Annotated in this window: 29 protein-coding genes (2 of these 29 cut by a window edge); 9 read left to right on the top strand and 20 right to left on the bottom strand. The window is 72.2% G+C overall.

The annotated features are described in order from the left end of the window. A protein-coding gene (locus ITX44_RS23045; protein WP_205359218.1) for a 3-hydroxyacyl-CoA dehydrogenase NAD-binding domain-containing protein crosses the window boundary here: on the top strand, positions 1-683 show its 3' end. The gene continues 1,444 nt to the left of window position 1, outside the view; only the last 683 of its 2,127 coding nucleotides appear in the window; its start codon lies off the left edge, out of view; the stop codon is at positions 681-683. A gap of 124 nt (positions 684-807) precedes the next feature. Here the strand turns inward: ITX44_RS23045 and ITX44_RS23040 are convergent, their stop codons facing one another. The 11 genes from ITX44_RS23040 to acnA form a co-directional block, all read right to left on the bottom strand. Then, positions 808-1,662 (bottom strand): DsbA family protein, encoded by an 855-nt coding sequence (locus ITX44_RS23040; protein ID WP_205359217.1) that lies wholly within the window; start codon positions 1,660-1,662, stop codon positions 808-810. 114 nt (positions 1,663-1,776) lie between these two features. Further along, entirely contained in the window at positions 1,777-3,330 is a 1,554-nt protein-coding gene (locus tag ITX44_RS23035) for an amino acid permease (RefSeq protein WP_372440973.1), read from the bottom strand. A gap of 203 nt (positions 3,331-3,533) precedes the next feature. Continuing rightward, positions 3,534-5,501 (bottom strand): 1-deoxy-D-xylulose-5-phosphate synthase, encoded by a 1,968-nt coding sequence (gene dxs, locus ITX44_RS23030; protein WP_205359215.1) that lies wholly within the window; start codon positions 5,499-5,501, stop codon positions 3,534-3,536. Between the two features lie 205 nt (positions 5,502-5,706). Next, positions 5,707-6,993, bottom strand: a complete 1,287-nt coding sequence (locus ITX44_RS23025) for a sugar ABC transporter permease (protein ID WP_307795446.1) — start codon at positions 6,991-6,993, stop codon at positions 5,707-5,709. A gap of 17 nt (positions 6,994-7,010) precedes the next feature. Further along, a complete protein-coding gene (locus ITX44_RS23020) occupies positions 7,011-7,799 on the bottom strand; it encodes an ATP-binding cassette domain-containing protein (protein WP_205359213.1) in 789 nt (262 codons plus the stop codon). Positions 7,800-7,978: 179 nt separating this feature from the next. Then, positions 7,979-9,103 carry a sugar ABC transporter substrate-binding protein gene (locus ITX44_RS23015; RefSeq protein ID WP_205359212.1) on the bottom strand — a complete coding sequence of 375 codons (1,125 nt, stop codon included), beginning with the start codon at positions 9,101-9,103 and terminating at the stop codon, positions 7,979-7,981. Between the two features lie 139 nt (positions 9,104-9,242). Then, a complete protein-coding gene (locus ITX44_RS23010) occupies positions 9,243-10,445 on the bottom strand; it encodes an ROK family transcriptional regulator (protein ID WP_205359211.1) in 1,203 nt (400 codons plus the stop codon). Positions 10,446-10,704: 259 nt separating this feature from the next. Next, a complete protein-coding gene (locus ITX44_RS23005; RefSeq protein ID WP_205359210.1) occupies positions 10,705-11,640 on the bottom strand; it encodes a carbohydrate ABC transporter permease in 936 nt (311 codons plus the stop codon). A gap of 13 nt (positions 11,641-11,653) precedes the next feature. Next, positions 11,654-12,586: a carbohydrate ABC transporter permease gene (locus ITX44_RS23000; RefSeq protein ID WP_205359209.1), complete on the bottom strand. Its 933-nt coding sequence runs from the start codon at positions 12,584-12,586 to the stop codon at positions 11,654-11,656. Positions 12,587-12,673: 87 nt separating this feature from the next. Next, positions 12,674-14,080, bottom strand: a complete 1,407-nt coding sequence (gene ngcE / locus ITX44_RS22995) for an N-acetylglucosamine/diacetylchitobiose ABC transporter substrate-binding protein (protein WP_205359208.1) — start codon at positions 14,078-14,080, stop codon at positions 12,674-12,676. 1,018 nt (positions 14,081-15,098) lie between these two features. Next, positions 15,099-17,816 (bottom strand): aconitate hydratase AcnA, encoded by a 2,718-nt coding sequence (gene acnA / locus ITX44_RS22990; RefSeq protein WP_307795443.1) that lies wholly within the window; start codon positions 17,814-17,816, stop codon positions 15,099-15,101. A gap of 364 nt (positions 17,817-18,180) precedes the next feature. Between acnA and ITX44_RS22985 the strand changes: the two genes are divergently transcribed. Next, the gene (locus ITX44_RS22985) at positions 18,181-19,710 is read left to right on the top strand and encodes a UDP-N-acetylglucosamine 1-carboxyvinyltransferase (protein WP_205359206.1); all 1,530 of its coding nucleotides are present in this window, start codon (positions 18,181-18,183) and stop codon (positions 19,708-19,710) included. A gap of 74 nt (positions 19,711-19,784) precedes the next feature. Here ITX44_RS22985 and ITX44_RS22980 read toward each other — a convergent pair whose 3' ends face one another. Next, positions 19,785-20,225 (bottom strand): hypothetical protein, encoded by a 441-nt coding sequence (locus tag ITX44_RS22980; RefSeq protein WP_205359205.1) that lies wholly within the window; start codon positions 20,223-20,225, stop codon positions 19,785-19,787. Positions 20,226-20,477: 252 nt separating this feature from the next. Between ITX44_RS22980 and ITX44_RS22975 the strand changes: the two genes are divergently transcribed. Further along, entirely contained in the window at positions 20,478-22,955 is a 2,478-nt protein-coding gene (locus ITX44_RS22975; protein WP_205359204.1) for an ATP-binding protein, read from the top strand. 27 nt (positions 22,956-22,982) lie between these two features. Here ITX44_RS22975 and ITX44_RS22970 read toward each other — a convergent pair whose 3' ends face one another. Beyond that, positions 22,983-23,621, bottom strand: a complete 639-nt coding sequence (locus tag ITX44_RS22970; RefSeq protein ID WP_205359203.1) for a DUF4097 family beta strand repeat-containing protein — start codon at positions 23,619-23,621, stop codon at positions 22,983-22,985. A gap of 330 nt (positions 23,622-23,951) precedes the next feature. Between ITX44_RS22970 and ITX44_RS22965 the strand changes: the two genes are divergently transcribed. The 4 genes from ITX44_RS22965 to ITX44_RS22950 all read left to right on the top strand — a co-directional run bounded on the left by ITX44_RS22965 (position 23,952) and on the right by ITX44_RS22950 (position 28,456). Next, on the top strand, positions 23,952-24,221 hold the full coding sequence (locus tag ITX44_RS22965) for a GlsB/YeaQ/YmgE family stress response membrane protein (protein ID WP_205359202.1): 270 nt from the start codon (positions 23,952-23,954) through the stop codon (positions 24,219-24,221). Between the two features lie 277 nt (positions 24,222-24,498). Further along, entirely contained in the window at positions 24,499-25,794 is a 1,296-nt protein-coding gene (locus ITX44_RS41360; protein WP_236061310.1) for a DUF8814 domain-containing protein, read from the top strand. A gap of 130 nt (positions 25,795-25,924) precedes the next feature. Further along, a complete protein-coding gene (locus tag ITX44_RS22955; RefSeq protein WP_205359201.1) occupies positions 25,925-26,698 on the top strand; it encodes a DUF899 domain-containing protein in 774 nt (257 codons plus the stop codon). A gap of 420 nt (positions 26,699-27,118) precedes the next feature. Further along, positions 27,119-28,456, top strand: coding sequence for a family 8 glycosyl hydrolase (locus tag ITX44_RS22950; protein WP_205359200.1), 1,338 nt, complete (start codon positions 27,119-27,121; stop codon positions 28,454-28,456). 114 nt (positions 28,457-28,570) lie between these two features. Here ITX44_RS22950 and ITX44_RS22945 read toward each other — a convergent pair whose 3' ends face one another. Both ITX44_RS22945 and ITX44_RS41355 read right to left on the bottom strand, forming a co-directional pair. Beyond that, positions 28,571-29,287, bottom strand: a complete 717-nt coding sequence (locus tag ITX44_RS22945; RefSeq protein ID WP_205359199.1) for an LmeA family phospholipid-binding protein — start codon at positions 29,285-29,287, stop codon at positions 28,571-28,573. After that, complete coding sequence (locus ITX44_RS41355) at positions 29,284-29,925, bottom strand: TetR/AcrR family transcriptional regulator (protein WP_236061308.1); 642 nt, start codon at positions 29,923-29,925, stop codon at positions 29,284-29,286. Before ITX44_RS41355 ends, ITX44_RS22945 begins: the two co-directional genes overlap by 4 nt. A 110-nt stretch (positions 29,926-30,035) precedes the next feature. On the opposite strand from ITX44_RS41355, the gene ITX44_RS22935 reads away from it, so the two are divergent. Then, entirely contained in the window at positions 30,036-32,234 is a 2,199-nt protein-coding gene (locus tag ITX44_RS22935) for an MMPL family transporter (protein ID WP_205359198.1), read from the top strand. A 45-nt stretch (positions 32,235-32,279) separates the two neighbouring features. Here ITX44_RS22935 and ITX44_RS22930 read toward each other — a convergent pair whose 3' ends face one another. After that, positions 32,280-33,308 (bottom strand): DUF4331 family protein, encoded by a 1,029-nt coding sequence (locus tag ITX44_RS22930; RefSeq protein WP_205359197.1) that lies wholly within the window; start codon positions 33,306-33,308, stop codon positions 32,280-32,282. 56 nt (positions 33,309-33,364) lie between these two features. After that, positions 33,365-34,366, bottom strand: coding sequence for an alpha/beta hydrolase (locus ITX44_RS22925; protein WP_205359196.1), 1,002 nt, complete (start codon positions 34,364-34,366; stop codon positions 33,365-33,367). A gap of 350 nt (positions 34,367-34,716) precedes the next feature. Here ITX44_RS22925 and ITX44_RS22920 point away from each other — a divergent pair, with 350 nt between their 5' ends. Further along, a complete protein-coding gene (locus ITX44_RS22920) occupies positions 34,717-35,076 on the top strand; it encodes an ArsR/SmtB family transcription factor (protein ID WP_205359195.1) in 360 nt (119 codons plus the stop codon). A 103-nt stretch (positions 35,077-35,179) separates the two neighbouring features. Here the strand turns inward: ITX44_RS22920 and ITX44_RS22915 are convergent, their stop codons facing one another. From ITX44_RS22915 to ITX44_RS22905, 3 genes are all read right to left on the bottom strand, one after another. Continuing rightward, a complete protein-coding gene (locus ITX44_RS22915; RefSeq protein WP_205359194.1) occupies positions 35,180-36,421 on the bottom strand; it encodes a ricin-type beta-trefoil lectin domain protein in 1,242 nt (413 codons plus the stop codon). A gap of 84 nt (positions 36,422-36,505) precedes the next feature. Next, the gene (locus tag ITX44_RS22910; RefSeq protein ID WP_307795442.1) at positions 36,506-39,205 is read right to left on the bottom strand and encodes a right-handed parallel beta-helix repeat-containing protein; all 2,700 of its coding nucleotides are present in this window, start codon (positions 39,203-39,205) and stop codon (positions 36,506-36,508) included. After that, a protein-coding gene (locus ITX44_RS22905) for a scabin-related ADP-ribosyltransferase (protein ID WP_205359193.1) crosses the window boundary here: on the bottom strand, positions 39,202-57,671 show its 3' portion. The gene runs 286 nt beyond the window's last position; only the last 18,470 of its 18,756 coding nucleotides appear in the window; the start codon falls outside the window, past its right edge — the gene reads right to left on this strand; it ends in the stop codon at positions 39,202-39,204. The genes ITX44_RS22910 and ITX44_RS22905 overlap by 4 nt, the downstream gene beginning before the upstream one ends.

The raw sequence follows: 57,671 nt of genomic DNA, 5'->3' as shown, positions 1-57,671 counted from the left end.
CGGTGCTGCCGCTGCTGGAGATCGTGCGCGGCGCCGCCACCGACGACGCCTCGCTGGCCACGGCGTTCGCGGTGGCCAAGAAGCTGAAGAAGACCGCGGTGCTGGTCAAGGACGCGCCCGCGTTCGTCGTGAACCGGATCCTGACCCGCTTCATGGGCGAGATCCAGAACGTGATCGACGAGGGCACGCCGGTGGCGGTCGCCGAGAAGGCGGTCGAGCCGCTGGGCCTGCCGATGTCCCCGCTGGTGCTGCTGGAACTGGTCGGCCCGGCCATCGGCCTGCACGTCTCGGAGACGCTGCACCACGCCTTCCCGGACCGGTTCACGGTCTCGGCGAACCTCGCGGCGGTCGTCAAGGCCGGCAAGCGCGGCTTCTACGTGTACGACTCCGGCCGTCCGGAGCTGGACCCGGAGGTCGCCGCGCTGCTGGCGCAGGGCGACACGGTCCTGACCGAGGAGCAGGTACGGGCCCGGGTGCTGAACGCGGTGGCCGAGGAGATCGGCCTGATGCTCGACGAGCACGTGGTCGCCGAGGCCCAGGACATCGACCTGTGCCTGATCACGGGCGCCGGCTGGCCCTTCCACCTGGGCGGGATCACCCCGTACCTGGACCGCGAGGGCGTCTCGGAGCGGGTGACCGGCAAGCGCTTCCTCGCCCCGGGCGTGGCGAGCGTCCCGGCCTGACCGGCCGGTCCCGACAGACAACAAGCAGACGAGAAGCAGGCAACAAACAGGCAACAAGCCGCCGGGCGGCCCCTCGGTCGAGGGGCCGCCCGGCGGCTTTCGTACGCGGGTTCGTGACCGGAGCTCAGCCCGCCATCGGGCTGGGGGACGCCGACGGGGTGGCCTGGACGGCGATCACGCGCTTGGCCTCCTTGAGGATCAGCGCGCGCAGCTTCTTCGGGGTCAGCGTGGTGCGCACGTTCGACACCGTCGTGTCGTTGATCTGCACGACCGGCACCGAGCCCAGCTTCTGCGCGGCGAAGTCCTTCTGGCCCTGCCGTACCCAGCCCTCGTGGTCGCTCTGCTCGACGCACGGGTCGAACTTGCCCATGTTGATCTTGCCGGCCTTCTTCGCGAGCTTCTTCATCAGGTTCTCGCTGGCCAGGCCGTCACTGGACGGGTCCGGCTGGTGCTTCCAGACCTGCTCCACGAACTGCACGAAGCGGCTCTGGTCCTGGGCGCAGGCGGCGGCGTTCGCGGCCACCAGGGCGCCCTTCCCGCCGTACTGCGCGTCGGAGGCGGTCACCAGGCGGTAGTGGATCTGCACCTGACCGGTCAGCAGCAGCTGCGCGAACATGGCGTTGTATTCCTCGTCGAACGCCTTGGAGTCCGGGCTGCGCAGGTCCTCGAAGACCGTGATGGTGACCGGGATCGCCGGACGCACCGGCACCGACAGGTGCTGCTGGTCGGTCGGCGTGGGGGTGGGGCTGGCCGAGGAGGTGCTGACCGGGCCGGTCGGGACGACCGCGGCGCCCGCCACCCCGCTGGGCTCGGTGACCTTGTCGCCCTTGGTGGACCTGACGTGCGCGCCGATCAGCGCCGAACCGCCGAACACCACGACCATGGCCGTGATACCGACCGCGTAGGGCTTGAGCCGCTGCAGCGGGCCCTTGCGCTTCTTCGGTCCTGCCGCGCCGCCGGGTCCCTTGGACTCCGTCATGACTTGCCACCTCGATTGTCCCGCACTGCTCTTCGCGCATTTCTACCATCGCGAAGGCCCGGCCCGTCACTCCGGTCCCGGGGCTCACGGGGCCCTTGGACCCGGCCGGTCACCTCACGCGTTCGTACGGGTACGCTGCGTCTGCCCGCCGGCCAGCCGGCTGTGCGAGCGGCCGTACCCGAAGTAGATGATCAGGCCCAGCACCATCCAGACGGCGAACCGCAGCCAGGTCTCGACGGTCAGGTTGAGCATCAGCCACAGCGAGGCGCACACCGAGAGCACCGGCACCAGCGGCACCCACGGAGTGCGGAAGGAACGCGGCAGGTCGGGGCGGGTGCGGCGGAGCACCGTCACGCCGATCGCGACGACCACGAAGGCGAACAGGGTGCCGATGTTGACCATCTCCTCCAGCTGGCCGACCGTGAAGAACCCGGCGATCAGCGCGACGGCCAGGCCCAGCAGCAAAGTGGTGCGGTAGGGCGTGCCGAACTTGGGATGGACCACGGAGAAGGCGCGCGGCAGCAGGCCGTCACGGCTCATGGCGAAGAACACCCGGGTCTGGCCGAGCAGCAGGATCAGCACCACCGAGGTGAGGCCGACGGCCGCGCCGAAGCTGATGGTGCCCGCCCAGAAGGGGGCGCCGACGGCCTTGAAGGCACTTGCGAGCGGCGCGGAGGTGTCCAGCGAGGAATATTTCTGCATCCCGGTGACGACCAGCGAGACGGCCACGTAGAGCACCGTGCACACCAGCAGCGAGCCGAGGATGCCGCGGGGCATGTCGCGCTGCGGGTTGCGGGTCTCCTCGGCGGCGGTGGCCACGATGTCGAAGCCGATGAAGGCGAAGAAGACCACGGCCGCGGCGGAGAAGATGCCCATCACGCCGAAGGACGAGGGCGTGAACCCGAAGAGCACCTGCACCAGCGGCGCGTGCAGGTCGGAACTGCCCGCCGGGTTGGGCTTCGACGGCGGCAGGAAGGGGTGGTAGTTGCTGCCGGTGACGTAGAACAGCCCGGCGAAGATCACCATCAGCACCACGGTGACCTTGACCGCGACCACCAGGCCGGTGACCCGGGCGGACAGTTTCATCCCGGCCATCACGACGCCGGTGAGCACCAGGACCAGGGCGGCGGCCAGGATGTCGAAGCCGAACTTCCCGTTCTGGTGGCTGAGCGCGGCGGGCACGTGCACCCCGACGTGCGAGAGCAGTTCGGCGACGTAGCCGGACCAGCCGCCGGCCACCACGCCCGCGCCGAGCGCGAGCTCCAGCACCAGGTCCCAGCCGATGATCCAGGCCGGCAGTTCGCCGATGGAGGCGTACGAGAAGGTGTACGCGGAGCCGGCGACCGGCACGGTGGAGGCGAACTCGGCGTAGCACAGGCCGGCCAGGCCGCACGCGATGGCGGAGGCGACGAAGGCCAGGGCGACGGCCGGGCCCGCGTACTGCTTGGCGACCGTGCCGGTGACCACGAAGATGCCGGTGCCGACGATGACGCCGACGCCGTAGACCACCAGGTCGACCACGGACAGCTCGCGGCGCAGCCGCTGGCCGGGCTCCTGGGTGTCGGCGATGGACTGCTCGATGCTCTTGGTGCGCAGCAGCCCGCCCGGACCGCCGCCGGGGCCGCCGCCCCGGCCCCCGCTCGTGCGCGTGTCGGTCTGCACGCCCAATCCCGGTCACCTCCGGTCGTTCCGGGCCGCCCGTACGGCGCCCCGTGTCACTGCACTGCGGAGGGTCGCCTGACCCGGAAAGGCGCGCCTACGCCTGCGCCCGCGGCGCGCGGGGTCCACTCGTACGGGTGGCCCCGCGAACACGCGGGCGCAGGTCACGGCGAAGGTGCACCGATCGGGCGGCGCAGGATCGGCCGGGCGGATCAGTCGCGGGCGACACCCGCGCCGTCGCCGGCCGGGTCGTCCTCGTCGGCGAACCGGGCGTCGAGGGTGGCTACCAGGCCGGTGACCTGGCGGGCGATGTCCGGGGCGGTCAGGCCGACCGTGGCCATGACGTCCTTGCGGGAGCCGTGGGCCAGGAACTCCTGGGGGATGCCGAAGTCGCGCAGCGGCACGTCCACCTCGGCGTCGCGCAGTGCCTGGGCGATGGTGGCGCCGACGCCGCCGACCCGGCCGTTGTCCTCGACGGTGACCACGACGCGGTGGCGGGCGGCGAGCTTGGGCAGTTCGGGGTCGACCGGCTTGACCCAGCGCGGGTCGACCACGGTGGTGGTGATGCCCTGGGCGTCCAGCAGTCCGGCGATCTCCAGGCACATCGGGGCGAGCGCGCCCACCGACACCAGCAGCACGTCGTGCTGCCGGGCCGACGGGCCCGACGCGTCCGCCCGGTCCGGCCCGCCCTCGGGGGCCCGCAGCAGGTCCATGCCGCCGACCTGGCCGACGGCCGGCACCGCCGGGCCGACCGCGCCCTTGGAGTAGCGCACCACGGTCGGCGCGTCGTCCACCTCGACGGCCTCGCGGAGCTGGGCGCGCACCTGGTCCGCGTCGCGCGGGGCGGCGATCCGCAGGCCCGGGACGACCTGAAGGATCGACATGTCCCACATGCCGTTGTGCGAGGCGCCGTCGCTGCCGGTGACGCCGGCCCGGTCGAGGACGAAGGTGACGCCGCACTTGTGCAGCGCCACGTCCATCAGCACCTGGTCGAAGGCCCGGTTGAGGAAGGTGGCGTAGACCGCGACCACCGGGTGCAGGCCGCCGGTGGCCAGACCCGCGGCCGATACGGCGGCATGCTGCTCGGCGATGCCGACGTCGTACACCCGGTGCGGGAACTCCTTGGCGAACTTGGTCAGGCCCACCGGGTGCAGCATGGCGGCGGTGATGGCCACGATGTCGGTGCGTTCCCGGCCGAGTTCGACCATCTCGTCGCCGAACACCGAGGTCCAGTCGGCGCCGGCCGCGGCGATCGGCAGGCCGGTGTCCGGGTGGATGGGGGCGATGCCGTGGAAGCGGTCGATCTCGTCCTGCTCGGCGGGGGTGTAGCCGCGGCCCTTCTCGGTGATGCAGTGCACGATGACCGGGCCGCGGAACCGCTTGGCGCGCTGGAGGGCGGACTCCACGGCCTCGATGTCGTGGCCGTCGATCGGGCCGACGTACTTCAGGCCGAGGTCCTCGAACATGCCCTGCGGGGTGATGAAGTCCTTCAGGCCCTTCTTGGCGCCGTGCAGCGTCTCGTAGAGCGGCCGGCCGATCAGCGGGGTCCGCTCCAGCACCTCGCGGGTGCGGGCGAGGAACTGCTCGTAGCCGTCGGTGGTGCGCAGGGTGGCCAGGTGGTTGGCGAGGCCGCCGATGGTCGGTGAGTACGACCACTCGTTGTCGTTGACGACGATGACCAGCGGGCGTTCCTTCGCGGCGGCGATGTTGTTCAGCGCCTCCCAGGCCATGCCGCCGGTCAGGGCGCCGTCACCGATGACCGCGGCCACGTAGGTGTCGCGGCCGAGCAGCTCGTTGGCCTTGGCCAGGCCGTCGGCCCAGCCCAGCACGGTGGAGGCGTGGCTGTTCTCGATCACGTCGTGCTCGGACTCGGCGCGCGAGGGGTAGCCGGACAGGCCGCCGGTGCCCTTGAGCCGGCTGAAGTCCTGGCGGCCGGTCAGCAGCTTGTGCACGTAGGACTGGTGCCCGGTGTCCCACAGGATCCGGTCCTGCGGCGACTCGAAGACCCGGTGCAGCGCGATGGTCAGCTCCACCACGCCCAGGTTCGGCCCGAGGTGACCGCCGGTCTTGGAAACCGCGTCGACGAGGAAGGCCCGGACCTCGGCCGCGAGCTCCACGAGCTGCTGCTGGCTGAGCCGGTCGAGGTCACGGGGTCCGTTGATACGGGTCAGCAGTGCCACCCGTTCCTCCTGATGCGCTCTCGGTTCTGTTCCCTGCGGCCGCTCGCCGCCCTGCGGTACGTGCGGTCCGCTGGGCGGTGCACGATCTGCTGAGTCTAATCCGCAGGAAACCGCCGGGCGCTCCCGGATGGTCCGAGAGCGCCCGGCGGCTTGGTGCGTGGGTGTGTCGCGCGCGGCTCGCGGGGGTACGGGCCGCGAGCGCCCGTCACGCGCGGCCGGAGGCCTTCTGCGTACGGCGGGCCACCGAGTCGATGACGACGGCGGCCAGCAGCACCGCGCCGGTGATCATGTACTGGATGGACTGGTTCATGTTGAGCAGGTCCAGACCGGTCTGGATGGACTGGATGACCAGCATGCCCAGCAGCGCGGACCACACGTTGCCGCGGCCGCCGAAGAGGCTGGTGCCGCCGATGACCGCGGCGGCGATGGCGAGCATCAGCAGGTTGCCCTGACCGGCCTGCAGGGTGGCCGTGTAGGTCTGGGCGGCCAGGAACAGACCGCCCAGGGAGGAGAAGAAGCCGGCGATGGCGAACACCGAGATGCGGACCGCGGCCACGCTGATACCGGCGCGGCGGGCGGCCTCGATGCTGCCGCCGACCGCGAAGACCTTGCGGCCGAAGGTGGTGCGGCGCAGCACGAAGTCGCAGATGACCAGGGCGACCAGGAAGATCACCAGCGCGTTGGGCACGCCGGAGGACTTGTTGAGCACGAACGCGGCGACGTAGGCGACCACGGCCAGCGCGACGGTGCGCAGCACGATCTCGCTGGTGGGCCGGTACGGCACGTTCGCCCGGCGGCGCCGGGTCTGGTCGACCAGCGAACCGAGCAGCAGGGCGGCCACGCCGACGGTGGCCAGGACGTACGCGCCGGCGATCGACTGGTTCATGAAGAACGACCGCTGGCCCAGGATGTGCAGCGGGCCGGTGTCGGCGATCGAGAGGCTGCCGGTGGAGCCGAGCAGCCACAGCATCAGACCGTTCCAGCCGAGGTTGCCGGCCAGGGTGACGACGAACGCCGGGACGCCGATCTTGGCGAAGAAGAAGCCGTGCACGGCGCCGATGCCGGCACCGATGGCCAGCGTCATCAGGGCCGCCAGCCACGGGTTGATGCCGTGTGTGGTGGCGAAGATGGCGAACAGCGCGGACGACAGGCCGGACACCGAGGCGACCGACAGGTCGATCTCACCGAGCAGCAGGACGAACACCAGGCCGGCGGCGATCATGCCGGTGCCGGACAGGAAGAAGCTGATGTTGACCATGTTGGACGAGCTCAGGAACAAGCTGTCCTTCACCTGGAAGATGGTCCAGATGATGATCAGGCCGACGATGACGGGCAGGGAGCCCAGTTCACCGCCCTTCAGCTTGCGCTGGAACTCGGTGATGTAGCCCTTGAAGCCCTGCTCGCGCACGAGCAGTCGCGGGTCGATCGCGGCCACCGTGGCCGGCGGGACCTCCTCCGCCGGCGTACCGCCGCCGGGCTTGGAGGTGTCGATCGTGCTCTTGTCGCTGCTCACTTGGCCGCCTCCGCGTTGCGCGCCTGCCGACGGGTCACGGCGTTGTCCGAGGCACCGGTGATCGCGGCGATGATCTGTTCGTTCGTGGTCTCCTTCACGGCGAAGGAACCGTTGTTCTTGCCCAGCCGCAGCACGTGGACGGTGTCCGCGACGGCCATGACGTCGGCCATGTTGTGGCTGATGAGGATGACGCCGAGGCCGCGCTCGCGCAGCCGCTCGACCAGGTCGAGGACCTGGGCGGTCTGCTCCACGCCGAGGGCGGCGGTGGGCTCGTCGAGGATGACCACCTTGGGCTCACCGATCAGGGCGCGGGCGATGGCCACGACCTGGCGCTGACCGCCGGAGAGGCTGGCGATCGGGATCCGCACGCTGGGGATGCGGATCGAAAGGGTGTTCAGCAGTTCCCGGGAGCGCTTTTCCATCGAGACCTCGTCGAGGCTGCCGAAGCGCAGCAACTCCCGGCCGAGGAACAGGTTGCCGACCACATCGAGGTTGTCGCACAGCGCGAGGTCCTGGTAGACCGTGGCCACCCCGAGGTGCTGGGCGTCCTGCGGGCGGACGATCGAAACCGCCTTGCCCTCCCACTCGATGACCCCGTCGTCGACGGGGTGAACCCCGGCAATCGTCTTGACCAGGGTGGACTTACCGGCACCGTTGTCACCCACGAGGGCGACCACTTCTCCGGCGTGGACCTCCAGTTCGACATCGGTGAGGGCCTGGACCGCACCGAATCGCTTGGAGACTCCGCGCAACGCCAGCACGGGCGTAGCGGACACGTGAACCATCTCCTTCGCCGCCTGACCGGCGGGGATGCACAAAGCTCAGAATTACAAAGTCTGGGGGCAGGGGTAAGCCCCCTGCACGAACTGCGAGAACCCGTAAGCGTTTCCGTCCGGTACCCCGCCCCGGCAGCGGGGTGGATTGAGTGGAGCGGGGTACCGGACAGGCTTACGGGTGGTGGTGCTTACTGGATGCCGAGCGTCTTGCAGACGGAGGCGTACTGGCCGGTGCACAGCTGCGCCGGGGTGTACAGACCGTCCTTGATGACAGTGTCCTTGATGTTGTCCTTGGTCACCGAGGTGGCCGGCAGCAGCTTGGCGGGAACGGTCTGGCCGGAGCCGCTGGTGGCGGTGGTGTCCGCGACGGACTTGAAGTCCTTGCCCTCGAGCAGGTCCACGGCGATCTCGGCGGTGGCGTCGGCCTCCGGCTTGTACGCCTTGTAGATCGTGGCGGTCTGCTGGCCCACCAGGATGCGCTGCAGGCCCGCGAGTTCGGCGTCCTGACCGGTCAGCGGGACGCTGATGCCCGCGCCCTTCAGGGCGGTGGCGATACCACCGGCCATGCCGTCGTTGGCGGAGTAGACACCGGCGATGTTCGCCTTGCCGAGCTGGGTGATCGCGGCGGTCACCTTCTGGTTGGCGACGGTGTCCTTCCACAGGCCGGACTGCTCGTAGGCGATGTCGACCTTGCCGTCCAGGACCTTGTGGGCACCGGACTTGAAGAGCGCGGCGTTCGGGTCGGCCGGGTCACCGTCGATCATCACGATCTTGGACTTCGGGGTGGCCTTCGGGCCGAGGGCGGTCAGCAGCGCCTGGCCCTGCAGCTCGCCGATCTTCTCGTTGTCGTAACTGACGTACGCGGAGATCGGGCCCTGGGCGAGGCGGTCGTAGGCGACGACCTTGATACCCTTGTCGGTCGCGGCCTGGATCGAGGACTGGATACCGACCGAGTCCTGGGCGTCGACGATAAGGACCTTGACGCCCTTGGTGATCATGCTGTTGACCTGCTGGGCCTGCTTCTGCGGGTCCCCGGCGGCGTTGTCGTAGCTGACCGTGCAGTCCGCGCACAGTTCCTTGATCTTGGCCTCGATCAGGGGCTTGTCGAACTTCTCGTACCGGGTGGTGGCGTTCTCCGGCAGGAGGAGGCCGATCGACTTCGCGCCGGTGCTGCCGCCGTTGCTGCTGGAGCTGGAGCTGGAGCCCGACGACGCCTTGTCGCCGCCGCCGGCCTTGCCGCACGCGGCCACGGAGATCATCGAGAGCGACACGATGGCCGTTCCTACGACGATTCGACGCGTCATTGCGTTCATGTGAGGTTGCCTCCCTGACAGGGCCGCAACACCGCGGCCGAGGTGGATGCGAGTCAACTCCGGCTGACGCCATGTCGTCAAGAAGTAAACACTTAACGAGATGGCAACGGCGCGTTTCGTTAGCTGTGTGAACGCTCAGTTATGCTGAAAACGCGGGCGTGTCCACCTGTGCGTTACCGTCCAGCAGCGTGGAGTCACCCATTTCGGACAGCACGAGGGCCAGTGCGCCGAGCACCTCGGCTCTCGCGCCGAGCGCGCCGGGCACCACCGAGAGCCGCTGCGCCGCGCTCGGTATGGCGTAGCGCGACACCGACTCCCTGATCGGCCCGAGCACCAACTCCCCTGCCTCCGCGAGGTCTCCGCCGAGCACGATCCGGCTGGGGTTGAGGATGTTGCACAGGCTCGCCACGCCCATGCCGATGTGCCGGCCGACGTCGCCGATCACCCGGCGGCAGCCCGGGTCGCCCTCGCGGGCGAGCTGCACCATCCGCGGCACGGTCAGGCCGTCGCCGTGGCTGCCGCGCAGCAGTTCCAGCACGTACCGGGCCGCGGTAAACGTTTCCAGGCAGCCGCGGTTGCCGCACCTGCACACCGGGCCGGATTCGTCAAGGGTGATGTGACCGATCTCACCCGCGGTGCCGCCCGGTCCGTGGTAGATCCTGCCGTCTATCACCAGCCCGGCGCCGACGCCGCTGGCCACCTTGATGTACGCCAGGTCCTTCACGCCGCGGCCGCCGCCCCAGACCAACTCGCCCAGCGCGCCGAGGTTGGCGTCGTTGTCCACCTGGACCGGGACCCCGAGCCGGTCGGACAGTTCCTGGCGCGGGTTGATGCCGCTCCAGCCGGGGAGGATCGCGGTCGAACCCAGCGTCCCGGACTCCACGTCTATCGGGCCGGGCACGCCGAGGCCGACGCCCAGCACCTTGTCCGACTGGATACCGGTGGACTCCACCAGCCGGGCCACGAGTTGCTCGGCCCGGTCGAAGCCTTCCGACGCCGACGCGTCGACGTCGATCGGCTCGGACTGCTCGGCCAGCACCTGGTGGGCGAGGTTGCCGACGGCGACCCTCAGGTGGGAGTGGCCGAAATCCACGCCGACGACAATGCCGGCGTCCCCGGACAAAGCCACGCTGCGGGCCCGCCGACCGCCCGAGGAGGTCGGCGTGACCTGCACCGTTCCGTTGTCCCGCAGCTCGCGGACGATATTGGACACCGTCGCGGCCGACAGACCGGTGCTCCGTGCGATCTCCGCCTGGGTCAGCGAGCCGGCCAGCCGTACGGCCCGCACGACCCGCTCCAGGTTGGCCCGGTGCAGTGATGACTGCGATCCCGGAGTCTCCACGACATCCACTCCTGCCCGGCAGCCGGGACGTGCCCGACTGCCCGCACGGGACGGGACCCGGCCGGTATCAGTAGTGCCACACCAGTGAGACCCCGTCGTCTACAACATGTGAACTCTAAGTTGAGTGTTTGGGGTGATGTCCCGTCAAGGGGGAGAGCCACACCGTTATGGGTTTCGGCCGCGGGGAACGCCCCGGAGCGGCCCCGCGTGATCCGCGGAGCCGCTCCGGTTCGCCGTGATGCGTCCTGTTTTGGTGCCGCTACTTGAGGGTGCCCGCGGTGAGGCCCGCCTGCACCTGCCGCTGGAAGGAAAGGTAGACGACCAGCACCGGGATCATGGCGATCGTCATGCCGGCGAACAGGGCCGGCATGTCGCCGGCGTAGCCCTGCTGGAGCGCGAGGTTCATCAGGCCCTGGGTGAGCACCGAGTGGTCGTGGTCGGTCCCGCTCTGCTTCTGCATCAAGGTCAGTGGCAGGATGTACTGGTTCCACTGGCCCAGGACGTTGAAGATCCCCACGCTGAGCAGGCCCGCGCGCGCCATCGGCAGCATCACCTGGAAGAAGGCCCGGGTGTGCGAACAGCCGTCGATCATGGCGGCTTCGTGCACGGCCGTCGGCAGCGTGCGGAAGAAGGAGTGCATGAAGAAGACGGTGAACGGCAGCGAGTAGGCGACGTACACCAGGATCAGGCCCTGGTAGGTGTTGAGCATGCCGAGGTTCTTGACCATGAAGAACAGCGGCACCAGCGCCAGGTAGACCGGGAACATCGCGCCGGCCACGAACAAGTAGTAGAGGAATCGGTTGCCGCGGAACTCGTAGCGGGCGAGCACGTAGGCCGCCATCGAGCCGAGCAGCATGGTCAGCGTGACGGAGAAGACCATCACGATCACGGTGTGCAGCAGGAAGCTGCCGATGCCCTTGTCCCAGGCGCGGTGGAAGACGCTCAGGGACCAGTGGTGCGGCCAGGCCCAGGCACTGCCGCCGATCTGCGCGTCGGTCTTGAAGGAGCTCAGCACGATCCACACCAGCGGCAGGACGACCATGATCGCCCACACCGCCAGGAAGCCGTGCGAGAAGACGTTCAGCACCGCTCCGCTGTCGCCGAAGCGTGACTCCTTGCCGGGCCCGCGGACCGGGGCGGGGGTCGGGGCGTCGGGCGCGCCGGGGGCGGCCGGTTCCGTGGTGGTGGTACTCATCTCGCGCCCCCGGTCAGAACTCGATGCGCTCGCGCCGGGTGACCCGGAGCGTGACGATGGACAGGATCAGGGTGAGGAAGAGGATCACGACGCCCATGGCGCACGCGTAGCCGCTCTTGCCGCTGTAGAGGAAGTTGCGCATCAGGTACGTGGACAGCACTTCGCTGTGGTAATCCGGCCCGCCGCCGTACGCCACACCCGGCGTCAGCGAGGAGACCAGCGCGAAGGCGTCCATCGCGGCGATGGCCAGATAGACCCAGGCGGTCTGGATGCTGTCCCACAGCAGCGGCATGGTGACCTTGAAGAAGGTCTGCCCGCGGCCGGCGCCGTCCAGCAGCGCGGCCTCGTAGATGTCCTTGGGGATGGACTGCATGGCCGCGGAGAACAGCACCAGGTAGAAGCCCACGCCCGACCAGACCAGGATGGCCAGGATGCACCACAGCACCAGGTTCGGGTCATTGAGCCACTCGATCGGGTTGTTCTTGTCCTCCAGGCCCAGCTTCACCAGGACGCCGTTGAGCAGGCCGGCGCTGTCGCTGCGGTAGACCGCCTCGAACAGCACCGCCAGGATCGCCACCGAGAGCACCTGCGGGAAGAAGAAGACCACCCGGTAGAACGCCGAGCCGCGCACGCCGGTCACGCCGCCGGTGCCGCCGCGCCCGCCGACGTTGAGCAGGAAGGCGAAGAACAGCGCCAGCAGGATGGTGATCACCGGCAGGAAGATCAGCAGCAGGACGTTGTGCCACAGCGCCTTGCGGAACACGTCGTCGGAGAACAGCGTCGTGTAGTTCTTGAAGCCGATGATGTCGAACTTCTGCGACTCGCCCGACCAGTTGGTGAACGAGTAGCCGAAGGTCTGGATGTACGGCCACAGCACCAGGAGCGCGTACAGGCCGACCGGGACGATGAGGAATCCCACGATGAAGGGGTATTTGCTGTTTCTCATGGCTGCTGGCCCTGCTCCGCTCTGCTGCTGCTGTCCGGCCTGAGCGGTGGCGCCGCGCGGCCCGCGGGGCGCCACCGCTCCTCGTGGTCAGGCGTTCTTCTTGGCCTTGACGGTGGCCGCCTTGGTGCGCTTCAGCCACTCGTCGGGCTTGATGCGGTTGGCCATCAGCTCCGAGCTCGCGTTGCCCATGTCGACGTCGAGCGAGCTGAAGGCCTGCAGGTAGGTCGGGTTGAACACGTTGGTGCCGGCGGCGGTCAGCGCGGTCACGGTGGACTTGGTGCCGGGCCGCAGCTGCACGTCCGGGCCGATGCCGTCCTTGAGCACCGACAGGGAGTTGGCGCTCTGCGCGAAGGCGGTGGCACCGGACTTGCTCAGCATGTAGCGCATGAACTCCAGGCCGCCGGCCACGTTCGCGGCCTTCTTGGGCACGATGAACGGCTCGTTGGCGCCGCCGCGGATGGCCTCGAACGGCAGCTTGTCGCCGGGCAGCGAGGGCATCGGCATGAACGTCATCTCGAAGTCCGAGGGGGTGGCCTTGAGCTGCTCGTTCTCCAGCCAGGCGCCACAGGGGATGAACGCGGCCTTGTACTGGTTCCAGGCGGTCTGCGACTCGATGTGGGTCATGCCGTTGGTGCCGGGCAGCAGGTAGTTCTTCGAGACGATCTCGTAGATCGCGTTGATGGCCTGCTTGGCGGCGTCGTCGTCCCAGACGGTCTCGTCGGCGTTGTCCAGCCGGGTCAGCCAGTCGATGCCGCCGTGCTTGACCGCCAGGTCGACGATCGCGACGTTGATGTAGTACGGGTACTTGCCCTGGTGGGCGAAGGGCGAGATGCCGGCCTTCTTGATCTCGCCGCCGAGCGAGATGAAGTCCGCCCAGGTCTTGGGCGCGGTCCAGCCGTGCTGCTTGAACAGCTTGTTCGAGTACCACAGGCCGAAGACCGTGTACACGTACTGAAGGGTGACGAACTGGCCGCCGATGGTGCCCAGTTCGACGGTGCCCGGCATCAGGGTGTCGCGCACCTTCTTGCTCGGGTCGTCCAGGGAGGGCGCGTCGAGCAGCGGGGTGAGGTCGGTGAGCTGGCCGGCCTTCTGCAGCACGTCCAGCTTGATCTGGGCGTTGCCGGAGTCGTCCACGACGTCCGGCGGGGTGCCGCCGTTGAGCCGGGGCTGGAGCAGGCCGGTGATGTTCTGGGTCGCGTTGTGCGACACCTTGGCGTTGGGGTACTTCTTCGAGTACAGGCCCTCGAACCGCTTGGCGTAGTCGTCGCCGAAGCCGCCCTTGAAGATCAGCACGTCCAGCGGCTTGGCGGGGTCCACGCCGAGCGGGTTGTCGGCGGACGTCGCGGTGGGCGTGGCGCTGCTGCTGTTGCTGGAGCTGTTGTCGTCGCCCCCGCTCGACGCGCAGGCGCTCAGCAGGCCGGCCGACGGAAGGGCCACCAGGCCCAGCGCCGCTGAACGCTTGACCAGATTCCGGCGGTTGATTTCGGATCCCATGCTCAAGTCCTCGCCTTCTCCAGGACTCATGCGGTGCAGCGGAATCCGCCGACGACCGCGAACAGTTGAAGCGTGAGTGATGCCGTACGTCCAGTGAGGCGAGGAACGATATCGAAAACGGACGGCGACGCCACCCGTTCACACCCCCGCGCGTCCCGCCCTCAGCGGGTTCCTTGGACGCGGACAGGTATAGTCCACTTGGCTCGGACAGGGCAAGATCGGAACCAGCGGGGTCGACAAGCTTTCCCGAGTTGAGACCTGTCTGAAACGTCGAGTCCGAATCGGTGGTGCAGGACCGGCCACGCGCCGCCGGCTCACCCCTCCGCACTCCTGCGCACCACTGCGCGCGCCCCCGTGACGGTCCGTCCGGCGGGCCCGCGCCCGGGCCCCCGCCACTCCCCCGCACCTACCCGCCGACGGCGGCGTACCCACCGACTGCGCCCCCGTCATTCGATTCCCTGTTCCCTTTTCCGGCCCCGGGGGATTCGCCGGCCGCCCCGGAACGCACCGCGGGCGCGGGAAGGTGAGATGTCGGTGGTGTCCGTGGTGTTCAGGTTGTACCGCCGGTGTGGCCGAATCCCGTACGGCGCGCCTTCCTCCGGGCGGAAATCGCGGCGCTATCCGGTGCGCCGCACGCCGTCGCGCGGCCGCGGCCGGTGGTACGGCGGCGAAGACGTGGGGCGGCTGGGGACGCGAGGGCATCCCTCCCGGTGGCGGGCGTGATCGGCCTGACGGTCCGTCATCCAGGGGCATCCGTGCGCCCCTGCGGCGGCGGGACCGGAACCGTTTCCGGCGGGCGCACAACGCACAGCGGGCCGCATTCCCGTGGGGGAATACGGCCCGCCGCATTGCGATTCCGGCGCCCGGCCGGAGCCGGGCGCGCGATTCGTCTGTCCCGCGGTGCCTATTGCCGCCCCGCGCTTCGTTCCGTGCTTTGTTCCGCGCTTTGTTTTGTGCTTTGTTCTGTGCTTTGTTCTGTGCTTCTCACCGGCTCACCGGTCGGGCACGCAAATGCGGGTCACTTGCGCAGCAGCGACCGCAGCACGTACTGCATGATTCCGCCGTTGCGGTAGTAGTCGGCCTCACCGGGGGTGTCGATCCGGACCACCGCGTCGAACTCCACGCCGCTGTCGGTGGTGACCTTGACGGTGCGCGGGGTGCTGCCGTCGTTGAGCGCGGTCACGCCGGTGATGGAGAAGGTCTCCTCGCCGGTCAGGCCCAGGCTCAGCGCCGAGGCGCCCTCGGGGTACTGGAGCGGCAGCACGCCCATGCCGATCAGGTTCGAGCGGTGGATGCGCTCGTAGGACTCGGCGATGACCGCCTTGACGCCCAGCAGCGCGGTGCCCTTGGCCGCCCAGTCGCGCGAGGACCCGGAGCCGTACTCCTTGCCGGCCAGGACGACCAGCGGCACGCCCTGCGCGAGGTAGTTGGCGGAGGCGTCGTAGATGAAGCCGACCGGGCCGCCCTCCTGGGTGAAGTCGCGGGTGAAGCCGCCCTCGGTGCCCGGCGCGATCTGGTTGCGCAGCCGGATGTTGGCGAAGGTGCCGCGGATCATGACCTCGTGGTTGCCGCGGCGCGAGCCGTAGCTGTTGAAGTCGCGGCGCTCCACGCCGTGCTCGGTGAGGTACTTGCCGGCCGGGGTGTCGGCCTTGATGGCACCGGCCGGGGAGATGTGGTCGGTGGTCACCGAGTCGCCGAGCTTGGCCAGCACGCGGGCGCCGGTGATGTCGGTGACCGGCTCCGGCTCGTGGCCCATGCCCTCGAAGTACGGGGGCTTGCGCACGTAGGTGGACTGCGGGTCCCACTCGAAGGTGTTGCCGGTGGGCACCGGCAGCGCCTGCCACTGGGCGTCGCCGGCGAACACGTCCTGGTAGGACTGGTGGAACATCTCCTGGCCGATGGCGGAGGCGACCACCTCGTTGACCTCGGCCTCGGACGGCCAGATGTCGCTGAGGCGGACCGGGTTGCCGTCCTGGTCGGTGCCCAGCGCGTCCCGGGTGATGTCCACCTTCATCGAGCCGGCGATGGCGTAGGCGACCACCAGCGGCGGCGAGGCCAGGTAGTTCATCTTCACGTCCGGGTTGATCCGGCCCTCGAAGTTGCGGTTGCCGGACAGCACGCTGGTGACCGCGAGGTCGGCCTCGTTGACCGCCTTGGAGACCTCCTCCGGCAGCGGGCCGGAGTTGCCGATGCAGGTGGTGCAGCCGTAGCCGACCAGGTTGAAGCCGAGCTTGTCCAGGTAGGGGGTCAGGCCCGCGCGGTCGAAGTAGTCGGTGACGACCTTGGAGCCGGGCGCCAGGGTGGTCTTGACCCAGGGCTTGCGGGTCAGGCCCTTCTCCACCGCCTTCTTGGCCACGAGCGCGGCGGCGACCATGACATAGGGGTTGGAGGTGTTGGTGCAGGAGGTGATCGCGGCGACCGTGACGGCGCCGTGGTCGATCTCGTACGGCGCGCCCTCGGCGGGGGTGACCAGGGTGGGCTTGGTGGGCACGCCGTTGTGGTCGAGGGCGGGCGCGTCGGAGGCCGGGAAGGACTCCTTGCCCGCCTCCTCGTCCTCCGAGACGTAGTTGCGCACGTCGTGGGCGAACTGCTGGGCGGCCTCGGCCAGGACGATACGGTCCTGCGGCCGCTTGGGGCCGGCGATGGACGGCACGACGGTGGCCAGGTCCAGTTCCAGCTTCTCGGAGAAGTCCGGCTCGGCGGCCGGGTCCAGCCACAGGCCCTGCGCCTTGGCGTACGCCTCGACCAGCGCGAGCTGCTGCGCGGAGCGGCCGGTCAGCTTCAGGTAGCCCAGCGTCTCGGCGTCGATCGGGAAGATCGCGGCGGTGGAGCCGAACTCCGGGGACATGTTGCCGATGGTGGCGCGGTTGGCCAGCGGCACCGACGCGACGCCCTCGCCGTAGAACTCCACGAACTTGCCGACCACACCGTGCTTGCGCAGCATCTCGGTGATGGTGAGCACCAGGTCGGTGGCGGTGGTGCCGGTGGGCAGCTCACCGGTGAGCTTGAAGCCGACCACCCGCGGGATGAGCATGGACACCGGCTGGCCGAGCATGGCGGCCTCGGCCTCGATGCCGCCCACGCCCCAGCCGAGCACGCCCAGGCCGTTGACCATGGTGGTGTGCGAGTCGGTGCCGACGAGGGTGTCGGGGTACGCCTGGCCGCCGCGGACCATGACGGTGCGGGCCAGGTGCTCGATGTTCACTTGGTGAACGATGCCGGTGCCGGGCGGGACCACCTTGAACTCGTCGAAGGCGGTCTGGCCCCAGCGCAGGAACTGGTAGCGCTCCTTGTTGCGGCCGTACTCCAGTTCCACGTTGCGCTGGAAGGCGTCCGGTGCGCCGAAGACGTCGGCGATGACCGAGTGGTCGATGACCAGCTCGGCCGGGGCCAGCGGGTTGATCTTCGCCGGGTCGCCGCCCAGCTCCTTGACCGCCTCGCGCATGGTGGCCAGGTCCACCACGCACGGCACCCCGGTGAAGTCCTGCATGATCACCCGGGCCGGCGTGAACTGGATCTCCTGGCTGGGCTGGGCCTGCGAGTCCCAGCCGCCGAGCGCGCGGATGTGGTCGGCGGTGATGTTGGCGCCGTCCTCGGTGCGCAGGAGGTTCTCCAGCAGCACCTTCAGGCTGTACGGCAGCCGGTCCGACCCCGCCACCTTGTCAAGCCGGAAGATCTCGTACGATTCGTCGCCCACCTGCAGAGTGCTGCGGGCGTCGAAGCTGTTGGCCGACACGACAGTCTCCTTCATGCATGTCTCGCGCGTACCACCGCATTCCGCCGACCCGGCGGCGCGCTTCGGCAGATATCTCGATGTCAAGATAACTCTACCGCAGTTTTATCACGCCCGTCCGGCGGGTACCCGCCCGCCACCGGACCATGACCGCAGGCCCGCGACGGTTTCCCGGCACCGGGCGGCCGGGTTCACCCGTTCGCCGGGCAGCAGACGGGGGTGGGCGCGTCGCGGCCGGGCGCGGCGGGTACGGTGGGAGCGGCTGGTGAGGGGTTGTGTCACCGGTCGGCCGGGATTGTGTGGCAGGTGTGTCACAAGTGAGGCTTGTTGAGTTGCTGTATCTCATATGTGAGATAGTCTCAACAGTATGACCGACGACTACCTGGTACGTATCGGCAGGCTCATCCGGGACGCGCGGCAGCACCGCGGGTGGACTCAGGCGCAGTTGGCCGAGGCGCTGAGCACCAGTCAGAGCGCGGTGAACCGGATCGAGCGCGGGAACCAGAACATCAGCCTCGAGATGATCGCCCGCATCGGCGAGGCACTCGACAGCGAGATCGTCTCGCTGGGCTACTCGGGCCCGATGCATCTGCGGGTGGTCGGCGGACGCCGGCTGTCCGGCGCCATAGACGTCAAGACCAGCAAGAACGCGGGCGTGGCGCTGCTGTGCGCGACCCTGCTCAACGCCGGGCGCACCACGCTGCGCCGGGTGGCCAGGATCGAGGAGGTCTACCGGATCCTGGAGGTGCTCGGCAGCGTCGGCGTCAAGGCCCGGTGGATCAACGACGGCAACGACCTGGAGATAGTCCCCCCGGCCGAGCTCGACCTGGACGCGATGGACACCGAGGCCGCGCGGCGCACCCGCAGCGTGATCATGTTCCTCGGGCCGCTGCTGCACCGCACCGACCGCTTCAAGATCCCGTACGCGGGCGGCTGCGACCTGGGCACCCGTACGGTCCAGCCGCACATGAACGCGCTGCGGCACTTCGGCCTGGACGTGACCGCGACCGACGGCTCGTACCACGCCGTGGTGGACCGCGCCATCACCCCGAAGCGGGCGATCGTGCTGACCGAGCGCGGCGACACCGTGACCGAGAACGCGCTGCTGGCCGCCGCCCGGTACGAGGGCGTCACCGTGATCCGCAACGCGAGCTCCAACTACATGGTGCAGGACCTGTGCTTCTTCCTGGAGGAGCTGGGCGTGCGGGTCGAGGGCATCGGCACCACCACGCTCACCGTGCACGGCCTCGCGCACATCGAGCGGGACGTGGACTACGCGCCCTCCGAGGACCCGGTGGAGGCGATGAGCCTGCTGGCCGCCGCCGTGGTCACCGAGTCGGAGCTGACCATTCGCCGGGTGCCGATCGAGTTCATGGAGATCGAGCTCGCGGTGCTGGAGGAGATGGGGCTGGACCACGAGCTGTCCCCGGAGTACCGCGCGGACAACGGCCGTACCCGGCTGGTCGACCTCACGGTCCGCCCGTCCAAGCTCAGCTCGCCCATCGACAAGATCCACCCGATGCCCTTCCCGGGCATCAACATCGACAACGTGCCGTTCTTCGCCGCCATCGCGGCCACCGCCCAGGGCTCGACCCTCATCCACGACTGGGTCTACGACAACCGGGCCATCTACCTGACCGAACTCACCCGGCTCGGCGCCCAGGTCAAGCTGCTCGACCCGCACCGCGTACTGGTCGAGGGCCCCACCCGCTGGCGCGCCGCCGAGATGATGTGCCCGCCCGCCCTGCGCCCCGCCGTGGTCGTCCTCCTCGCCATGATGGCCGCCGAGGGCACGTCGGTGCTGCGCAACGTCTACGTCATCAACCGCGGCTACGAGGACCTGGCCGAGCGGCTGAACACGATCGGGGCGCAGATCGAGATCTTCCGGGACATCTGAGCGCATGACGCCGCCGGCGCCCGGGCCGCACCGCGTGAACGCGGGCCGGGCCGGGCGCCGGCGGCTTCCCCGGGTCAGGAGTAGGTCAGTGCGGTGAGTGAGCAGTAGCGGACGAACGGGCCGGGGTAGACGTACTCGTCGTTGCAGTAGCCGTTCGCGCTGATGGTCGAGGTGCCCGGGGTGATGGTGTAGCGGTAGCCCTCCCAGTAGGGGGTCTTCGGGTCGGTCTCGCAGAAGCTGGTGTTGATCGCGAGGGAGGTGGCGCTCGCGGGGATGTAGACGGTGAAGTACTTGACGCCGCCGGACGCGTAGCTCGAACCGTCGGGGTAGTACCAGCCGGAGCCGTTGTCGACGCTCAGGCCGTACGGCAGGCCGTAGGAACAGCTGAGCGCCACGTTGAACGTGCGCATGGTGTCGGCCGAGGCGGACTGCGGCACGGCGACCCCCAGCAGCAGGGCGGCGGCCGCCGCCGACCAGAGCGCGACCATGCGTCTGCGCAGACCTCTTGTGATCACGGGGCACCACTGTCCTTTCGAGCGGCGTGCGGGACGCCAGGTGGGGGGACACGAAAGCAGCGCCCCATGGTGGCCGCCGGTCGCGGTGGTCGCCCCGGATTCCGTGCGGCTCCGAAAACTGCCGAAAACCGGCGCATTTCCGGGGACGGCGGACCCGCGGGTTGTTAAGCTGCCGCCGCGCCATCAGTGTTCGAGTGCAGTGTTCGAGTGCGTGGTCATTCGAGTGCGTGGGCAACGGAGAACGATGCGGCGATGGGACCCGGCGAACCACACCCCTTACCGGACCCGCCCGACGCGCCGGCCCCGGCCGCCGCGGAGGCGGTCCCGGCCGCGGAGGCGGTGCGGACGCTGGAGGAACTCGCCGCGCTCCTGCGGGATCTGCGGCGCCGGCACGCGCGCAGCCGCCGCGACAGTGCGCTGACCTACCGCGAGCTGGCGGCGCGGACCGGATGGTCCCAGACGGCGATCGCCGAGTACTTCACCGCCCGCACCCTGCCCCCCACCGACCGCCTCGACGGCCTGCTCAAGGTGCTGAGCGCCACCCCGGCCGAGCAGCGCGCGCTGGCCACCGCCCGCGACCGGATCGAGGAGGCCAACCGCCGGACCGGGCGCCGCCGGACGCCGCGGGCCGCACCCGCCGTCCTCCCCCGCAAGCCGGCGCCGGGCCGGACCGAGCCGACCCCGCGCCAACTGCCCGCCGCCCCCGCGATGTTCTCCGGCCGCGCGGGTGCGCTGTCGTTCCTGGACGCGGCGCTGGAGCCGGCCCCGGAGTCGGCCCCGGACCAGCCGTCGCGGACCGGCGGCACGCTGGTGATCGGCGGGATGAGCGGAATCGGCAAGACCTGGCTGGCCCTGCACTGGGCCCATGAGCGTGTCGACCGGTTCCCGGACGGCCAGTTGTACGTCGACTTGCGCGGGTTCGACCCCACCGGCCGGCCCCAGGACCCGGCGACCGTGGTGCGCGGCTTCCTGGAGGCCCTCGGCGTGGCGCCCACCGCGATCCCGGTCGGGCAGGAAGCGCAGGCGGCTTTGTACCGCAGCCTCACCGCGGGCCGGCGGATGCTGCTCCTGTTGGACAACGCGCACGACACCGCGCAGGTGGTCCCGTTGCTGCCGGGCGGCACGAGGTGCGCGGTGCTCATCACCAGCCGCCGGCAGCTGACCGGGCTGATCGCCGCCCACGGCGCGCACTGCGTGACCCTCGACGTGCTGCCCGCGGACGAGGCCCGCCGCCTGCTCGCCCGCCACCTCGGCCGCGGCCGGCTCGGCCGGGAAGCCGGCGCGGCCGCCGCCCTGGTGACCTGTTGCGCCGGACTGCCCCTGGCGCTCGGCATCGTCGCGGCCCGCGCCGCCACCCACCCGGACCTGTCGCTGGCCGTACTGGCCGCCGAGCTGAGCGACGACGCCCATCGGCTCGACGCCCTGGACGCCGGAGAGCCGCAGGCGGACCTGCGCGCCGTACTCTCCTGGTCCAGCAGGGCCCTGTCCCCGGACGCCGCCCGCGCCCTCGCGCTGCTGGCCATCGCCCCCGGCCCGGACATCGCGCCGGCCGCGGCCGCGCGCCTGCTCGACCTGCCGCCCGGGCCGGCCCGTGCGCTGCTGCGCGAGCTGGACCATGCCCACCTGATCCAGCGGCACGCCCCCGAGCGTTACCGCATGCACGACCTGCTCAGGCTGCACGCCGCGGAACAGGCCCGCGACCACCGGGACCCCGGCGAACGGCAGGCGGCGCTGCGCCGCGTGGTGGACTTCTATACGTACACCGCCTGCGCCGGCGCACGCGCGCTCGCTCCGCACCACCCCGCGCCCGAGCCCTGCGAGCCGGTCCCCGGCACCGCGGAACACCCGCCGCCCGCCCCGGCCGCGGCGACGGCCTGGTTCGACGCCGAGCACGCCAACCTGCTGGCGGCCCAGCAGGCGGCCGGCGATCACGGCTGGGACACCCGGGTCTGCCACCTGGCCTGGGCGCTGGACCCGTACCACCGTCGCCGCGGTCACTTGGAACACCAGGCCACGGCCTGGCAACTCGCGCTGGCCGGCGCCCAGCGGCTGCCCGACCCGGCCCATCGGGCCCGGGCGCACCAGATGCTCGGGGACGCCTACGCCCAGCTCGGCAGGACAGCGGACGCCCTGCGGCACCTGGGCCAGGCCCTGGACCTGGCGGACCGCACCGGCGACAGCGCCGGCCGGGGCGAGATCCACCACAGCCTCGGCGGCGCCTGGGAGCGGCACGGCGACGACCGCCGGGCGCTGGAACACGCCCTCCACGCGCTGCGGATCTTCCGGACCCTGGACGACACCTACCGGCAGGCCCGGGCCCTCAACGGCGTGGGCTGGCTGCAGACCCGGCTCGGCGAGCACACCGAGGCCCACGCCAACTGCCGGGCCGCCCTCGTGCTCATACGCGGGCACCCTTCCGACGGCCGCCGGTTCGGTGAGGCCAACATCCTCGACAGCCTCGGATACATCGCCCACTGCCGCGACGAACACGACCAGGCCCTCGACCACTACCACCAGGCCCTGGCCATCTGCCGCGCCCAGGGCCACCGCCACCTCGAGGCCGACGTCCTGGACCACATCGCCGGGACCCGCCTCGCACAGCGCCAGTCGGACAGGGCCCGCGACGCCTGGCGGCAGGCACACGAGCTCTACACCGCCCAGCACCGCCTCGCCGCCGCCGAGCGCGTCATGGAGCGGCTGGCCGGCCTCGGCCGGCCGCCGGACGGATGAGCCGTCGGCCGTGCGGGGTCGCAGTCCTCATGGCCCGGCGGCGAGCGTGACGTCCCCGTTGACGGTACGCAGCGCGGCCCGGGGAGCCCGCCGGTCACCGGTCGTGGGCAGGCCGAGGTGGGCGCGGCCGTTGTCGGTGGCCGTGGTGACCGCGTACGACGGTGAGCCCGGCGGGAGGAGGAAGCGGACGGAGCCGTTGGTGGTGTCCGCGTCGACGGCCCCGGGGGCGTCGGCGCAGGTCAGGTCGAGGTCGCCGTTGACGGTGGCCGCGCTCAGGGTGGCGGCCCGCAGGTCCGTGGTGCGGATGGAGCCGTTGCGGGTGGCGAGGGAGACGGCCGATCGCGAACCGCCGGACGAGGCGAGGGTGATGTCGCCGTTGACCGTGGTCAGGTGGAGGTCGCCGGTCAGGCCGGCGGCGTCCACGCCCGCGTCGCGCGCCACGACGGTCACAGCGGTGCCGGCCGGGACCTCGACGGTGGGCATCCGGGCGCAGTCACCGCCCGCCGGAGGGCAGTCCAGGTCCAGCACCGACAACGCGTCACGGGCGCTGAACCGGGCCCGTACGGCTTGGTCGGCGACGACGACGTGACCGCCGGTGGCCTGCGGGCGCAGCCGTACGCCGTTGGCGGTCTCGATGAGCAGGTGGGAGCCTGCCGTACGGTCCACTGAAGCGGTGGACCGTACGGCGTCGCCCGGACGGGCTGCTCTCCCGGATCCGCCACCGCACCCCGCGACGAAGGCGGCGCTCACAACCAGCGCCGCTGCGGCGGCAGTTGCTGCCGATGAGTTCATACGGGGGCGTCTGCCCCGCGGGCCGGCGTCCCACCGCATCGGGGTGCCGGGCACGGCGTCCTCCTCGCGCGCGGACCCGGCGCCCCCGCTGAAACAGCGAGATCCACAAGTCCGTTCGAAAACGGCGGACATAGCGTGACGAGCGGTGGGAACACGCCCGTTGGGCGGCCCTGAGGGGCAGGGCCGCAACAGGAGGGACGTGCCGTGACCATTCTCTGGGCCATCATCGCCGGCCTGATCATCGGCCTGCTGGCCAAACTCGTACTGCCGGGGCGGCAGCCGATTCCGCTGTGGATGACGATCCTGCTCGGCATTGTCGGCGGCCTCGTCGGCAACGGACTGGCCAGCGCGTTCGGCGTCGCCAACACCAGCGGCGTGGACTGGATCAGGCACTTCTTCCAGATCGGCGCGGCCGCGGTGCTGATCGCACTGATCACACCGATGTGGGCCGGCCGACACCATGCACGCCGCTGAGACCGCCGGCGGGGCCGCCCGATCCTGAGGGCCGGCCCGAACGGACTGGGCGCCCCTGGCCATCCGGCCGGGGGCGCCGGCATGTCCAGGGGCCGGCGGAACTTATTGCCATGTATGCGTCAGACTCTTGTCGCCCGTGAAAGGCCGCGGTTAAGGTCACCCCGCACCACGGCGCACCACCGCGCACCGCCCTGCACTCCCGCACACCCCGTACCGCCCCCAGCACGACTCCGCTGCCGGACGGCACGCGGCAGTACCCGATGCAGCGAGGTGGCAGATGCACAGAGCACGGCGTGGTCCCGGCGCACTCGTCGCCCTCGGAACCGTCCTCGCGTCCTTGGCCCTGCCGGGCGCGCCGCAGGCGCAGGCGCACTCCCCGTCCTCCCCCACCGCGCGGGCCGCGCAGGCGAGTTGGCCGGTCGATCTGACCGCCGCCACTCCCGACCGCACCAACACGGCACTCAGCCACGGCCGGCTGACCGTTCGCGACCGGCACGCCCACCCGGCGGCGGCGCCGGCCGACCGGTCGTACGCGGAGTACACCGCTCCGGTCACCGCTCTCGGCCGAACCGTTTCCGCACTGGCCGTCCGTACCACCGCGACCCGCCCCGCGGGCTCCGACGTCGAGACGGACGTACGCGGGCGCGACGCGTCGGGCGGCTGGACCCAGTGGACGACCACCCCCGCGGCGGGTGAGACGGTCGCCTTCGCCGCTGCGGTCTCGGCCGTTCAGGTGCGGCTGGTACTGAGCGCGCCCGAGGGCGCCGCCACGCCCGCGGTGTCCTCGGTACGGCTGGCCGCCGACGCGGCGGCCGGCGCTGCGCAGCCGCAGGTGATGGCACCGGCCGCCACGGCCACGTACCGGGTGTTCGCCACCCGGGAGGGCCTGGTCGGGGGCACCACCGCCAACGGCCATGTGATCGCCGATCGGGACCACTTCGTGGCGCTGCCCTCGCGCCGCCTGCTCGACGCCAACGGCAGCCGTACGTACCAGGTCACGGTGTGCTACGGCAGCCGCTGCGAGACCGCGCCGATCTGGGACGTCGGCCCGTGGAACACCACCGACGACTACTGGAACCCACCCAGTGTCCGCCAGTCCTGGACCGACCTGCCGCAGGGCACGCCGGAGGCGCAGGCCGCGTACCAGAGCGGCTACAACGGCGGCCACGACGAGTTCGGCCGCAGCGTCTCCAACCCGGCCGGCATCGACCTCGCCGACGGCACCTTCTGGGACGGCCTGGGCATGACGAACAACGACTGGGTCACCGTCACCTTCTCGGCCGTCTCCCCGCCCCCCAGGACCAAGTACTGGGTGGACACCTTCGCCAACGCCCCGGTCTACGCCTCGCCGACCAGCACGACACAGACCGGCACCCTCAACGGCGGCACGAATTACGTCTACTGCAAGGTGTGGGGCCGCATGATCGGCAACAGCACCACGTACAACCACTGGTGGCTGCTGACCGACCCCGACAGCGGGCCGGCGAACCAGTACGTGTCGGCCTACTACCTCTCGCGCTGGGGCAACGACGAGGCGAAGGACAACAACGGCACGGTCATTCCCAACTGCTGATCCCCTCCGCCCGGGGCCGGCGGCCCGGCCCCGGGTCCGTTCACCGCCATGCCCGCACCGGTTGCCGCTCACCGCCCCCCTCGTTACGTTGTGACCGCTTGCACAACGCAATCACCTGGGATGGCACCTCATGTCCGATCCAGAGGTAGTGACCGAGGAGCAGTGGCTCCGCGCCCGGCGCGAGCTGCTGGAACGGGAGAAGGAACTCACCCGGCAGCGGGACGAGGTCGCCGCGGCCCGGCGCCGGATGCCGATGGTCGAGATCACCAAGGAGTACGTCTTCGACGGTCCCGGCGGCCGGGCCACGCTGGGCGACCTGTTCGAGGGGCGCGACCAGCTGCTGATCTACCACTTCATGTTCGAGCCCGGCGACGACGAGGGCTGCCCGTCCTGCTCGTTCTGGACCGACAACGTGGGTGACCTCAGGCACCTGCACGCCCGCGACACCAGCTTCGCGCTCGTCTCCCGCGCCCCGCTCGACACTCTGGAGCGCTACAAGCGGCGCATGGGGTGGACGGTCCCCTGGTACTCCTCGCACGGCAGCGACTTCAACTACGACTTCCACGTCGCCCTGGACGCCTCGGTCGCGCCGGTCGAGTACAACTACAGGGACTACGCGCAGCTCGTCGCGAAGAGCCCGAGCTGGGAGGGGTGGGCCGGCGAGCAGCCGGGCATGAGCGCCTTCCTGCGCAAGGGCGGCCGGATCTTCCACACGTATTCCAGCTACGGGCGCGGCATCGACCTGCTGAACGGCACGTACAACTGGCTCGACCTGACCGCCCGGGGCCGCCAGGAGTCCTGGGAGCAGCCGGCCCGGGAGAGCAACGTCCCCGCCATGAGCTGGCTGCGCCGCCACGACGCGTACGAGCCGGCGGAGCTCGGCGGCACGGCGGGCTCCCGCTGACCGCCGCCCCTGTCCCCTGGCCGCTGGCCGCCTCCCGCTGACCGCAACTTTCGGAATCCGGTCGGCCGAAGCTCCGCCCGGCCCGTCGGCCCGTCCCCCCGCCCCCGCGTCCGACCTGCGAAAACGCCGGCCGGACGCGGGGGCGGCGGCGTTTTTCCGGCGCCGGACTCTCCACCAAAGCCGGAGAACTCGACCAAGAGATGATTTCCGCTGACACCCAATCGGATTTTGCAAACGCATGGGAAAACAGATCGTTGACGATTCATCTTTGCGATCATTAGCTTGGCGAACGGTCCTGCCCCGACCGGGTCAGACCGGGACGATCCGACCCTGGGGGTCCCCCCGCCGACGGCAGGGGACTCACGCATTCCCCCCACGCACTGCACGGGCCCGTATTCACCTTGGAACTGGGAGAATGCTGTGAAAAAGCTGGCAAAGCTCGGCGTGGCGCTGGCCTCCGCGGCCGCGCTGCTGACCTCGGTGTCGCAGACCGCGCTGGCGGCCGACAACGCTGTCAGCGGCGGCGGGCCGTCGCGGACGATCGGCAACAACCCCGGAGGAGCCCTCCACACCGGCGTGTACCCCGACGTCTTCGCCCGGACGGGCTACTCGCACCCGGCGATCGACGCGCGCGTGGAAGGCGCGTACCAGCAGCTCTTCCACGGTGCCCCGGGCACCCAGGCCAACCGCTACGACGGACAGTCGATCTACTACCAGCTGACGCCGGACATGGCGTACGTGGAGGACATCGGCAACCAGGACGTGCGCACCGAGGGCATGGGCTACGCGATGATGATCGCGCTGCAACTCGGCCACAAGCAGGAGTTCGACGCCCTGTGGAACTTCGCGAAGACCAAGATGCAGCTCCAGAGCGGCCCCGAGCAGTACTTCTTCGCCTGGCACACGGACACCACCGGCAAAGTGCTGAGCACCGGCGTGGCCCCCGACGGCGACCAGTGGATCGCGGCGGCGCTGTACTTCGCGTCGAACCGCTGGGGTGACGGCACCGGGATCTACGACTACGGCACCGAGTCGGAGCAGATCGTGCACGCGATGTGGCACGAGTCCGACCACGGCGGCGTCGACATGTTCAAGCGGGACTCGTACCTGCCGCTGTTCACCCCGCCGGCCACGTCCCTCAACTACACCGACCCGTCGTACGCGCTGCCCGGCTTCTACAAGATGTTCGCGATGGCGGACCCGTCCGACAAGGACCTGTGGGACAAGGCGTACACGGCGGGCGAGAACCTGCTGCAGAAGGCCGCGAACCCGGTGACGGGCCTGGCGCCCTGCTACGCCAACTTCGACGGCACGCCGTACATGAGGCCGTCCGAGACCCCGACGGACAACGCCTACGACCACACCTTCCAGGAGGACGCCTGGCGGGCCATCGCCAACGCGAACATCGACGCGGCGTGGACCGGCGTGAAGCCGTGGCAGACCCAGTACTCCAACAACCTGGAGAACTTCTTCGAGGGGCAGGGCGTCAGCACGTACGTCAGCCGCTACCACCTCGACGGCACCCCGCTGACCTCCGGCCAGAACGCCTATGAGCCGGCGCACGCGCAGGGCCTGGTGGCGATGAACTCGACGTCGGCCATCTCGGCCACGGACAAGGACAAGAAGGACTTCGTCCGGGACTTCTGGAACACCCCGGTCCCCTCGGGCCAGGCCCGCTACTACGACGGCATGCTCTACATGCTCGGCATGCTCTACGACAGCGGCAACTTCCGGATGTGGCTCCCGCAGTCCCACTGAGTCACTCCTCGGCCCGGTGTTCCCGGGTGGCCGCTTCGGTCACCCGGGGGCGCCGGGCCTTCGCATGTCCGCCGCCCGTCAGGTCGCCTCGGGCCGGGGCCGGCTGAGGACCGCTCAGACGCAGCGCGGAGCATTCCCGCCGGTACGCGCCGACATGGGCGACAGCGACAGGTGTACGGCCAGGCCGTCGTGGCCGGCCGAGGCGGAGACCACGGAGGCGCCCGCGGGGAGGTGGGCGAGCGAGACGGTGTGCGGCTTGAGCCGGTCGCTCAGGCCGCTGCCCATGCCGGTGCCGCTGAGGTCGGCGACGGGTATGTCGCGGCCGAGCACGCCGACGGTGGTCGGCGTCACGGTGACGCTGTTCCGGGTGGTCGTGGTGGCGGTGCGGACCGTGACGGGCAGGCCGAGGGATCCGACGGTGCCGGTCAGGACCAGGTCGGAGCCGTCCGAGCCGAAGGTGAACGCGCCGTCACCGCCGAGCCGCTTCCGGAGTTCGGTGTACGGCACGACGGCCGTCGCGGTGCCGCCGCGGGTTCCCTTGCGGGTGACGTGGCGGAGGTCGGCCGACACGTTCAGGTCGGTGCCGGCCCGCTTCACCCCGTCGGCGGTGACGTGCACGGTGCCGAGGTCTCCGGACACCGCGCGCAGGCCGGCGAACGTGCTCTCCAGGTCGGCGCCGACCGGCCCGGTGGGGTGCAGCCGGCAGGCGACGGCCTTCTCGACCCGGTGCCGTGCCACGTGCGCGAGGGTCAGGTCGGCCGCGCCCGCGGCGGCCAGGACCGCCGCGGCGACGCCGAGGGAGACGATCACGGGCTTGCGGGGCGGCTTCATCGGGGGGCCTTTCCGATCTCGGCGGCGACGGCGAAGGTGCGGGCCAGCAGTCCGGTGGTCTCGGCGCGGGTGGCGCCGGCCGCGCGGCGGCGGCGCAGGGTGCGCAGGCAGGCGCGGACCGAGGCGAGCGCGGTGCCGGCGACGACGGCGGCGGTCAGGTCCGGGTCCGGGGTGCCGGGCGGCAGCCGCCGCTCGACCAGGGCGGTCAGCCGCTCCTCGAACTCGGTGAACACGTGGGCGAGGCGGGAGGCGACGACCGCGCCCGTGCCCTCCAGCGGCTGGGCGAGCACGGTGAGGCTGCTCTCGGTGAAGGGCCGCACGGCCGCCAGCAGGGCCTGCTGCACGGCGGTCAGCGGGTCCTCGTCCGCGGGCCGCTCGGCCAGCGCCTCCTCGACGTAGCCGAGGAGTTCCACGGTGTCCGGCAGCAGGAGGTCCTCCTTGCTGTCGAAGTACCGGAAGAAGGTGCGCTCGGAGATGTTGGCCGCCGCGGAGATGTCCGCGACGGTCGTGCTCGCGAAGCCGTGCTCCGCGAACAGCCGGGCCGCGTTCGCGCGCAGGCTGCGGCGGGTCTGCTCCTTCTTCTGCTCGCGCAGTCCGGGGTGTTCGGGGCCGGTGGACCTGCTGGAACCCGTGGTCATGACCGACAGCCTAGCCGATCTGTCAGTGGTGTCAATTGACAGTCCTGCCACTTCGGGGAGTAGAGTGGGCACCAGAATCTGTCAGTCCTGCCATTTTCCGGGAGCCCGCCGTGTCGTCCTCACCCCCTGTCCCCGCCCCGGCCCGCGGTGGTCCGGCTCCGGTCACCGCTGCGGCCCGCGGCGGACCGCTCGGCCGCCTGGGGGCGTTCTGCGCCCGGCACCCCGTGTGGGTCGTGGCCGTGTGGGTGCTGCTCCTGGTGGTCGCACTCGCCGGGAAGAAGGCGGTGGGCGCGCAGTTCAGCGACCAGATCAGCCTGCCGGGCAGCCAGTCGGACCACGGCGCGGCGCTGCTCCAGGCGTCCGGCTCGGGCGCCGGCGGGCCCAGCGGCAAGGTCGTCTTCCACGTGGGCTCCCGGACGGTCTCCGCGCACGAGCCGGCGATCGACCAAGCGCTGGCCAGGCTGCGGGACCTGCCGCACGTCACAGCCGTGTCGGCGCCGGTGACCAGCGACGACGGCCGTACCGCGTACGCGACCACGACCTTCGACGTCCAGCTCAAGACGCTCGGCCACGACTACACCGCACGCCTGGACCGGGCCACCGCGCCGGCCCGCGCCGACGGCGTCCAGGTCGCGTACGGCGGGGACCTGGACCAGGTCACCCGGGTCCCGGCGAACGACCGCCGCAGCGAGCTGATAGGCGTCGGCGCCGCCCTGCTGGTGCTGCTGCTCGGCTTCGGCAGTGTGCTGGCGGCGCTGATGCCGCTCATGACGGCGCTGATCAGCGTGGGGACCGGGATCGGGCTCGTGGGGGTCGTGGCCGGGGGCGTCACCTTCGCCACCGCCGCCCCCACCCTCGCCACCATGATCGGCCTCGGCGTCGGCATCGACTACGCGCTTTTCCTGACCACCCGCTTCCGCCAGGCCCTCATCGACGGCGAGGAACCGGTCGCGGCCGCCGGCCGGACCACCGACAGCAGCGGGCACGCCGTGCTGGTCGCCGCCCTCACGGTGGCCGTCGCGCTGATGAGCCTGTACGCCTGCGGGTTGACGTTCATCGGCAAGCTCGGCCTGGCCGCCACCCTCGCGGTCGCGGTCACCGCGGCAGCGGCCCTCACCCTGGTCCCGGCCGCCCTCGGTCTGGTCGGCCGGCGCGTCGACCGGCTCAAACTGCGCCGCCGTCCGGTCGCCGAGACCTCCGGCGACCACGACGGCTGGCACCGCTACGCCGCTCTGGTGGCCCGTCACCCGGTACGGTTCCTCACCGCCGGCACGCTCCTGATGGCCGTGTGCGCGGTGCCGATGTTCTCCATGCGGCTGGGCCACGTGGACGACGGCGCCGCGAAGCCCGGCACCAGCAGCCGGGTCGCGTACGACCTGATCGCCGATGCCCGCGGCCCCGGCTTCGGCCCGGGCGCCAACGGCACGTTCGTGGTCGTGGCCGACGTCCGGCACGCCGGTGTGCCGCCGCAGCAGGTGGCCGACGACCTGGCCGGGGCGCTCGGCTCCGCACCGGGCGTGGCCCGCGCCACCACACCCCAGGTCAGCGGCGACCTGCACGTCGTGGTCAGTACGGTGACCCCGGACACCGGCCCGCAATCCGCGCGGACCGGCGCCCTGTTCGACACCCTGACCCGGCACACCCTGCCCGACGCCCTGCACGGCACCGGCGCGAAGGCGTACGTCACCGGCACGACCGCCGGCCAGCTCGACTTCCGCGACACGGTCACCGCACGGCTGCCGCTCATCATCGGCATCGTGCTGGTCTGCGCCTTCGTCCTGCTGCTGGCCGTCTTCCGCAGCGTGCTGATCCCACTGAAGGCGGTGGTACTGAACCTGTTCACGACCGGCGCGTCGTACGGCGTCCTCGTCGCGGTCTTCCAGTGGGGCTGGGGCACCCGGCTGCTGGGCCTGTCCGAGGCGGTGCCGATCGAGTCCTATGTGCCGATGATGATGTTCGCCATCGTCTTCGGGCTCTCGATGGACTACGAGATATTCCTGCTGTCCCGGGTCGCGGAGACATGGCGCACCACGAGGGACAACACCCGGGCGGTCGGCGCCGGGCTGGCCGCGACCGGGCGGGTCATCTCCAGCGCCGCGCTCATCATGACGGCCGTCTTCCTGTCCTTCACCGCCTCCCCCACGGTGGTGGTGAAGATGCTCGCGCTGGGCCTGGCGGTGAGCGTGATCCTCGACGCCACCGTGGTCCGGCTGGTTCTGGTGCCCTCGGCGATGGTGCTCATGGGCCGGGCCAACTGGTGGCTGCCGCGCCGGCTGGACCGCGTGGTGCCTCGGCTCCGCGGCGAGTGATCGGCCGGGAGGAGCCGCCGGGGAGGGGCCGCCGGGGACGCGGGATCAAGCGGCCGGGGGGACGTACGGGAAGTCCGGCCGCGGGCGGGAGGTGACGCAGTCCTGAGTCAGGCCCAGGGAGATGGGGGTGTTGCTGGCGAAGGAGAACATCACGTCGGGGGTGTTGTCGATCAGGGAGCGGCCGTTCCAGCCGGCGAAGCCGAAGACGGCCCGGGTGCCGACGGTGTACGGGAGGACATTGGGGAACAGCCGCTCGGTGACGGCTCTGGCGTAGCCGTCGGGGTCGACCGCGCTGCCGTACGCCCGGATCACACCGGCGACCTTGGCGGCGGCGACCGGGCCGTACGTGCTCAAGTCCTGTGATGGGTGGCCCTCGTTGAGCCGGGCGGCCAGGTGCTCGTCGGTGTGGGCGAACAGCGGGTGGATCATCGGCAGGCCGACCCGGTTGATCTGCCGCCAGCCGCCGGCGTCGGTGGCCAGCGCGGACAGTGCCCACACCCCGATCCGCCGGTCGGTGCCGGCCACCGGCAGCAGTTCGCGGTCCGGCACTTCCAGCACCAGGGCGTGGACGGTGTGGCCGGCGAAGCGGTTCGCAGCGCTCGCGGGGTCCCAGCCGGACAGGTCGACGGTGGTGCCGTGATCGAAGGCGGCGCCGACCGCTTGCAGGACGTCGAGTTCCATCCAGAACGGGTCCCCGGCTCTCCCGGCCCAGATCCGCAGGCCCTCCGTGCCGTCCACCGCCCGGCCGGTGCGGCCCTCCGCCACCACGGTGCCGGCCGCGAACGGGTCCCCGGCGTGTTCGTCGGTCAGCCGCTCCAGCCGGAACTCCTGGTTCCCGGCGGGGTCGGCGTCGCCGAAGGTGAAGCGGTAGGCGAGGTCCTCCACGGCGTCCCCGTTGCCGTCGATCCTGAACTCGTACCGGGCCTCCGGGTGGAAGCCGCGGGTGTCACCGGCCAGCGAATGGCTCACGTTGAGCACGAACACCGTGCCGCGTTCGCCGCGGAAGACGTACTGGTCGGTGATGTCGAGGCGGGGGTCCTGGCGAGCCTGCGGGGAGTCGAGGTGGTGGGACATTCGGGCACACCTTTCTGCGGGTTCGGCGGGGGGCGGGGGCCCGGCCTGACCAGGAGTCAGTGGGCGGTGATGTGGAGGGCCTCGTGGAGGGTGCGGGCGGCCAGGCCGATAGCGGCCTCGGCGGCGTGGGTGGGACGTAGGGCGTTGAGCATCACGAAGTCGTGGATGATCCCCTGGTAGCGGACCGCGGTGACCGGCACGCCGGCCTGGCGCAGCTTGGCCGCGTACGCCTCGCCCTCGTCCCGCAGCACATCGGCCTCACCGGTGATCACCAGGGCCGGCGGCAGCCCGGCCAGTTCCTCGGTGGTGGCGCGCAGCGGTGAGGCGGTGATCTGCGCCCGCTCGCTCTCGCTGGTGGTGTACTGGTCCCAGAACCACTGCATCGCGTCGCGCCGCAGGAAGTAGCCCTCGGCGAATCGGTGGTACGAGCCGGTGTCGAAGGTGGCGTCGGTGACCGGGTAGAACAGCACCTGGGCCAGCAGGTGGACGTCCCCGCGCTCCTTGGCCATCAGAGTCAAAGCCGCGCTCATGTTCCCGCCGACGCTGTCCCCGGCGACCGCCAGCCGGTGGCCGTCCAGGCCGTGCCCCGCGCCATTGGCGACGATCCAGCGGGCGACGGCGTAGTTCTGCTCGATCGCCACCGGGTAGCGGGCCTCGGGCGACAGGTCGTACTCCGGGAAGACCACGGCCGCCCCGGCCCCCACCGCGATCTCCCGCACCAGGCGGTCATGGGTGTGGGCGTTGCCGAACACCCAGCCCGCGCCGTGGATGTACAGCACCACCGGCAGCATCCCGTTGCCGCCCACGGGTTTGACGATCCGTGCCCGCACGCTGCCGGTCGGGCCGCCGGGGACGGTCACCCATTCCTCGTCCACCGGAAGCTTGTCCACCGGGCCGGACTGGACCTCGTCGACCGCCTTGCGGCCGTCAACCGGGCCGAGGTCGAAGAGGTAGGGCGGCTGCGCGGTCGCCGCGGCGAACTCCGCCGCCGCTGCCTCCAGCACCGGCAGCGCCGGAACGTACTCGGGCTGCGTGCCGCGCGCGGTGTCCTCGGTCATGGCTCAACTCCTTGTCGAGAGCCGGAGCCCGGGCGGGCTCCGCATGCCCAAGACACTAGTACGCGATTAACTTGTGCGCAAGGCAATCGCTGCCGTTGAACTCGCCCACCAGCTATATGGGGACATGGCGGGGTTGCTGCTGGGCAGAGGCGCAACCCTTCGGTTCCACCTCAGATCACGATGTGCGACCCTGGGCTGTATGGACAACGGGGACGGACGGAGGAGTCTCCTCATGAGCGAGGACCGCAGCGCACGCGAGACCCTGATCGCCGCGTCCCCGAACCGGGCCCGGTCGCTGGTCGCGACGCCCGGCTTCGCCGCCGTCACGACACGCGCCGAGCGGTAACCCGTTGACGGACACCGACAACGGTGCCGCCGAGCCGGTCAACGGCGTCCTCGTCGCGCTCTCCGACCCCACCCGCCGGCACCTGCTCGAACTGCTCGCCACCCAGGGCGAGGTGACCGCGACGAAGCTCGCCGAAGAGCTTCCCGTGACGCGGCAGGCCGTGGTCAAGCACCTCGCCGTCCTGGACGCCGCCGGGCTGGTCTCCGGCAGCCGGGTGGGCCGCGAGGTGCGGTACGCGGTACGGCCCGCCGCGCTGGACGCGACGGCGCAGTGGATGAGCGCGCTCGCGGCCGACTGGGACCGGCGGCTCGCGGACATCAAGCGTGTCGCAGAGGCGGCGGAACGGGACGCCCGTCAGGGCTAGTCCCGGGGGTCCAAGGGGATCCAAGGGGATCGAGGGGTCGGGGCTGCCGTCCGCGCGAGGACGAACGGCAACCCCGTCAATGAACGGCAGCCCCGTCAATGCATCAGGGCATGCGCCACTTCTGGTTGGAGGTGCCGGCGCAGCTCCACAGCTGGAGGACGGTGCCGGCGGCGGTGCCGTTGTCCTTGGCGTCCACGCACAGGTCGGGCTGGACCTCGACCAGGTCGTAGGAGGGCTTCAGGACGAAGTTCTGCGTGCTCTGCCGGGCCGCGGAGCAGGGCTTGATGCGGACGGCGGTGCCGTTGCCCGGGGTGCCGCTGATGTCGAGGCACCTGGTGCCGGCGAAGTCGCGTACGGTGCCGTCGGAGGAGAGGGTCCAGCCCTGGGAGGGGTCGGACTGGTTGCAGTCGGCCAGCACGGCCAGGGTGCCGGCGACGCTGGAGCCGCCCTGCGCGGCCAGGCATCGGCTGGAGCCGAAGTTGACGATGTTGGCGCCCTTGAACGTGATCGGGTGCGCGGCCGGCTGCTGCGGGGCGTGCGTGGCGGGCTTGGTTCCCGTCGTGCTGTGCCCGGCGGTTGTCGTGGCCGCCGGCTTGCCGGGCTGCAGCGGGATCGCCGCGCCGGTGGCCGGGGGCAGGCCCTTGACGATGTGGTGGGCCGGCGGCTTCGGGTGCGCCGCGGGCTTGCCCGGGGTGTGCGGGACCGCGTGCGTGGTGGTGGCCGTCGCCGCGCCGGTCGTCGGGGAGGACGGTCCGGCCAGGCTCCGGGTGGACGCGGCCGGCTGCGCGGCGACATGGTCGTCGCCCCCGCCGCCCAGGTGCGGGACGGCGGCGGCCAGACCCACACCGATCGCGGCCACGGCCACCACCGCCGCGAGGGCCACCGCGGCCCGGCGGCCGGGCTTGAGGAACCGGGCGCCGGAGAAGAAATGCTGGCGGGCGTAGCCGGCGGCGAAGGAACCGCCGGCCGCGATCTCGTAACCGGGCTCATAACCGGGCTCGTCGCCGGGGCCGGAGCCGCCGGCCGGGACCGGGCCAGGACCCGGGCCGGGACCAAGGCCGGGGCCGGTCGCGGGGCCGGGAGTCGTTGCGGCGCCGGTGCCGGCGCCCGTGGTCTTACGCGGCAGCGGTTCGGCCGGCCCGGCGGTGGCGGCGGGCACGGGCAGCGGTTCGTCGGCGTCGGACGAAAGGGTCGCCCGGGGCAGGGGTTCGTCGGCGTCGGACGCCGCGGAAGCGGTCGGCAGCGGTTCCTCGGCGGCGGAGGCGCTCGGCAGCGGCTCGCCGGCCGCCGGGCCGCTCGGCGTCGGCCGGTGCTCGGACCCGTCAGGGGTGGCGGGGGAGGTCATGTCGTTGGCTCCGGTTGGGGACGGCACGTGCGAGGGGGGAGAAGAGAGCGGGAGTCGGGGGCGGTCACAAGGGATCAGGGCCGGTCACGGCCAGTCGGGCAGGTCCTGGGGGCGCAGGGTGACCAGGTCGGTCTCCTCGGGGACGGCCAGTTCCGCGACCCGGTACGCCTGGCGTTCCGTCATGGCCTGGAAGGTCTGCCGGGCCGAACGGCCGTTGCCGAACCGGTCGCCACGCGGCATCTCGTCGAAGTACGCGGTGAGCGTCTCGCGGGCGGCGTCGGTGAGCAAGTACTGGTGGCGTTCGGCGTGGTGCTCGACGATCTCGACCAACTCGGAGGTGTCGTAGTCCTCGAACAGCAGGGTGCGGCTGAAGCGCGAGGCGAGGCCGGGGTTGGAGTCGATGAAGTGCTCCATCTCGTCCGGGTAGCCGGCCACGATGACCACGACCGAGTCGCGGTGGTCCTCCATCAGCTTCACCAGGGTGGCGATGGCCTCGTGTCCGAAGTCGTTGGAACCGGCGGCGGGGGTCAGGGAGTAGGCCTCGTCGATGAACAGCACGCCGCCCATGGCCTCCTCGAAGACCCGCTGGGTCTTGGGGCCGGTGTGGCCGACGTACTCACCGACCAGGGAGGAGCGGTCCGCCTCCACCAGGTGGCCGCGCTCCAGGAGTCCGACGGCGGCGAGGATCCGGCCGTACAGCCGGGCCACCGTGGTCTTTCCGGTGCCGGGGTTGCCGGCGAAGACCAGGTGCCGGCTGAGCGGGGGTGCGGCGAGCCCGGCCTCCTCGCGGCGGCGGACCATCTGCATGAGCTTGACCAGGGACGCCACGTCGTGCTTGACGCGTTCCAGGCCGACGAGTTCGCCGAGTTCGGCGAGCAGGTCGTCCAGGCTCTCCACTTCCACCGGCTCGGGCCTGCCGTCGCCGGTGGCGTCCGCGGTGGCCGTGGCCGCCTGGGCCGTGGCGCCCGCCACCGGGGAGGCGGACGCGGACGCGGTACGGATCGCGGGGCCGGTGCCCGAGGTGCCGGGCGCGGGCCACACCGGGTGGGCGACCCGCAGCGACGCGCAGTCCTCCACCACCGGTTCGGCGCCCTCGTCCAGGCTGATGTCGTCCTCGGTGTCCCGCACCAGCAGGGCGCGCAGCACCGGGCGGGCCCCGGTGGCGACATGGACCGCCGGGAATCCGGTGGCGGAGAACACGCAGTCCTCGTACCGGCCCTTGCCGCCCTCGCCGACGAACAGGCCGTTCTTCCCGGCGCCGGTGACGGTGGCGCCGGAGACGGCCGGCTCGGCGTCGCGGGCGACGACGATGCCGGAGCCCTCGGTGTCGCCGATCAGCAGGCCGCGCAGCTTGGGGGCGGCCTTCTCGGCGATCACGACTCCGGCGGTGCCGGCGCCGGTGACCCGGCAGTCGGTGAGCTCGGGGGCGGTGCCCTCGCCGCAGATGAACCCGGAGCGCTCGACGGCCAGGACGCGCGCGTCGCGGATGCGGACCTCGCCGGCGGACTGCGCGGTGACCCCGCTCTGGCCGCCGCGTACGGTCAGGCCGTCGGCGGTGGCGACCGCGTAACCGTCCAGGTGCAGGCCGGACATGCCGCAGCCGGTGGTCCAGCAGTCCTCCAGGGTGAGGCGGCCGCGTTCGGTGACGCCGATGCCGTGCTCGGGGGTGGCCGTCACGCGGACCGCGGTGAGGGTCGCCACCGCGTCGCCGCCGATGTGGACGCCGCTGAACGCGCTGTCGCGCACCGCGCTGTCGGTCACGCGGACGTCGGCACGTTCGCCGATCAGGATGCCGTTGCCCGCGGTGCCGCGCACGGTGGTGCCGCGCACCTCGGCCCGGGCCGAGCCGCGGGCGACCAGGCCGGAGGCGCGGGCCCCGGTGAGCAGGCAGTCGGCGACCTCCAGCCGTGCCTCGCCGTCCACCGCGACCGCCGCGGCGGCGCAGTCCCGGATCCGGCACTCGGTGAGCAGGACGTCGCCGGTGCCGGTGGCGAGCACGCCGGCCGCGCCGGCGCCGGACACCTCGGTGCCGGTGATCCGTACGCCGCCGGCCTCCTCCTCGCCGCTGCCGCGGGGGGCGCTGCCCAGGACCCGGACGGCCTCGGCGGACGCGTCCCGCAGCCGGCAGCCGTCGACGGTGACCGCCGCCCGCTCCTCGACCAGCAGGCCGTTGCGGCCGGGGGCCACGATCTCGCAGCGGCTGAGCTCGGCGCGGGCGTCGCCGCGGACCCGGACCCCGGAGGCGCCGACCTCGCGGACGGTGGTGGCGACCAGGTGTGCGGTGGCGGTGCCGGCCACCACCACGCCGGTGCCCTCGATGTCCTCGATCAGGCCGTCGTGCAGCGCGACGGTGCCGCTGGTGTCGGCGTGCACCCCGGCAAGTGCCGCGTCGCGCACCGCGCCGCGGGTCATCCGCAGCGACGAGGCGCGCAGGATCTCCAGCCGGCCGCCGGCCACCTGGCAGTCCGCCAGTTCCACGGCGCCCCCGGTGACCAGCACCACCGGGCGCTGCCGGTCGGCGCCGAGCACGGCGATGCCGCTGAACGCGGCGGACACCGCGATCTCCAGTACGGGCAGGCCCGGGGTGGGCGCGACGATCGTCACGGTGCCGGGGCCGTCCTCGGCGACCAGGCTCACCTGGCGGTCGATCAGCACCCGTTCCCGGTACTCGCCGGCCGCGATGCTGATCTCGTCGCCGGCCGTGGCGGCGCGCACGGCGTCACTGATGGTGCGGTACGCGCCCCGGCGCGCGCCCGGCTGGACCCGATGTGTCGCGGCGGTCACCGTGCCGTTCCCTCCGTCCCGGTCCCGGCGCCGCGACCGTCGGCGAATCCGGGATTGGTCACATAGGGGCCGACCGGCCGGCCCCGGTGCAGGCGCTGTGCGCCGCGTATGTGCCGGCCGGCCACACCACCGGGGAACAGGATCTCCCTGCGTTCCGGGTGCGGGGCGGCCAGCTCGAGCGTGGCGTTGACGTCCACTCCCCCGGGCGCCGCGATGTCGTAGCGCCAACCGTAGCGTTGGAGCACGTCGCCCGCCGCGTCCGGGCCGCCCGCCCGCTGCGCCTGCTCGCGCAGCCAGCCGATGTCGCGGGAAGCGGTCACCCACAGGCTGCCGGGGTCGCCGCCGTCGCGTACGTGGGCGGCGACATGGACGAGTCGGTCGCCGGGCGGCAGCAGTCCTGCCGCGAACACCGCTTCCGGGCCTTCGGCTCCACCGAAGACGTACAGGTCCTCGCGGTCCTCACGCCAGCGCAGCCCGGCGGCCCAGGGGGCACCGGCCAGGTGCTGTTCGACCAGCTCCGGCGGGAGCGCGGGCACTGCGGCCGGCTGCGGGGCGGCGGCCGCGGTGCGGTCGGGCAGGGGCGGCGGCAGCAGGGTGAGCGGGGTGACCGCGACCGGTTCGCCGCCCGCGGCGGTGTGCCAGTGCCAGGTGCCCAGTCCCTCACCCGCGGCCGGCGGCACATACACCCCGCGCAGGCCCAGCCCGCCGAACTCCACCGCATAGGCGGAGGTCTGCGGGGTGTCGCCGTTGTGACCCCACATCGTCCAGCGGGCGTTGCCGGCGATGGGGTCGGGGTGAGCCCGCCGGACGCCGTCGAAGACGGTCGGCGCGGCGGCGGGCGCGGCTGGCGGCTCCTCCATCGGTTCCGGCTCCTCGAGGATCGTGGGCAGTGGCCCGCGGACGGGGTGTTCTACGGTCCCGGCTGCGACGGCGGGCTCACTGGTGGGGGTCCCGGCCGGAACGGACCCAGCATTGTGGCCGGTCGCGGCGTCTGTCATGACCAGGGGAAGCGTATCCGTGCCCGGTTCCGCGACGGGCTCCGGCTCCTCCGTGATCGTGGCCGGCGGCTCGCCCGACCGCGGGAGGGAGGCGGGATGACGGGGTGCCTCGTCCGCCAGCGGGTGGTTCGGGTCGGTTTGATGCAGGGAGTTCGGCCGGTCCAGCGGGGGCTGCTTCGCGACGACCGGCTCCGGCCCCTCCGTAATGGTGGGCAACGGCTCGCCCGACCGCGGGAGCGGGGCGGGGCGACGGGGTGCCTCGTCCCTCAGTGGATGGCTCGGGGCGGTGTGAGGCAGAGAGGTTGGCCGGTCCAGCGGGGGCTGCTCCATGACGGCCGGTTCCGGTTCCACGGGCGCCGGCGCGGGCGCGATCCCGTTGGGCTCGACCGGCGCGGGCTCATCGCGGCCGTGGTCGGCGAGGACCGTGTCCGGAAGCGGGCGCTCCTCGACCACCGGCTCCGTGACCGCCGATTCCGCGGGAGCCGGCGCCGGCGCGATCCGGTCCGGCTCCACCGGTGCGGGCTCGTCCCGGCCCTGGGGCGGGAGGACCGTCCCGTGGTCCGGGAGCGGGTGCTCCTGGGGCGGCGCCGGGACTCTCTCGGGGGCGGTGAAGTACGTGTCCGCGGTGGCCCCGACGCGTTCGGTGATCTCGGCGGTGGGGACGGAGACGGCGAAGGGGACGACGCCGCCGGAGGGTCGGGCGGAGGTGCCGTGGTGGAAGGTGAAGGTGATTTCGACGCTGCCCTGGTAGTGCTCCAGCGGCACCGGGATCTTGGCGTTGGCGAAGGTACGGCCACCGGCGGCCTGTTCGCCGCCGCGGCGCAGCCGCATGCCCCCGCCGAAGGTGGCGGCGGCCCCGAACTTGCTCTTCCAGTCGCTGGCCAGTGCGCCGAGCTGGGCGTTGAGGTAGCCCTGGCGGGCGTGCAGCGCGCGGTGGCTCACCTGGGCGCTGCTCTCGCCGACCAGCGCGACCTCGGCCTTGGGGTCCGGGCGGTCGTGGGCCAGCCGCCGCACCCGCGCGGTCGCCGACACCCACGCCTTGCGGCCGCCGACGTGGAACGGCTCGCTGGTCAGCTCCTCGCCGCGGGTCATCCGCGGCAGCTCGGCCAGCAGGCGGTCCTTGTGGAAGGCGCCCATGACCAGTTCGGAGCGGGGCACGCCGTTCCGGGTGACGGAGTCCCAGGCACCGCCGAACTCCTTGCGGCCCTCGGTGTCCAGCAGGCTCCGCAGCGAGCGGACATCGGGCAGGTCGCGCACGATGTGGTCGCCGGACAGGCCGTGTTCCCAGATGGTCCGCGGCGGCACCGGGACCTGCCGGGCGGGCACCGTGTCGGCCGTGCGGGAGCCGCCCGCGCGGGAGGTCCCGTCGACCGCGGCGGCGGTGTCCGCACCAGCGGCGGCCGGCCGCTCGGCCTTGACCGCGTCCGCGCTCTCCACCAGGGTCTGGAAGCCGATGTCGGCCTGCCCGAAGAACCGCCGGCGCACGCCGAAGGCGGTCCTGGTCATGGACGGACCGGTCGCCGGAGCGGCGGCGAGCGTGGCCCGCGCGCGCTCCCGTACGGCGTCGGTCTGCGCGGTCAGCGCCGCGTCGAACTGCTGCCGCAGCCGCTGCACCTCGGGGTCGCCCTCGGGCCGGTCCGCGAGCCGGTCGAGCTGTACGCGCAGGTCGTCGATGTGCCGCTGCTCGTCGCGTACGCCGGGACGCAGCCGGGTGTCCACCGCCTTGCCCCACGGCCGCCAGGACTGGCGGAATTCGACGTGCAGGGTGGCCGTACCGTCGAACACGCTGCCGGCGGCCTTCGTCTTGGTGCCGGCGCCGGCGCGGGCGGCGGACGCGCTCTCGGTGACGTCGTCGCGCACGGTGGTGTGGGTGATGGCGCCGCCCGCGAACACCTCGACGGGCAGCACGCCGACCGGGTTGGAGGTGCCGACCACGCCGACCGCGGTCGCCGTCGAGGTGCTGTGCTCGCCGCGCAGCGGGGCCTCGGGGCCGCCGCTGGTGACGGTGCCGAGGGCCGAGGAGTTGAACTCGGTGGCCTCGGTGTTGCCGGTGTGCGTCATGTCCCGGACGCTCGCGGTGAGCACCACCCGGCGCCCGCCGGCCCGTACGATCCAGGGCTGGCCGGCCATCATCGAGCGCAGGCGGCGCTGGAACTCGTCCGCGGGCATCCGCTCGCGCAGCTTCGCCTTGGCCGCCGCCCACGCCCTGTCCGAGCCGAAGGCGCGGGTGCCGACCGTGTCGAGCTGGTCGAACACGGCGTCGGGCCGCGCGTCGAGCACGATGTCGGTGGCGCCGAGGAGCCTGGACTCCTCGATACGGCGTGGCGTGCGGTACTGCGTGACCGGCTGCGGCCGCTCCCGGGTGGTGGGGTTGACCGGCAGGTCGCGGACGGGGAAGGCGAATTCGCCGTCCGTGCGAACGGTGAGGGTCCGCTCGCCGCCGAAGCCGGGGACGGCGCGGGACAGCTTGATCCGGACGGTGTAGACGACGTCACCCGCGAACAGCGCGGCCGGCTCGACCGTCTTGCCCTTGGCGACCGCGCCGAAGCGGCGGTCCAGGGTGCGGCCGGTGAAGGTGTCGAAGGCGCGGGTGCGGCTGAGGTTGACGGAGGTGTGGGGAGCGCGGACGACCAGGCGGTGCCACAGGGTGTTGCGGCCGGTCCCGGACTTGGTGCCGGACAGCGCGGCGGCCGTCTCGGTGCCCTGCTCGAACTCGAACTTCTTCTCCACCCGCAGGTACTTGGTCATGGTCGCCCAGGCCGAGGTGATGCGGATGTCCGCGGTCACCCCGCCGGCGCTGACCTTGGTGCCCCAGCTCGTGCCCGCGGTCAGGCCGGGCAGCTTGGGCGGGATGACGGCGCCGTCGAAGAACAGGTTCAGGTCGGCCTCGACCTGGCTCCACTTGTCCTTGAAGGTGCTGCCCAGCTCCTTTTCCAGCGCCTTGACCACGGCGGCCCCGTCCCCGGACCGTACGACGGCGTCCCCGGCCCCGATCCGCCCGTCCCGGCGCACCCGGTCCGGCGGCTGGAACTCCAGCGGGGGCGGGTTCTCGGCGGCGGGGGCGCGCTCGGCGGTGGTGAGGCCGGTTGTGGCGGGGTCGGTGGTCGCGTGGTCGGTGGTCGCGTGGTCGGTGGTCGTCACCGGTTTTGCTGCCGTTACGGTCCCGCCCTCCGGTACGGTGCCGGGCACGTGGGCCGGTGCGACGGCATCGGTGGTCGCGGGGGCCGGCGGTGCTGGGCGGGTGAAGGTCTGCGGGCCGGCGGCGTCCTCGGCGACCAGGTAGCGCTGGGCGTGGGACTGCGGGACGGCGACCACGAAGCGGATGTCGGTGTGGCCGGTGCGGGCCGCGGTGTCGCCGGGCCGGCCGAGGGTGGCGTCGACGCGGGCCCGGGCCAGGAAGGCGACCATCGGCTCGGGGTACTTGGCGCTGTTGATGTTGTTGGTGGCGGCCGCCACCCCGCTGCCCTTCTGCCAGCGGTCGGCGCGGCCGGCGCCGAGCGGGTGCAGGCCGACGGAGACGGCGGAGGAGACGGCCGGCTGGGCGCCGAGCTGGAGCGACTCACCCTGGTTGACGGCGGAGCCGAGCCGGTCGGCGGCGTCCTCGGTGACCTCGCTGAGCAGGTTGATCTCGGCCTCGTCGATCGGCCGCAGGTATTCCAGGGACTCCAGCGTGGCGGTGGCCGACAGGTGGGCGTCACTGCGCAACGGCACCGTCAGCGGCACGCCGCGTACGGCGTTGCCCCGGGTCATCACCGGCAGGGAGGTGGCCAGTTGCTCGCGGCTGACGCCTTCCTCGGCGGTGGACCGCAGGTCGTCCCAGTGGCCGCCGAGGTAGCCGCGGCCCAGGCGTTCCACCAGGGCGGCCGGGCTCGGGTCGGCCGCCCTGCCGGCCGCGGGCTGTTCGCCGAGCAGCACGTCGAGCACCACGGAGTGCTCGGGCAGGCCGTCCCAGACCTCGGCGGCGGGCCGCCAGGCCAGGTCGCCCGCCTCGACCGGCGGGCCCTGCATGCGCAGCGGGCCGGCGGGCCGGTCGACGGCGGAGAACACCCGGGCCTCGGGGACCGGCCGGGCCTCGGCTGCCTCGGTCAGGGCCTGGAAGCCGAGCCGGGCCGACCCGCTGCCGGCCGCGAGGGGGGCGTCGGGGCGGGCCCGGTGCGCGAAGGTGAGGGTGGCGACCCCGTCGAAGACGGTCCCGGGAACCTTCATCTTGACCGCGCTGCCGGAGCGGACCGAGACCTGGCGGGCGCTCACGCCCTCCCGTTCGTACTGGGCGTTGGCCTCGCCACTCAGGCTCACCGGCCCGGCCTTCAGGTCCGAGCTCTGCGCGGAGAAGGTCGCGCGCAGCGCGCGGTTGCGGCTCTCGGTGAGGCCGAAGACGCGGGTGACGTCGGTGCCGGTGTTGAACTCGGTCTTGTCGGTGGTGCGCACGTGCGTCATCTGCGAGACCTTGGCGGTGACCAGCAGGGTGCCGCGCTCCCCCAGGTCGATCTCGAAAGCGTCGCCGCCGGTCATCGCCTTGAGCCGGACCTGGAGGACGTCCAGCGAGCCGAGCCGGGCCAGGACCAGCTCGCGCACCCGCGGCCAGTCAGCGCCGTAGGTGCGCTGCCCGAACGCGGCGAGCGAGCCGGGGTCCTCGCGGTCGCCGAGCAGCGCCGCGGACAGCGTGCCGCCGGTGCGGTTGCCCTGCGCGTCGACCAGGAAGACGTCCCGGACCACGTCGGTGCCGCCGAGCGCGAGGGTCTGCTCGACGCGCAGCGGGGGCAGGTAGTTGCGGCCGGTGAGGGCGGCGGTCCGGCCCGATTCGGCCGCGCTGGTGGCGACCGGCAGGTGCACGGGCACCGCGATCCGGGACACGGATCCGGCGTCGCCGCCACCCAGGTCGAGCCGGCCGCCGAAGCGGCCGCGGACCCGGGAGAAGTCGAAGTCCACCCGGATCACCGTGCCGACCTTCAGCGCGGGCTCGGGCGTCTTGGCGCGGGTGAAGATCCGGCTGCCGCCGGCCACCCGGTCGGCGGTGGTCCGCGTCCAGTTGACCGCGACCTGGCCGGTCAGGTCGGTCAGGCCCGCGGGCTTGCCCTTCGCCAGCAGGCCGCCGCCCGCCGCGATCTGGCGTTCGCGCAGGAAGCCGCCGCGATGGAAGGACTCGGTGCCGTCCTCGAACTCCAGTGACTTCAGGGTGTCCTCGGTGCCCGCCTGCTCCACCCGGGCGGTGACCCGGACCTCCCCGCTCCAGCCGCCCGCGTCCAGGGTCAGCTTCCTGACCTCGCCGCGGGTCATGGCGGACAGCCCGGGCAGGACCGCGGACCGCAGTTCCGGCTCCCAGGCCGCGCGCAGGGCCGCCAAGTCGTTGGTGCCGAAGGTCCCTTCGAGGCCCTGGAACAGCCCGTCGGCCAGGGACCTCTCGGCCGTCGCCGACGGCAGGATCCGGTCGGACGCGCCGACCTGGCCGTGGCGGGTCATCCGGGCCGGGGGCGCGGGCGGCCCGGGCACGACGGGTGCCTCGGTGTCGGTCTCCGTCAGGCCGTGCGCGGCGGCTCCTTCCCGGGCCGGCGGGGCGAAGGTGACCATCTCGATGACATCGGGCTGCACGCCGGACGGGGTCGGCGCGGAGGAGGACGTGGAGGCCCTGGAGGTGGACGCCACGGGCTGCGGGCGGAGCAGTTCCGGCTCGGCCGGCGGACGCGGGGCCGTGGGCCGCTCCCGGGTGGCGGTGGCCGGCTGCGGCGCGCGCGGGGACGTACCCACCGGGTCATGGACGCCGTGGGGCACGATCGTGCCGTCCGCGAGGTCACCGATGATCGCGTGCATCAGGCGCAGGTGCCGGTCGCGCAGGCCGCCCTGGGTCAGCCCGAAGGGCGCGGGCCGGTGGTAGTCGCCCATGAGGCTGCCGGTGATCTCGGGGCGCTGCGGCGCGGTGTCGTCCCGGTACTCGTCCCGCAGGCCCACCTGGTGGCCCAGTTCGTGGGCCAGTTCCTGGTCGCTCGCGTCGATCGCCCACACGTGCTGGCTGGACGGCGTGCCGGGGGGTGCCACGGCCACCGAGACGTGCGCGTCGCGGGAGCCGGCCCGCTGGACCGTGACGTGCAGCAGGTCTCCGTTCGGCAACCGGTGCCCGGGTGCGTTGAACAGCCGGTCGATGCCCTGCCGGGCCCGGTCCCACAGGGTGTCGAGCTGCTGCGGGGACATCTCGCGCCGGCCGACCAGGTGCACCTTGACGGTCAGTTCGGTGACCTGCTCGCCCCGGTACTCGAACCGCCGCGCGTCGAAGGCCGAGGTCACCGCGTACCGGGCGTCCTCCAGGCCGGTCCCGGGCCCGAACGGCCGCGACACCGGGTCCACCCAGGTGTGGCTGCGCGGGACGGCCGGCGCGGCCTCCCGCGCGGCCTGCCACCGCGGGTCGGCGATACGCGCCAGGTGGTCCTCGGCGCCGCCGCCCGTGAGGTGGGCGGTGCCGCCGGCCTGGCGGACCGTACCGGTCAGGTCCCCGGTGTGCTCGCCCGCCGCCGTGCCGGGCAGGTGGTACGCGGAAGGAGATTGGGTGGAAAGCGCGGAGTCGGACCGTTCGGCGACCGGCGGCGCCGAGGGCGACACGTGCCCCTCCGCCGTGGGCGGTGCCGGCGTCGCGTCGAGCTGGCGGGCCTCGACCAGCGCCTTGCGGCGGGCCTTCTTGTCGGCCTTGGCGGTGGAGACCGGCCTGGGGGTGGCGGCCTGGGGCGGGTGGGCGGCCGCGGCTGCCTCGCGTTCGAGGCGGAGGGCGTCGAGGCGTTCCCTGGCCTGGGTCTCGAGTTTCCTCAGGTCGGCGACCAGTGCCTGCCGGTCCGCGAGGAGCCGGCGTACGGCCTGGTCGTCGCCGGAGGCGGCCAGGAAGTCCTGGGTGCGCTCGACGGCCTTCTCGGCGTCGGGCAGGCCGCGCCGGATGTGCCACTGCGCGGTGTCGACTTTGGTGCCGGTCGCCTCGCCGCGCAGCGCCTTCTCGGCCTCGCGCTTGCTGTCGCCGGCCCGGTCGGCCAGCCGGGCGGCGGCGAAGCCGTGCGGATCGGGGGTGCCGTCGGGCAGGTAGCGCCCGTCGCCGTAGGGGTTGTGCACCGTCAGCGGGCGGAAGGGGGCGGTGGTGACGTCCTTGGACAGACCCGAGGGCCGGACGTGCGCGAGGTCGACCGGCAGCCCGGCGCCGAACTTCGCCTCGGGCCGGTAGAGGCTGAAGACCAGGTCGGACAGTGCGGTCCGGGCGTTGTTCAGCGCGGCCCGCTCGGCCGCGCTCAGCTCGCCGTCCTTGGCCAGGACGGCGGTGATCTCCTGGCCGAGCCGCAGCGCGTTCTCCTGGAAGGCGCCGCCGATCAGGCGCACCTCGCGCAGTACGGACAGGGCGAGTCCCTCGACGAAGTGCTCGCCGCTGAACACCTCCTGCTCGAAGGAGACCTTGCGGGTGCGGGGCTTCGAGACGCCCGGCACGCCCGGGTAGGTGTTGGTCCACGTGGTGTGCGCGCCGGTGGCCTGGGCGTTCTTGGCGTACGCCGAGGTGCGCACGGGGGTGCCGTCGACCTCGAGCTTCTGCATGGCCGGCCGGTCCAGCGGTTCGAGCTGGTCGTGCAGGGAGACCCAGCCGTCGTAGTGGCCGAGCACGTCGGAGTGGAAGACCAGCGTGGTGGGGCCGTAGCGGGTCTGCATGGGCTTGTCGTTGGCCTCGACCCGGAAGAAGACGAAGTCGTCGTTGCCGAGGTTGGAGGTGTTGGCGGCGCTGCTCTTGCCGGAGGCGAGGTACTTCGCGCCGCGCCGTGCGAGGTCGCCCTGGGAGGACATCACGCCGGAGTTGGCGATGGCGTGGTAGGCGGGGGTGGCGTGCTTGAGCCGGTACGGCAGCTTCTCCAGGCTTGCCAGCAGGTCCTGGAACCGCCCGTCCTCGGCCAGGAGGCGGTCCCGCCCGGCGCGCAGGTCCTGGAGGTTGCGTTCCGACAGCTCGCGCACGAAGCCGGTCCTGGCCTCCTGCGGCCACTGGTCGAGCGGCAGTTCGCGCAAGGAGGAGCGGACCGAGGACCACTGGGTGCCGGCCGGCACGTCGGCGTACGCCTGGCCGCGGCGCATCTTCTGGGCCACCGCGAAGACCTCGCGGGAGATCGGGGTGGCCGCGCGCGGCGCGGGGCCGGGGTGGGTGCCGTGCCACTGGCTCAGCGGTCCGAGCCGGTCCAGGTAGCGGTGGGCGGTGTGGGTGAGCAGGGTGTACTCGCCGCGCAGCGTGTAGACGCCGCCGAACTGCGCCGCTCCCTTGATGTGGCCCTTGAGGGCGGTCTCCAGCCGGGTGGTGAGCGCGGTGAGGTCGGCGACCTCGGTGGCGGTGGGGCCGAACGACGCCTCGCCGGCCCTGGCGGACAGCCCCTCCAGCCGGTCGTAGAGGTCGGCGGCCATGGCGACGATCTCCTCGCCGGTCCAGATGGTCCGCTCGGCGTGCTCACCGACCGATCCGGCCTGCCGGGCCGCCGCGTCCAGCGCGCCGGCGTGCGCGAGCACCTGGCCGGCCAGGTCGTGCTGGTCGGCGCGGATCAGCAGGTTGGCGAACTGGTGCAGGTCGGTCTGGGACAGCTCACCGGCGTCCACCACCACGTCGAGGGCGCGGCGGTCGCGGTGCTCCTTGTCCTTCCATTCCCGCCAGGGCGTGGTCCCCTCCGGCGCGGGCCCTTCGTGCAGGCCCCACGCGCCGTCGACCTGGGTGCCGTCGGCGCCCTTGTGGGCGGGGGTCCAGCGCAGCTTCAGCGGCTCGACGGCCGGCGGCGCGCTGACCGCCTGCTGGGCGGAGGGCTGCGGCGCGCGCGGCGACACCGTGTGCGGGTCGTGCCCGATCAGCTCGTCGACGCGGGCCTGTGCCCGGTCCACCCGGGCCTGGGCGCTGTCCAGCAGGTGCTGCGCGGTGTACGTGGCCTCGGCGCCGGCCCCTTCCCAGTGCCCGAGGCCCTGGGTCTCCAGCACCCGCAGATCGGCCAGGGCGTCGGACAGCTCCGCCAGCGCCCCGTTCCATCGCGCCTGTTCGGCCGGCGTGACCGGCGGCCGGGTGGCCCGTACGGTCGCGGGCGCCGGCCTGACCGACGGCGGCGCGGTGCTGGTCCCGGCATGTGAAGACGCGGAGGTGGTGGCCATGTGCGTCTCGGTGGACGGGAGCGCCGCCTGCGTGACGGGTGTCGCGCGCCCCTTGCCCTTCCACTTGGCGCCCGCCTTGACCGGCGTGACGCCTACCCGTGCCTTGGCCACCGAGCCGGACCCGTGGGCCACGGCGGAGGCAGCACTGCCGTGCTCGGGGAAGTGCAGGTAGGAGGTGACGGCCTTCAAGTCGTCGGTGGTGAAACCGCGGTCGCCGCGGGCCAGGTTGTGGTCCTGGAGCGTCTGCGCCTTGAGGTCCTTGACCGTGGCCGCGTCGCCGCCGCGCCAGGGCACCGCGCCCTCGCGGCCGGCCACCCGGGTGTCCTCGACCACGACCTGGCCGGTGAGGGTGGGCACCTTGGAGACGGTGATGCGTTCGTAGCCGATGTCCTTGTGCCACTGCTGCATGCGCGCGGCCTGCGGGTTTCCGGCCTCCTCCAGGTAGCGCACGTCGTGGCCGATCAGGGCGTACGGCTCCAGGTTGCCGCTGCGGAAGCCGAGGTGCTTCAGGCCGCCGCCTTGCTGGCGGGCGAACTGGTCGAGGTGGTCGAAGACCGTGAACTGGTCGGCGCGGCCGGCGTCCGGGAAGTGCCGCTGCCAGGCGTCGCCCTTCCAGAACTCGGTGAGGTCGAAGACGTTGTCCCGGCCTGCGGCCCACTCGCCGTACCGGTCCGCGCCGACCGGGCGCTTGTCGCCGGCGATGATCACGGTCACGTCGTGCGGCAGCTCGTCGATGATCTGCTGCATGCCGGTGAGGCTGGTGTCGTGCTGCGGGTGGGCGCCGCCCTTCTTCCCGCTGAACCGCGACCACAGCACGACGTACTTGCTGTTCTCGGGTACGCCGACGTCGCGCAGGAAGCCCTGGGCGCGCTCGTCCTGGAGGCTGCCGTTCAGGCCCCAGGCGGTACGCAGCCGGCCGCGGCCGATGTTCTGCTTGTCCCAGCGCTCGGTGACCTCCTCGGTGCCGCGGGCGACCGGCTTCTGGAAGTGCGTGCTGCGCAGGTTCTCCGGCACGGGCGGCTCGACCCTGCCGTAGTCCAGCGGCATCTCTTTGCGGGTCACGTCGCTGTAGAGGCCGTGCGGGGTGTCGGAGTGCAGGACGTGGACACGGCCGAGTTCGGTCTGCAGCCTGGTGTCGTACTCCGCCAGGATCTGCGCCTGGGTTTGCGCGAACTGCTCGGGACCGGTGGCCTTGGCCTTCATCTTGTCCAGCAGCGTGTCGCGTTCGGCGATCACCCGGCGGGTGAGGGTCTCCTTCAGGAAGCCGCCGACCTGGTCGGGGTGGCTGGGGCCGGTGAGGACGGTCACGCGGAGCTTGGGGTTGAGGACGAGCGCGGCGGCGGTGCCGAACATGTCGCCGGTGAAGTTGCCCGCGGTCACGATCATCGCGGGGTGCGGTCCGGGGCCGGCGCGGAAGGCGCCCTTGAGTTCGTCGAGCGTCGCGTTCAGCCGCTCCATGTCCTGCGGGCCGGCGCCGAAGGCCTGCCATGTCTGGCGCACCCGATCCAGGCCCTTGCCCTTGGTGACCTCGGTCAGCGCCTGGGTCAGCTTGGCGCTGAGCGGGAGCGTGTCGGTGCTGCGTTCCTGGAAGCCCGCGTTGCGCAGCGGGTCCAGGTTCTCCCGCAGCAGCACGGTGCCGTGCGGGTCGGTGCTCAGCGCCCACAGCAGGTCGAAGAGGTCCTTGTCCTTCTTCTCGCCGGTGCGCCGGGTGAACGACAGCGCCTTGTCGACCAGGGCGTCCAGGTGCGAGGGCACCTGGATACCGGAGACGGTGGTGACGTCGTGGTAAATGGTGTTGCTCGGACCGATGGTGATCTCCACCCCGTCGATCCGGCCGGTCAGCGCCCGCTTGTCCTTCTCGTCGGGCCCGAACGGCTGTAGGTGGACCTCCGGGTGCTCCTCGATCACGGCGGCGTTGAGCTGGTCGGCGAGCGATGCGACGTACGGCTTCTGGGCCCGGAAGTCGAGGTCGGCCAGCGGGCGCGGGCTGCCGTACTTCAGGACGATCTGCCCGCCGCCGGCCAGCATGACCGGCTCCTCCATCCGGCGTTCCATCAGGTCGCTGAACCAGGCGCCGATGTCGAACTTCCGCTCCGCGCTGATCCCGTCGCCGGGCACGGTCACCTGCTCGGTGCCGACCGCCGTGCTCGGGCCCGCGACCGACTCGTGCCCGGCCGTGGCATCGGCGGTGCCGGGTCCCTCCAGCTTGAGCTGGAAGGTGATCGTGGTCGGCCGCTCGGCGCCGTCCGCCTGGTGGGTCAGCAGCAGCTTGGCGTTGCTGCCCGCCTTGTAGATGTTCTTCTCGGTCGCGTTGATGGTGATGGCGCCGGCGTGCTGACCCGCGCCGATCTGCGTGATCACCTTGTCCATCAGGTCGGTCACGTGGATCGTCGGGCCGTCGATGCCGACGACGAGCCGCTTCTCGCCGTTCAGCGCGGTCTGGAACGCCTGCTGGACGTGCTCGGCCGCGGCGGGGGTGAGGGAGATCTTCGGGTCGCCCTTGCCGCCGCCGCGCAGCCGCGGCAGGTCGTGCCCGAGGACGACGGCCACGATGTCCCCGGCGAGCCGGTCGACCGTCATGTGCGCGAGCGAGCCGTGCGCCGCGAGGTCCGCGTGGATCCGGGCGACCTCCTCCGCGCCCACGTGCTCGGCGCCCGGCATCGCGTGCTGCACCTGGAGGTTGACCTCGTGGTGCAGCAGCACCTCGTGCGGGATCTCGCGGACGGCTTCCTGCTCGGCGTGCCCGGCCTGTGTCGCGGTGTCCGACGCGGCGCGCAGTTCCTCGTGGGTGAGGGCGGTCGGAATCGGGTGGGCGGCGGGGTCGAGGGCGCCGCCGGTGACCGCGGGCGGCTCCAGGTGCTCCCTGGGGGCCTGCAGCTGGAGTTCCTGCGTCCCGGGCGCCTGCTCGCGCGGCGGGGTGTCGGCGGTGTCCCGGCCGGGGGTGTGCGGCTCGGCGCCGGGCCGCTCGCGCGGGGGGTCGGGCAGTTCGACGTGGCCGGGGCCGGCGGGGTCGTCGTTCCGCAGGGGGTCGTTCCGCAGCGGGTCGGTGCTGCCGAGGCCGTCGCCCTTCGGGTGCGTGCCCTTGAGGCCGTCCCCGGCCGGGCCCGCGCCCTTGAACTCGCCGTCGCCGGGCGCGCCGTGGGGCGCTCCCGTGTCCGTACCACCCCCGTGCAGGTCGCCCCCGTGCAGGTCGCCGCCGCCCGGGGCGTGGTCGTCGCGGACGTGCGGGAGCGGGTGGTCGCCGACGTTCGGGAGGGCGTCCAGCAGGCGGGCGGTCTCGTCGGCGGAGCGCACGTCGGCGCCGGCGGCCGCGCGTTCGTGGCCGAGGGACAGGCCCTTGTCGACGATGCGGTCGAGGTGGCCGTCCGCCTCGGGCCGGTCGACGGCCTTGTGGAGCTCGGTGAGGAGGGCGTCCTGCTTCTCGGCGTGGCTGAGGGTGCCGTCCAGCTGCCGCTGGAGGTCGTCGAGTTCGCCGCCGACCCGCTCGGCCTGGTCGAAGCGGTCGTTGAGCAGGTGCTCGGTGCGCTCGTCGCTCAGCTTGTCGATCTTGGCCCGGTAGTCGGCGACGCGCTGCTGACGCAGCGTCTCCTGCTCGGCCATGTGCTGGTCGAGGCGGTCGAGGGCACCGGCGGCCTCCTCTGGGGTGGCCGCGTCCCGGATCTGCTGCCGCAGTTCGGTGATCCGCGGGTCGCTCTCGCCCTGGTTCAGGGCGTCGAGCCGCCGGACCAGGTCCTCCTCGCTGGGTACGTCCGGGGCGCCGCCGTGCTCGCCGCCGTGTTCGCCGCCCGCCGGGCCGTCGCTCCGGAGCGCGTCCAGGCGCTCCTGGAACGCCCGCTCCTGCTGGTACTCGTGCAGGTCGCCGAGCGCGCGGAAGGCGTCGTCGGCGGTCGGGGCCTCGTCCACCAAGCGCCGCAGTTCGATCTCGTGCGGGTCGGTGACGTCGCCGCGCAGCGCGTCCAGCCGCTCCTCCAGGCCCGGCCCGGGCGCGGCGACGTCGTCGGACTTCAGCCGCTCCAGCCGGTCGGCGAGCGCCTGCTGGTCCTTGAAGTCGTGCAGGTCCTGGAGCGCCGCGGCGGCCTCGTCCGGGCCGGAGGCGTTGCTGATCCGCTGCCGCAGTGCCCGTTCCTCGTCGCCGACTTCGCCGGCCAGCGCGTCCAGCCGGTCCCGCAGCGCGCTGGTCTCCATCAGGTGGGTCAGCTCGTCGTGCGCCCGTACGTACTCGCCCGGGCCGCGGGCCGCGGACAGGTCGCCGAGCACCCGGTGCATCTCCGCGTCGAACGCCCGCGCCGCGTCCTTGCCGGTCAGCACCTCTGCCGGCACGTGCCGCTCGACGAACGCGGTGAAGTCGCGCAGCGCCGCGTTCGTCACGTCCATGTCGAAGGTGCGGCGCGCGTCGCGGACCGCGTCCACCTTGGCCTGCCACTCGGTACGGGACGCGCCCAGCTCGCCGAGCCGGTCGAAGCCGCCCTCGACGTGCGTCTCGAACGCATCGAGGCGGGTGTGGAAGGTGGCCACCTCGACGTGGTCCCGGAAGACCGCGTAGCGCCGGGCGACCTCGCTCAGGTCCCCGGCCGCGGCCGCCTCCTGGATGCCGTCGGTGTGCACGGCCCGGTCCGCCCGCGACATCCCCGCGTCCTTGGCGATCCCGTCCAGCCGGTCCGCGTACCACGCGGTCGTCTTCGCCAGCCCGGCCCCGGGCGCCTCGGTCGGCACCGACGGCGCGCTCTCGATCGGCGACTTCTCCGGCGTGTGCGTGGGCGGGGACAGCTTCTCCAACTCGGCGAGCTGCGCGTCCTGCGCGGAGCCGTGCGCGGCGGCGTCCCCGTCGTGCAGTCCCTCGCCGCCGATCCCGGCCGGCCGGTCCGGCGCGTGGGAGGGCGGCGACAGCTTGTCGAGGGCCGCGAGGCTGTTCTCGTCCGCCGAGGCGAGGTGCCCGGCGCCCGTACCGTCGTGGACGGCTGCCGGAGTGGTGCCGAACTCCCCGACCCGGTCCGGCGCGTGGGTGGGCGGCGACAGCTTGTCGAGGGCCGCGAGGCTCGTCTCGTCCGCCGACGCCGCATGGCCCGTACCCGAGGCATCGTGAACCGCGGCGGCCGGGGACGCGCCCACGTCCCCGCCCCTGCCGGGCGCGTGGGAGGGCGGCGAGAGCTTCTCCAGCGCCGCCGCGAGGCTCGTGTCGTCCGCCGATGCCGCGTGGCCCGAGCCCGGGGCATCGTGAACCGCGGCAGCTGGGGACGCACCCAAGTCCCCGCCCCTGCCGGGCGCGTGGGAGGGCGGCGAGAGCTTCTCCAGCGCCGCCGCGAGGCTCGTCTCGTCCGCCGACGCCGCATGGCCCGCGTCCGTGCCGTCGTGGACCGCGTGCGAGGGCGGGGACAGCTTGTCCAGGGCCGCGAGCCGGGTGTCGTCAGCCGAGACGGCGTGGCCCGCGTCCGTGGCGCCGTGGGTCGCCGCGGCCGGGGGCTTGGGGGTGGTGAGGAGGTCCAGGCGGGTGTGGATGGCGTCGGTGTCCATGCCGAGGACGGCGAGGTCCTGGCGGGCGGCGTCGACGCCCATGGCGGCCTGCTGGGCGTCGAGTTTGGCCGCGGCCTGGTCGATGTTCTCGGACGGCTTGTCGAGGGCGCCGCCGATGTCGTGCAGGGCGGTCTCGGCGCGGGCGGCGTCGGCGGTCGCCTTCTCGTACTTGTTCCAGGCGGTGAGCCGTTCGGCGCCGATGCGGCCGCCGACGCCCCCGGTGATCGCCTCGAAACGGCTGCGGGGCGCGCGGCCGGCGCCTGCGGCCGGGGAGGCGCCGGGGTGCGGCGCGGAGGTGGGCCGTACGGCCAGGGGCGTGGGCGCGAGGGCTACCGGGGCGGCCTCGGCGGGGGTCGGGGTGCCGTGCAGGGGCTGGGCGGCGCCCGAGGTGTCGCCGGTGCCGGTGCGGCGGCCGGCCAGGTCGAGCCGGTCCTGCGCGGAGACGCCGAGCGTGCTGTCGTGGGCGGTGACGCCATGCAGGCCGGTGCCCTCGGCGAGCCCGCCGGGGTTCCCGGTGCGGTCGGGCAGGCTCCTGGGGCCCTGGCCGAGGTTTCCGGCGTGCTCGGTCAGGCCGTTCGCGCCGTGCCCGGTGGACGTGGCGCCGCCGCCGGCGAGTTCGTCCAGCGGGCGGGTCGGGGCGGGCGACGAGACGCCGGCCCGGTCCGCGGTCGGGGCGGGCGTCGGGGCCGCGGTCCTGGTCCCGCCGGCGGGCGGCGGCGCGGTGACGCCCGTACTCGTGGCCGCGTGCGCGTCACCCGTACCCACCGTGGTGTGCACCCCAGGCGCGGTCAGACCCGTACCGGTCGCCGCGTGGGCATCACCCGTACCCACCGTCGTATGCACCCCAGGCGCGGTCAGACCCGTACCGGTCGCCACGTGGGCATCACCCGTACCCACCGTCGTATGCACCCCAGGCGCGGTCAGACCCGTACCGGTCGCCACGTGCGCGTCACTTGTACCGAGCGCCGTGTGCACCTCGGGGGCGACGACGACGTGCTGGCCGGCGTCGTTGGTGAACGACATGCTGCGGAAGTTCATGTGCAGGGCGGTCGGCTGGGCGGTCTCGGCGCCGATGTGCAGGCTGATCCCGTCGGGCGAGACCTTCACGACGCTGACGTCGCCGTCCACGATGCTCTTGAGCTCGGAGATGCCGAGCTGGTGGAAGTCCTGGACGTGGCCGGCCGCGCTGCGTATCCCGGACATGCTGTCGTTGATCGCGGTGTGCAGGCCGGTGGCGCTGCCCGTGAGGTCGACGCGGCCGGTGTGCAGGCCGGACATGCCCAGGTGGGAGCCGCCGACGCCGGCGCTGATGCTGCCGATGTCGGCCCCGCCCACGTGCATGGAGCCGAGGTTGACGCCGCCGAAGTGGGCGGAGGAGGGCGACAGCAGGCCGGCGCCGGTGCGGTCGAAGCCGGTGGCGTGGTCGAAGGCGGTGAGGTGGTCCGCGGCGCTGGCGCCGGGGTGGACCGAGCCGAGGGCGTGGCCGATGGAGTCGGGGGTGACGCCGAGGCTCAGGTGGACGGCCCCGGTGGAGCCCAGGCCGTGCAGCCCGCCGGTGCTGACGCCGGTGTTCAGGCCGTGCAGACCGCCCGCGTTCAGCCCGGTGTTCAGGCCGTGGAGTCCGCCGACGTTCACACCTGTGTTGAGGCCGTGGAGTCCGCCCACGTTCACGCCGGTGTTGAGCCCGTGCAGTCCGCCGACGTCCACGCCCGTGTTCAGGCCGTGCAGACCGCTCGCGTTGAGCCCGGTGTTGAGGCCGTGCAGACCTCCGGTGTCGATGCCGGTGCTCAGGCCGTGCAGGCCGCCCAGGTTGAGCCCGGTGTTCATGCCGGTGTCGATGCCGCGGAAGGCGCCCGGGGCGCCGAGCCCGATGTGGCCGAAGTCGCCGAAGCCGGGGCCGCCGGTGTGGGTGGAGGTGAGGCTGAAGTGCTCGGCGGTGAGCGCCGCGACGTGGGTGCCGCCGCTGACGACCGGCTGGGCGAGGTGCGCCCACGGGGTGACGAGCCGGGTGCCCAGGCCCATCTTGATGGCCGCGCTCGCACCGACGCCGAGTTCGAAGAAGTCCAGCGGAAGGGTGGCGCTGACCAGGAACCGGCTGCCGAAGCTCATGGCGTAGACGCCGATCTTCGGCAGGGTGCCCTTGACGCCGATGGTGGCCAGCGAGAAGTCGTTGCGGAAGGCGGAGCCGATGGACTTCAGCGCGCCGACGGCGACCTTGCCGGCGTTCAGCGTGATCTGGCCGATGCTGATCAGGCCGCGGGCGACCACGCCGGGCAGCGAGGTGACGCTGCGGAAGATGCCGGTCAGGCTGCTGGGGTTGGTGATGATGTGGGTCAGGCCACGGGCCACGTCGCCGATGCCGTTGATGGCCGTCTTCGGCAGGTTCTTCAGGGCGTTGAAGATGCCCTTGCCGATGGAGCCGAGGTTCAGGCCCTTGGTGGAGGGGAAGAGCACGCCGATGACGGCCAGCACCAGGTCCAGCACGCTGGCCTTGCCCTCGGCGAACTCCACGGCGGTCTTGATCAGCAGCGCCACGTTGACGGCGAGGGCGATCAGGCCGACCCAGCCGCCGAAGATGGCGCCGAGCACCGCGAGGATGATGGCGAGGATGCCCAGCGCCTGGAGGAACAACTGCCAGCCGCTGATGGGCTGCTGGATCATGTGGGAGGCGTCGGAGAGCTTGCCGACGTAGGTGTTGACGGCGCTGCGGTAGTCGTCCTGCGCGCCGTGCACCTGGGTCTTGAGCGCGTCGAGCTGCGGGTCGTCCTTGGCCAGGCCCTGCGCGGCGGAGAGCGCCTGGTCGGCCTTGGCCTGCGCCTCCTGCACGG

The sequence above is a fragment of the Actinacidiphila acididurans genome (genome assembly GCF_016918855.1).
Taxonomy (GTDB): domain Bacteria; phylum Actinomycetota; class Actinomycetes; order Streptomycetales; family Streptomycetaceae; genus Actinacidiphila; species Actinacidiphila acididurans.
This window is presented reverse-complemented; position numbering and strand designations above follow the sequence as displayed.

What these genes read in the sequence shown, in the direction of transcription:
- ITX44_RS22925 (WP_205359196.1), bottom strand. Translation starts at nt 34,366, where the DNA reads ATGACCGAGGACACCGCGCGCGGCACGCAGCCCGAGTACGTTCCGGCG.
- ngcE (WP_205359208.1), bottom strand. Translation starts at nt 14,080, where the DNA reads ATGGGATCCGAAATCAACCGCCGGAATCTGGTCAAGCGTTCAGCGGCG.
- ITX44_RS23020 (WP_205359213.1), bottom strand. Translation starts at nt 7,799, where the DNA reads ATGGTTCACGTGTCCGCTACGCCCGTGCTGGCGTTGCGCGGAGTCTCC.
- ITX44_RS22975 (WP_205359204.1), top strand. Translation starts at nt 20,478, where the DNA reads ATGGGACCCGGCGAACCACACCCCTTACCGGACCCGCCCGACGCGCCG.
- ITX44_RS22985 (WP_205359206.1), top strand. Translation starts at nt 18,181, where the DNA reads ATGACCGACGACTACCTGGTACGTATCGGCAGGCTCATCCGGGACGCG.
- ITX44_RS23000 (WP_205359209.1), bottom strand. Translation starts at nt 12,586, where the DNA reads ATGAGAAACAGCAAATACCCCTTCATCGTGGGATTCCTCATCGTCCCG.
- ITX44_RS22955 (WP_205359201.1), top strand. Translation starts at nt 25,925, where the DNA reads ATGTCCGATCCAGAGGTAGTGACCGAGGAGCAGTGGCTCCGCGCCCGG.
- ITX44_RS22915 (WP_205359194.1), bottom strand. Translation starts at nt 36,421, where the DNA reads ATGACCTCCCCCGCCACCCCTGACGGGTCCGAGCACCGGCCGACGCCG.
- ITX44_RS23015 (WP_205359212.1), bottom strand. Translation starts at nt 9,103, where the DNA reads ATGAACGCAATGACGCGTCGAATCGTCGTAGGAACGGCCATCGTGTCG.
- ITX44_RS22930 (WP_205359197.1), bottom strand. Translation starts at nt 33,308, where the DNA reads ATGTCCCACCACCTCGACTCCCCGCAGGCTCGCCAGGACCCCCGCCTC.
- ITX44_RS41355 (WP_236061308.1), bottom strand. Translation starts at nt 29,925, where the DNA reads ATGACCACGGGTTCCAGCAGGTCCACCGGCCCCGAACACCCCGGACTG.
- ITX44_RS41360 (WP_236061310.1), top strand. Translation starts at nt 24,499, where the DNA reads ATGCACAGAGCACGGCGTGGTCCCGGCGCACTCGTCGCCCTCGGAACC.
- ITX44_RS23040 (WP_205359217.1), bottom strand. Translation starts at nt 1,662, where the DNA reads ATGACGGAGTCCAAGGGACCCGGCGGCGCGGCAGGACCGAAGAAGCGC.
- ITX44_RS22945 (WP_205359199.1), bottom strand. Translation starts at nt 29,287, where the DNA reads ATGAAGCCGCCCCGCAAGCCCGTGATCGTCTCCCTCGGCGTCGCCGCG.
- ITX44_RS23005 (WP_205359210.1), bottom strand. Translation starts at nt 11,640, where the DNA reads ATGAGTACCACCACCACGGAACCGGCCGCCCCCGGCGCGCCCGACGCC.